We start from the raw sequence: 43,305 nt of genomic DNA on the forward strand, positions 1-43,305 counted from the left end.
TGGACGATCACGCGCTCGTCATCGCCGAGCTCGCGGTCGCGCAGGCTCGGAACGACCCGGCCGGCGGCGGCAACGAACGCGTGGCAGGCGGCGACCAGGTCCAGGAACTCCACCGTCCGGTCGAGGCCGCGGACCGCCGGCGCCAGCGGGCCGCTCTCCTCGAAGTGCGCGCGGGCCTGCCGGCCCCGCTCGACCTGGGCATGGTTGACCTGGTGGCGGGCGGTGTCGTCGGCCATCGCCCGCGGTCGGCGTGAGCCAGGACGGCCGGGAGCTCCTCGCCGGAGCAGTAGCCGGTGAACGCCGTGATGACGGTGCGCAGGGCGTACGGGTCCCGCTCGGTGTCCAGCCGGGGCCGGAGGAACTCGGCGGCCTCCCGGGTGAACGGCGGCTCGTCACCGTTGTTGGGATTGAGGCCGAAGCCGAGGAAGTTGATCACGTCGAGCGCGAAGCGCCTACGGTCGAGCAAGCCGGCCTCCCCCGCACCCTCGGCGACCTTGCGGGCCCAGTCGAACCTTTCCTGGCTCTCCGGCTCGGCGATCCGGGACAGCGACGCGAACCAGTCGTCGTGCTCGGGGTCGGCGTGGACCAGGGCACGGGCCATCAGTTCCTCCGGTGCACGATGGATGCCGAGCTTCGCCTCCATGCCGGTGATGATCGCCCGATGGGCCGGAAGTGGCACGGACCCGGCGCCGACACCGGCCTCCAGGGCCGCCCGCGCCGACCGCAGCGCCCGGCGGTGCGGGCTGTCGGCGCGCAGCGGGTCGCGATCGGGGGACAGCAACGCATTCAGGACCCAGTAGGCGCCGTTCTGGGCGGCCCAGGTGACCGGGTCGACGCCGCCGGCCCAGGGGCGAGCCGGGTCGACGCCCAGCCCTACCAGGCGGTCGACGACTTCGTGGCGCCCGGCGTACGCGGCCGCCGCCAACAGGGTGACACCGTCGTCCCCGATGAGCTCGTCGTACGCCACGTCGTCGAGGAAGACATCCTCCAGGAACTCGAACACCGTGGTGTCGTCGCCGCGCTCGGCCGCGGCCAGCAGGGAAGGCAGATCCACCGACCGATCATGCCCGCCGCCCGAACACCAGGTCGAACGCATTTCCGCCCCGCTCCCCAAACCGCCACACCCAGCGGCCCTTCCCCGGGTGGCACCACGTGCCCGGCGCAACCGCACAGGGAGAGCGGGCGTCATCCGCTATGGCATAGGCCAGCGATGGACGAGCCGGATGACGGCTCACGACGGGTCAAGGGGGAAGGCCGATGTTCGAGAAGGCGAAACAGCGCGCTGCTGAGAAGGCCGCCAAGGTCGACGCGCATGCCGCCCATGTGTACGTCTCCACGCTGCCGATCGGTCCCAGACCGTTCAAGCAGGTGGAGGTGCTCACAGGGGAGCGCGAAGGTGATCCGCGGAAGGCCTGGGCGAACCTGCGTCAGCTGGCGGCGGACCACCGCTGCGACGCGGTCCTCGGTGCGGCGCTGACCTCCTGGGACAGTGATGGTTTCCCGAGATTCGTCGCCTACGGGACCGGAGTGCGCTGGACCCCGGAAGACGAGCACTGATCCGTCGGACCGAGCCGGCATCCAGAATGCCGGCCACAGATTGGACGCCGCGCACCCGAGCTACCAGCGCCACGGACCGTTCCCCACACGGGCGGTGGAGATCCGCGGGCGCCCGGCCGAGGACGGCTCCGCACCGCCACACCCGCAGGAGGCCTTCACCACCGCCGAGGCCGAACTCCTCGCCGCCGCCCACGTGCTCATCGGCGACCCCGCCTCCGGCCTCTCCCGCGCCGCCGACCGCACACTCTGGCGACACATCTCCGCCCACGCCCGCCAGGACGAACCCGCACTGGCCCAGGCAGCTCGGTGATCCGGCCGACCACCCGGGCGTCGTGGGCGGCGAGCGCGCGCAGGACCCGCCAGCTGGCGCGCAAGGAGCTGGCCTCGATCTCGGCGTCGGCCTCGGCCTTCACGGCCTCGCCGGCGTCGTGGACCTCGGCCGGGTGCGCGGTGGCGGTGTCGTCGCCGACCGCCGACCCCACGGACCCCTTCCTCGCCCTGCCACCCCTCCCCCACCACGGACCGGGCCCCTACCGGGTGCGCGTCCACACCCGCGGACGCGACGACGGCAAAGACCTGGGACACAACTTCGGCGAACCCGTCGAACACCACCTCATCCAGGCCCGGCCCGCCCCATGACGGCCGAGACCCGCCACAAACTGAGCGACCGCCGCGGACACACCATCCGCACCCGCACCTGACCCGCCGTGGCGGGCCCGCCACTCGCAGCGGGCCCGCCACCGCTGTAGCCCGCCGCACAGCATCCGTCGCCTGCGCGGGCGCTGGATCCGGGAGGCCACCGCTACCTCCCTCGGGGAAGGGACTTGAGGTTCATCGTGGTCATGCGACCACCCTCGGCGGGGCACTTCGTGTGACACCACCGGTAAACTGACGCCTGATGCTGAAAACTCGCCAACCTTCATCGACACCCGCCGAGACAGACGATGAGACAGACGATGAGATCCTGCAGGGCGGTGCTTGGCTGCCGCACGGCTTTCAGCTCGATCCGCACAGCCACGTCCACGGTCAGCTGGTCTACGCCGCCGCCGGCACCTTGGTCACGGCGACGGAGCGCGGCACGTGGGTCGCCCCGGCGGACCGAATCACCTGGACGCCTCCGCGCTTCACGCACTCGCACCGCTTCTACGGGCAGACCGACGTACGGCTGGCGTCCGTCCCGCTCGACCTGTGCGCCGGGCTCATCGATCACCCCAGCGTCTTCGCGGTGAGCCCGCTGCTGCGCGAGGCCCTTCTGGCGCTCACCGACGAGCCGGAACGGCGCCCCGGCGCCCACCGGCGCCTGCTCGCCGTGATCGTGGACGAGTTGGCCGACGCCGCCGAGACCTCCCTGCACCTTCCCGAACCGAGCGACGACCGGCTGCGCGCCGCCACCGCCCTGCTGCGCGCGGACCCCGCCCGGCCTTCCACCCTGGCCGAGCTGGGCCGGGCGGTGGGGGCCAGCGAGCGCACGCTCAGCCGTCTGTTCCACGCCGAGCTGAGCATGAGCTTCCACCGCTGGCGGACCACCCTGCGCATCCACCACGCTCTGGCGCACCTGACCGACGGGATGACGGTGACGCAGACCGCAGTCGCGTGCGGCTGGTCCAATCCGTCCACCTTCATCGACGCCTTCACCGAGGTCGTCGGCCAGACCCCCGGCCGCTACCAGGCCGGCCTGCGCATCCACGCGCGCTAGCCTCCGCCCGGGCTGTTCGCCCTGTTGCCCTGGTCGTGCGCATGGTCATCGCACTTCCCGCCATCTTGGCGGCTTTCCGGCATCAAGCGTCCACTTACCAGTGGTCCGCGACCTGCCGGGCCTTCCACAGTGGGCAGTGAGCGCGTGTCAGCCGTGATGGCCGGCGCCGCGATGTACGCGTTCGGCGCGTACCGACCACCGTACGGATCATGAAGGGCCTGAACGCATGACTGAGACACTCGACGACACGGCCGTCGTCATCATCGGAGCCGGCGTCGCCGGTCTGACCCTCGGCAACCTCCTGCTGCGCAACGGCGTCGACTGCGTCGTGCTGGAGAAGCACCCCCGCGCCTACGTCGAGAAGCGCCAGCGCGCGGGAACGATCGACACCTTCGGGGTGCGCCTGTTCCGCGCATGGGGCCTGGAGGAAGTCCTGGCGGGCGACCCGATCCCGCACAGCGAGGGCGGCTTCTACATCGACGGCCACGCGATGCCCATCGACGTGGACGAGGACGACAACGAGAGCCTGTACTGCCCGCAGCAGGTCCTGGTGCGCAACCTCACCGACGTCTTTCTCCGCCAAGGCGGCGACCTGCGCTACGAGGCCGCGGACGTCGCTCCGGAAAACCTCGCCGAGGGCCGCCCGGTGGTGCGCTACCGAGACGCCAAGGGCGCGGCGCGGGCCATCGAGTGCGACTTCGTAGCCGGCTGCGATGGCTTCCACGGCGTCTCCCGCCGGTCCATCCCCGCCGCCGCGCTGACCGAGTACTCCCACGAGTACGGCTACTCCTGGCTCAGCGTCCTGGCCGCCACCGAAACCCGGCCCTCGGGCATGGCGATCCACGAACTGGGCCTGGCCGGGATGATCCCCCGCGGCCCCGAAGCCAGCCGCATCTACCTCCAGTGCGCGGTCGACGACACCCCCGAGCGGTGGCCGGACGAGCGCATCTGGAGCGAATTGGAGGCCCGCTTCGGCACGCCGCCCACGCGCGGGCAGATCCTGTCCAAGCAGATCGTGGCGCTGCGCAGCGTGGTGTTCGACCCGATGAGCTACGGCAGCCTGTACCTCCTGGGCGACGCCGCGCACATCGTGCCGCCGATGAGCGCCAAGGGCATCCACCTCGCTCTGCACGACACCGAGGTCTTCGCCCGTGCGGTGATCCGCCATGCCACCGAGGGCGACTCCAGCCTCCTCGACAGCTACTCGCAGACCTGCCTGCCGCACATCTGGAACTACCAGGCGTTCGCCACGTGGATCACCGACATCATGCACAACGCCGGATTCACCGGCCACGAGGGCGAGTTCAAGAAGCAGATCGCCCGCGCCGAACTCCAGCGCCAGTTCGCCTCGGAGTCGGCGAACAGGTTGTTCAGTGAACTCACAGCCGGAACCAACTAGGTCCCACCTCCTCCGGAATCATGCCGCGTCGTCGTCCTCGTCCAGCTCCGGCGCCTCCGGGTCGCGCAGCGAGCACAGGTCGCCCACCCCCGGGGTGGAGGCCGTGAAGCAGTAGCGGCCGAGCGGGTTCAGGTTGCGGTGCTTGAGCGGGGACAGTCGGGCGATGTCCTCGTCTCGGATCTCGTGGCCCCTCAACCCCACGCCTGGCCAGAAGTGTCAACCAGACTCGGCAGAACCCGAGTTCCACGCCGCGTACAACTGGCAACACAGCAGCTCACAGCGCTAGGCGATGTGCCGTGTATCGGCAGTGGTCGCAGGGGCGGGGGGTGATGTGGCGGGGACCGCCGGGCCGGCCCCGAGGCGGCGAACGGGGCCGGGGGCCTGGTGGGGTGCCAGCGGCGGCGGTGGCCGCAGGGCTGCCAGTGGGGGTTCAGTGGCGCGTCAGGGTAGTCAAGGGCGGGGCGGTCCTGTGTGCTCGGGGAACGGCGTGCCGCTCCAGCTCCGTCCGCCGGCGCTGTCCGGGCGGCGCCGAGCACCGGTCCCGGTACGCTCTCCAGTCGACCCCGGTGGCCGCATCGACGTCCAGGCGTGGCGGTTGGCCAGGTCCGTGGGCTCGTTCTCCAGCTCACAGACACGTCGACTGCACTCTTTGATGCCACTCGACAGCCGGTCCAGGCGCCCGCAGGAGCGCCGGCCGGGTCCCGTGGACCCGGCCGGCGCCCGTGGGCGGTCGGCTGCTCAGCTGGTGATCGTGGCGGTGACGCCCTGGGCGCTGCCGGCGCCGCCGGGGACCTCGGCCCAGTTGCTCCAAGTGCCGGCGTAGTAGTCGGCGTCCCGAGTGTAGACGTGGCCGTCGGCGGCGACCGCGAAGTAGTGGCTGGTGGTGCCGGTGGAGGCGCTGGTGATGGAGGTCAGGTTGGCGCTGTCCATCTTGGTCCAGGCCGTCCAGCTGCCGTTGCTGTAGTTGCCGTCGTTGTTGTACATCGCCCCGTCGGACCCGATGATCTCCAGGTGCACGGTGTTCCCGGTCGCGTTGGCGGTGACCGCCTTCGCACCGCCCGCCCCGCCCGGAACCTCGGACCAGGCGGTCCAGGTGCCCGCGCTGTAGTCCGCGTCGCGGGTGTAGACGCGGCCGTCGGCGGCGACCGCGAAGACGTGGTTGACGTTGCCGATGCCGACGGCGCTGACCGACTTCAGGTTGGAGTTGTCCATCTTGGTCCAGGTCGACCAGCTGCCGGCCGAGTAGTTGCCGTCGTTGTTGTACATCGCCCCGTCGGACCCGATGATCTCCAGGTGCACGGTGTTCCCGGTGGCGCTCGCGGTCACCGCCTTCGCACCGCCCGCCCCGCCCGGAACCTCGGACCAGGCGGTCCAGGTGCCCGCGCTGTAGTTGGCGTCCCGGGTGTAGACGCGGCCGTCGGCGGCGACCGCGAAGACGTGGCTGGTGTTGCCGATCGCCACGCTGGCCAGGGACTTCAGGTTGGAGCTGTCCATCTTGGCCCAGCTCGACCAGCTGCCCGTGGTGTAGTTGCCGTCGTTGTTGTACATCGCCCCGTCGGACCCGATGATCTCCAGGTGCACGGTGTTCTTGGGGGCGGGCGTGTTGTCCCGGCCGCCGATCGGCGAGACGTAGCCGCTGACGCGCTGGTTGTTGTAGTAGCCGCTCGCGGTGATCAGACCGCGGGTGACGTGCCCGCTCTGGTTGCCGCCGATCGTGCCGATCGTGCCGTCGGAGTTGATGCTGGCCACTAGGGCGACGTGCTCGGCCCAGTCGCTGCCGTTGTAGTTGAACACGACCGCGTCACCAACGTGCGGGGTGCCGGTCAGGCCGCCGTTGTACTGGGCGAAGCTGGCCGCACCGCTGGTGAGGCCGTTGACGTTGACGCCGTCCTGCGCCCAGACCCACTTGGCGAAGTCCGCGCACCAGCTCTCGCTGGCGCTGTTGTAGTACCCGTAGCCGCCCGCACTGTTCTGGCCCGACCCGGAGTTGCCGAGGTTCGCGGCGGCGATCCCGATGATGGTCGATCCGACCGAGGCGGAGGCGGTGCCGGTGGCACCGAGCAGGACGGTGGAGGTGAGGGCCGCGACGGCGAGGGCGGCGCTGACAGTACGACGGGTCTGGCGAGCGGGCATGGCGGTGTCTCCGAAGTCTGTGGAAGGAAGAGGAAGGCGGGTGCGGTCCCGCCCCGGTGCGGGGAAGGTGCGGGGAGGCCCGCACCGGCGGAGGGGTCCGGCAGGAGTGCTGCCTGGGTTGCGAGCTGACGCTGGGTCAGGCGATCGCGCCGCCGGGAACCTCGGACCAGTTGCTCCAGGAGCCGGTGCCGTAGTTCGCGTCGCGGGTGTAGACGTGGCCGTCGTTGGCGATGGCGAAGACGTGGTTGACGTTGCCGATCGCCACGCTGGCCAGGGACTTCAGGTTGGAGCTGTCCATCTTGGTCCAGCTCGACCAGCTGCCCGTGGTGTAGTTGCCGTCGTTGTTGTACATCGCCCCGTCGGACCCGATGATCTCCAGGTGCACGGTGCTGCCGGTGGCGCTCGCGGTCACCGCCTTGACCCCGCCCGCCCCGCCGGGGACGGCGCTCCAGTCGGTCCAGGTGCCGTTGTCGTAGTTCGCGTCGCGGGTGTAGACGGCGCCGTCGTTGGCGACGGCGAAGATGTGGCTGACGTTGCCGACGGTGGTGCTGGTGATGGACTTCAGGTTGGAGTTGTCCATCTTGGTCCAGGTCGACCAGCTGCCCGTGGTGTAGTTGCCGTCGTTGTTGTACATCGCCCCGTCGGACCCGATGATCTCCAGGTGCACGGTGTTCCCGGTGGCGCTCGCGGTCACCGCCTTCGCACCGCCCGCCCCGCCCGGAACCTCGACCCAGGCGGTCCAGGCACCCGTGCTGTAGTTGGCGTCCCGGGTGTAGACGCGGCCGTCCGTGGCGACCGCGAAGACGTGGCTGATGCTGCCGACGGACACCGAACTGATGGACTTCAGGCTGGAGTTGTCCATCTTGGTCCAGCTCGACCAGCTGCCCGTGGTGTAGTTGCCGTCGTTGTTGTACATCGCCCCGTCGGACCCGATGATCTCCAGGTGCACGGTGTTGTCGGTCGCCGAGGCCGCCATCCCGCCGCTGCCGGAGGTGGATCCCGCGGGCGTCGAGGGCGCCGACGGGTAGGGGTCGGCGTGGTCCGTGGCGAGGCCGGTGCCGGGTGCGCAGCTCCAGGCGCCGGCGCCCTGCGGGCCGTTCAGGACCTTCTCCGCGGTCAGGATCTGCTGCTGCTTGGTCGCCTGGTGCGGGTACGCGGCGTACTGGGTGCCGCCGTAGGCGCGCCAGGTGGCCAGGTCGAACTGCAGGCCGCCGTAGTGGCCGTTGCCGGTGTTGGTCGACCAGTTCCCGCCGCTCTCGCACTGGGCGACCTTGTCCCAGGTGGCGACCGAGGCGGCTGATGCCTGGCCGGCGAGCGTAAGCGGGGCGGCGAGGGCGAGCAGTGCAGTGGCGGCGAGGGCGAGGGCGGACTTCTTGCGGGTGACAGCGGTCATGGGTGGTTCCCCCCGGAACGGTGTGAGCTGATGAGGTACTGGCGTGTGAAGGTCGGCGAGGTACGGGCCGCCCCGGGGCAGCCCGGCCGGCGAGAGTCGGGCAGCCCCCTGGGGCAGGTGTCGCGGGCTACTGGGTGACGGCCGGCAGTTTCGTGAGAAGGAAGGCGGGTCCGGTGCGATCGGCCGCGCGATGCGGGCCGGAGGTTCGGGGGCACGCCCGGGACGGACGGCTGCCCTGCAGGAGCAGCGGTCGACGGCGGCGCGGGGGCCGTACGGCGTGGCAGTGCGAGGACGGAAGGATTCACCCGGCGGGTGCGGCCGGTGGACGGGTGCCGCGGTCAGCCAGTGGTGTGGTCCTTGGCCTGCGGGGGCAGGTAGCCGCGGTGGAGCGCCGGCGAGGAGCGGTGGCTGCGGGCGATCAGGCTGTACGCGCGGCGACCGGCGTCGGGCCGGTCGGACGGGTCGCGGCCGAGCAGGTAGAGCAGGAGGTCGATCCGGTCGTCGGCGGGCTCGGCGTAGGCGTGCTGGAGTCCGTCACCGGGCTCGGCGTGCGCCCACAGGGCGTCCACGACCTCGGCCGCCTCGTTCGCTCCCGCCGTCCCACCGGGCCGGCGTCGCAGGCTGGCATGGATGATTTCCACCGGGGATTCAGCCGCCCCAGCCGATGCTGTCGGTGGAGGCGGGCGTGGCCGTGGGGGTGCCGCCCCAGCCGATGCTGTCGGTGGACGTGGAGGTCGCGATGGCGGCGGGGGCGCCGCCCCAGCCGATGCTGTCGGTGGAGGCCGGCGTGGCCGTGGTCGTGGTGGCCGGGTCGGCGGCGGCGAAGGCGGCCGGGGCGGCCGGGAGGACGGTGAGCGAGAGCGCGGCGACCGCGGCGGCCTGGGCGATACGGGTGCGGATCATGACGGGGCCCTTCTGGGACGGACGGGAGGGGTGTGCCGATCCGGCCGGGGCGTCCCGCGGTTGACGCTGCGTCCGGTTGCCGCCCCGGGCCGTTTCTGTCGGGCCCGTCTGGCGGCGATCACTACTCTCGTCGCTGTGCGGTGCCGCCGGAAGGGCTTCCCGCTGGCGCCCAGTCGCCTGGCGAACTCCCGACATCATGACTAGTGCACGTCAAGTTTCTCGGCTTTGCGTGCGGCGTGCAGTCGCTCTGCGTCGGGCCTATTTCCTCCCAGACACCGCCATGTCTCGCCAAAAGCCCCGATTCGGATCTTGAACGGGCCGTCGCGCCTCTGTTTGAATACGCCCGGCCGCCCGACCGGGGCACGGCCGACGAGTGCCGGGGGGCGCGACATGCTGGAAGTACTGGGCCTGACCACCGGGGCCACCGCCGTGTACCACGTGATGCTCGACCACCCCGCCCACGGCGTGGACGAGATCGCCGCGCACTGCGCACTGACCGCCGTCCAGGTGCACGAGCACCTCGACGAGCTGAGCCGCCTCACCCTCGTACGGGCCTCCGCCGAGCGCCCCGGCGAACTGCGCGCGGTCAGCCCCGACATCGGCCTGGCCGACGTACTCGCCGCCCAGGAGGCCGAACTCGCCGCCCGGCAGGCACAGCTGGCCGCCTCACGGGCGGCCGTCACCCGCATGGTCGCCGACCGCGCCGAACACCGCGCGACCCACGGCGAGCGCCTGATGGGCATGGACGCCATCCACGCCCGGCTGGAGCGGATGGGCCACGGCGCCACCACCGAGGCCCTCGGAAGCCAGCCCGGCAACCAGCGGCCCGAGGACCTCGCCGCCAGCCGGCCCACCGACGCCGAGGCCCTCGCCCGCGGCATCGCCATCCGCACCCTCTACCAGGACTCCACCCGCAACCAGCCCCACGCCACCACCTACGCCCACTGGCTCCTCAGCCACGGCGGCGAGGTCCGCACCGCCGCCACCATCCCCCCGCGCATGGTCATCATCGACCGCCGGGAGGCCCTCGTCCCGATCGACCCCGCGGACAACCGCAAAGGCGCCCTCTACGTCACCGAACCCGGCATCCTGGCAGCACTCCTCGACCTGTTCGAACAGGCCTGGAACACCGCCGTCCCCCTCGGCGCCACCCACCCCGACGACCCCCGGACCGGACTCACCGCCACCGAACGCGAACTGCTGCGCCTGCTCGGCTCCGGACTCACCGACGACGCCGCCGGACAACGCCTCGGAATCTCCTCCCGCACCGTCAGCCGCCACATGTCCTCGATCATGGAACGCCTCGGCGCCAGCAGCCGCTTCGAAACCGGCATCAAAGCCGCCCAACGCGGATGGCTCTGACCCCCGAAACGTAACCGGCGACCGGAAAACCCCGACCCGGGGAGCCGATCACCGTCCCCACGGAACCGAACCACCTCCCGGCCCGTGGCCCAAGGAGGGGAAGACGGCAACGACCGGCCAGACGGGAACTTCCCACCGCGCCGCCGGCCATACGCTCCCCGTCACTCCCGCGACACACCCACTCCGCACCACGCGGCGCTGCTCACCCGGGGTGAGACCGTAGGCCGCCTTGACAGCACGTCCGAAGTCCGAGGCGCGCAGCAGACCACAGCGGGCGACGGCCCCGGACCGGCAGGGCACGCAACGCGGGGTCGGCGAGGCCGCGGTGGGCCCTGTGCAGGCACTGCCGGCGGATCGAGGCGACGAAGGCCCCGCCGCCGCCATGCCGGGCGAACAGGCTGTGCAGGTGGCCGACGGAGATGCGGTGGGCGGCGGCGACCGCGGCCGGAGTCAGACCGGGATCGTGGAAGTTGTACCGGATGAACCCGCGGACGTTCTCCATCAGGGCCCGCGACCGGACCTCCTGCGGCAGTGCGGGGACAGCGACGAGTTCCCGGGCGACCCAGGCGGCGAGTTCCTGGACGACCCAGGCAGCGACCAGGTCGACGACAACCGTCCAGACCCCGGAGGACTCCGCCGGCCAGCTCGCCCTCGGCGAGGGCGGTCAGGGCCTGGCCGATCACCCGGCAGCGCTCCTACGCCGTGACACGGCAGTGGTGGCCGAAGTCGGACAGCCGGGTCAACCGGGCGGGCCTGCCGGTGGAGACGGCGTTCCAGGGCGAGGCGCTCGACCGGTGGGTGCGAGCGCAGCGGGTCGGCTTCGCCGCACTCGACCAGGAACACCAGAACCTGCTGGCGGCGGCCGGCACCGAGGAGGACCAGGAGCTTGCCGCCGCACGGGCAGCGGCTGCGGCCTGGGCACGGTCGACCGCCGCGTCCGACTGCCCGTGTTCGCCGACGGCGGTGCCGGTCCCGGACCCCAGGCTCGCTGAACGACCCGGCCGAGCGCCACCGGCCCCACCACGAACGCCTCGTCACTGCGCTGGACCGCTCACCAGGGAATGTGGACACCCGCCAGACCGACGTGCAGCGCGCTCAGGAAGGTGTAGACGGCCAGGAACGGCACGGGGACGGCGGCTCCCAGGCCCGCCGAGAACCAGAGACGGTCGGTCCGCCGCGACGCCAGCCAGGACCAACCCGCCCCGGCGCCGGCCCCGACGGCCGTCACACCGACGAGGATCAGCGCCTCCCACCAGAACCCGGGCCGGTGCGAAGCGGAGTGGACATACGCCAGGTACCCGAGCATCGCCAGCAGCACGACGGGCACGAGCACGGCCAGGACCGCCGAACACCCACTCACCTGCCGGCGGTACGGATCGTCGTCGCTCATGTCTCCCCACGGATCGAGGCCGGGGCTCGAACTGCCGTCAGGGCCCCGACAATTGTGTCAGCTCATGGTCACCGGCCTCGACACCGCGATCACCGCCACCAACAGGCACCCGGGGAACCAGAGGTACCAGGGTGGTGGGAACGGCGCCGGGCGGGGACCGGCCAGGCGGAACGGGCGTCGCGCCGGCGGTCACGGGCGCTCGCCCTCCGTGCGTGCCGTGCCGGGCGCCTGGCAGCCGTCGTGGTGGCCCCGGCCGCCGGGCGGACCGGCGGCCGGGGCGGTGGCGGTTGGCCGAAGACGTGGTCCGCGACGTTGTGCCCAACGGCCAGTACGGCCCAGGTCGAGCCGAATGTCGCCAGCGTGGTCAGCTCTTCGATGCTCGTCACCGCGCACCCCCGACCGCCACAGGCGCGCATACGCTGTTGCGACGTGATGGAGATCTTCGAGCTGGAGGCGGTGTGTCCTTGACGTGGCTGGACACGGAGGGCGGCCCATTCGTCGTGGTTCCACGCGACGCTCTGTCGCAGTGGTCGGGGACGGAGGGCGACTACGACCGGGCCTGCGAGATGATGGACCTCGTCGGTGTTCTCGAACTGCCTGACGGAGCCGCAGCACTCGTCCTCGGGGACGAACCGCTCTCCACCGCCTACCTTCCCGAGCACCGGGTCCTCGCCCGCTGGTACTACGCGGAGACCGAGGAAGGCGTCGCCGACATCATCACAGCCGGGCTTCCCAGCGCTGAGTGGGACGAAGGACCCGTGCTGCCTACCCCTGGCGAGCTGGTCATGTTCGACGCCGCGTACCTCGGCACCGAGGTCGGAACACTCACGGACGGCACCGCCATCACTCTCGATGCCGGCCGCTACCGGGTGGACTCGGCGAGCATCGAGCCCGACCACTTCACGTCCTTTCGCGTGCACCGGTTCGTCGAGCTGACCTGAGCCGCGGCTGGTGCAGAGACGGCCAACGAGAACAACGCGATGCCGGGGCCTCCGTGGTCGGCGGCCTTGCCCGGGGCGCGGACCACGGTCGCGGCCTCCAGGTGGCCGCCCTTGACGTCGCAGGCGGGGTGTTCGTGGCGATCGAGAAGACCGGGCACTGAACGGGCGGCCCAGCCTCCGCGCCCGGGACCTCGAAGCGAATTCGTGCGCCGTCGAACTGGCCGGCGTCCGCCCATTGCACCGCCCCACAACGTGATGTGCCGGTAACCCGGGGGACGGACAGGACCATCCCCCGGGCGCGGGCTTCCCAGGGGTGGCACGGACAGTCAGCGGAACAGGCGGAAGAACCCGCGCACCTGCTCGACCAGTGACTCCGGCTGCTCCAGCGCGGCGAAATGGCCACCATGCGGTAGCTCCTCGAACCAGCGCAGGTCGGTAAATCGCAGCTCGGCCTCCCGCCTCGACGGGCGGGTTATGTCGCACGGGTAGACCGACAGCCCGGATGGCGCGGTCACCTTGTGCCGGAAGTCGGCGAAGCTCTCCCAGTACAGGCGCGCCGACGACGTGGCTGACGCGGTGAACCAATAGACCGAGATCTCGTCGAGGATCGTCTGCCGCGACAACGCGTCCTCGGGATGGCCGCCGTTGTCCGTCCACGCCCAGAACTTCTCGGCGATCCAGGCGGCCTGCCCCGCCGGGGAGTCGGTGAGGCCGTAGCCGAGCGTCTGCGGCCGGGTCGCCTGGATCGCCGAGTACCCCCGGCCGGTGCGCTGCATCTCCTTCTCGGCCTTGAGATTCGCCAGCTCCGCGGGCGTCGGGTCGTCGAACGTGCCCGCCGCCACGGATCCCAGGTTCAGGTGCACGCCGGCCACTCGCCCGGGCGCCACATCGCCCAGCACCGCGGACACCGCCGAACCCCAGTCACCGCCCTGCGCGCCGTACCGTTCGTAACCCAGCGAGACCATCAACGTGTCCCAGGCGCGCGCGGTGCGAGTGATGCCCCACCCGGTTGTCGACGGTTTGTCACTCCAGCCGTACCCGGGCAACGACGGCGCGACCACGTGGAACGCGTCCGCCGGGTCGCTGCCGTGCGCGCGCGGGTCGGTGAGCGGGCCGAGGACCTCCAGGAACTCGAGCACCGAACCCGGCCACCCGTGCGTGAGCACGAGCGGGAAAGCGTCCGGCTCCGGCGAGCGGACGTGCAGGAAGTGGATGCCCAGCCCGTCGATCGTGTCGCGGTACTGCGGGAACGCGTTCAGCCGCTCGGCGAACCCGAAGTCGTAGTCCTCGGCCCAGCTGCGGCAAAGCTCCTGCGTATACGCCAGCGGCAGACCCTGTGACCAGTCGTCCACCGGCTCGCGCTCGGGCCACCGTGTCCGTCGCAATCGTTCGCGCAGGTCCGCGATCTCGGCTTCGGCGACACTGACCTCGAACGGCTCGGCGGACATGGCAAGGCTCCTTACTGGTCAAGGCGCTATCGGATCAGATGCAGGTGGACCGTCATCGCGGGCTCCCACGCGCGGCGCCGGGTCGGGGCCGCGCTGTCGGCGGTAGGGCTCCCGGTCAGGCTGAGGAGGAGTCCGGTCAGGGGGAACGCCGCGAGCGTGGTGAGGGCCACCGGCAGCGGCACGATGCCGGACAGACCCGCGACCAGCGGCCGGACCGATCCCGCCACCCGGAACGTTCATGAAGTCGAGCAGGCCCTGTGCGGTGTCGCGATCCGGCAGCCGCCACGGCTGCTTGACCGTGATCGTGCGCCGTACCGCCCGCCCCATAAGGCCGCCTGCCAAACGTCATCACATCCACCTCGCAGCGGTCAACAACGGACGCTATCTGCCCGCCCCGCACCGGGACCAGAACCCATCTACCCATCGCCTGAACGAAGTTCAGTGGCTGCCTGTGAGTCCGACCTCGCGGGGATAGCTCCTCGGCCTCCACGCGGAGCAGCGCTTCCAGGGCGTCGGCCCTGCGGGGGGCCGATCACACTCGCCGTGGTCGGAGAGCGAGTACCGGTCGGCCCTGCGCCCGCTGGTCGCTGTGGACGAACGGTTGGAGCTGATCGTTGGCAATCCGGGCTGTCCCAGCTGTGCGTGTGCCCCGAGCACGCGCAGCTGTTCCTGACGAACGCCGGCATCCGATGGCCTCGGAGAGGCACGATGGGTGGTCCGTAGTCCCGACTCGAAGAGGACGCCATGGGCGGTGTTGTCCCGTTTGATCGCCAGGGCCGGTGGCCCGGCCGCCGTCGAGGAGCCGCGTCACCGACCGAGCAGAAGAGGCACCCGCAGTTCCCGCCGTCAGCCAAGGTCCTGACGGCGCTAGAGGAGGAACAGATGCACGACGACGGTCAGAATCCGGCGTCGGGAGGATCCGGCGGTATCGGGGGCCCGAAGGCGCCGCCGACCGGTCCGCACACCCCGCCCCCGCCGACCCCACCCCCGACCGAGTAGCACATACCGCATACCTGGCTGGCCATACGACGGATGAGACCCGGTGGGTATCGGCCCCGCACTCGCGGGATTGACTTCCCGCCCCGCCACTCGTCGAACCTCCCGCCCAGGTCGGCCCCGTAGCTGCCGACCATCTCACATGTGAAGGTCTCCTCCGCCAGGGTTCAGCGGACCGTCACGGTCAAGGCGGCGGCACGAGCCCGCGCTTCGGACGCTCCACCAGGTCGGGCCGCAAAGTGTCCACCAGCGGCGAGGACCGCAGGACGTGATGGTAGCCGGCTGCGCCGCCGCCACCCAGGGATTCCAGGTAGAAGACCCGAAGGATCACGGCGAGATCGCCCCCGGTGACGTCCACACTGTGACGGCTGGAGCCCTCGACCGGGCGGGCCCGCTCAAGAGCGGAGCGCTGCGGCAACTGCGGCGGGGACCTGTGCACTGCCTGCAGGTCCAATCATCTACAGCCGAGCGACGTGCACTTTGAGTTCAACGACGACAATATCTGCCCAGACTGCGGTCCAGAGCCCTGATCAAAAGCCACGGAACCGTCCAACCGAGGCCACAGCGGAACGGCAGCGGGCAGGACAGCCCCCACCACCGCCGGGCTCGACACCGACGGCGGCCCGCAGACGGCATCGAGGCCGGCGGCCAGCGGCGGCGGCCGCTCGGACGCCGACGCTGGCGGGCAGGACGGCGGCGGGGACGACGATCGCCAGGGCACCGCAGCGAGCAGACCAGCTGGACGTCGAGGCGAGGACGGCGGCGCACGGCGGGCCCACCGGCAGGGGCGGAAGCCCCGCGGCTGTCGCGGGTGCTGTCGCGTCCGGAGCACACACAGGGGAAATTGGGCATCCACCTACACCCCGGGAGCAGCCCTTCTGCACGCCCTCCAAGGCGGCCTGGCGGCCACCCAGCCACGGGCCCCGCCGGCAATGGCACATAAGCAATAATCGTCCATATGACGATAACGATGAAGGAGCTGCAGGCCGCCGTGCGCCACATGGCTGCCGGCCTCGACGGTGTGACGGCAAACGATCTGGTCGCGTTCGATCCCCAAGACGGCGCCCGCCCCTACCTCGGGGTCCAGGACGGGATCATCCACTGGGTCGTGGAGGAGCGCGGTCAGTTGCTCCACCACCAGAGCACCGACGACCTCGATGAGGCCCTGCACTGGGTCGCCCTCAAGGCCACCCGATCGATGGCCGCACGCTGGGAGCTTCGGCAGCGGGACCGCTTCCCCGCGGACCGGGACACCCGGATCGGCCGGCTCGCCAAACAAGTCGACCTGCTCCGGCGCCTCGACGCCCGATGGGCCGAGCAGTTCCGCACCGGCATCCCCACCCAATGCCCAGGAGTACGACTGGAGGACGTGGCCGCCCACCCCCTCACATGACCGTTCGGCCCAGCCACCGACGGCGGACCGGTCCGAGCCCACCGCAGGCCCGAACTGCGGACACAACCGGCCCCGCACAGCGGGAGCGGGGCAACCGCCCGCCGGCAGCAGCAGCCGGGCGAGCGTCGATCGGAAGCAGGGCTCGGACACGGCGGTCATAAAGAATTGTCCGATCGGCACGGTCTACGCTCGCTGACCACATGTCCGACGTGGCGGGAGGCTTCGGTATGAGCGTGAACAGCGGCAGCGGATCGCCGGGACGATTGCCCAGCCGCCTCTTTCGGCCGTATCGCGGCGACGAGGACCACCGCGGGATGGCCGCCGTGAGGCTGGGCTGTGCAGGGCGGGACGGGATCGACGCCCGCTCGGTCGTGGAGGGAGTTCCGACGGTGGCGGAGGTCGCCGAAGCCTCCGCCAGACTGGACGATCCGACCGAGAACCAGGTCTTGGTCGAGCACAACGGTGACACCGTCGGCTACGTCACGATCAGGTGGTGGCAGGAACGGGACGGGACCTGGCTGTACCTGCACCGCGGCTACCTCCTGCCCGAGCACCGCGGCGCGGGCATCGGCTCGGACATGCTCGACTGGGCCGAGACCCGCATCCGCCGGCTCGTGCAGCAACACGGAACCGCACGGACGGCCGTGTTCGGCGCGAATGCCATGGCCTCCGAGAAGGACTCGACGGAGCTGCTGGTCGCAACCGGGTACCGGCGTGTCTTCAGCCTGGTAGAGCTGGAACTGCCCGACCTCCGACGGCTGCCCGACCACAACGGTCCGTTGCCGGCCGGCATCAGAATCACTGCGATCGAGCCGACCAGCTACCGCGCGGCCTGGAAAACGGTCGTTGACTCGTATGCGGATGTCGCCTTCGCCGAGGAGTACACGTTCGAGAGCTTCCTCGCCACGGACCCAACCTGCTGGCGAGCGGCCTGGGATGAGGACCAGATGGCCGGCGTCGCCCTGTGCTCCATCCGCCGGCACGACCACACCATGGGCGAAGTCGACGAATTGAGCGTCCGGGCAGAGTCGAGGCGTCTGGGACTGGGGCGGGCCCTGCTGCTGGACGGATTGCGCTCTCTCCACGAACACGGTGCGGAGACTGCCCGGTTGTGCACCGGGACCGCGAATCCGCACCGCTCCTACGACCTCTACGAAAGCGTGGGGTTCCGGCGCCGGAACGAATACGTCCGCTACCGAAAGCCGATCGATGTCCGGTCCGGCGGGGCAGCTCCGGACCGCCTCGGTGGTCCGGAATCCCGAGGATCAAGCCCAGCTTGATCGCCCGGACCGTTCCCAGGCGACGGGCACGAAGTTCGCAGGCGCTCAGGTCGTCCGCATTCTCCAGGCCGCTGGTGTCATACCCCCATATTTTGAGCGCGTCGAAGACACGGTCGCGCTTGTGACAGTCCGTACTGGTGGCCAGCAGATTTCGGGCTCGGTCGGCCAACTCTCCTCGGTGCTGAGTGAGAGCCGGGTACTGCGCCAATGGGATAGCGACAACGATGGCTGCGGCACGCACCTCCGCGTCGTCGTGGGCCGAGGGAGCAGTGCTCAGGACTTGTGGATCAGCTCCCGGGGACGCGTGGAGGGCGTACCTTCCGGGTGATTGATCGAGAAGTCACCAAGTGGACCCGCGTCGCGGTGCGGGTCGGAAGGCACGCCCGTGCTGAGCGTGGGCACCGCCGAGGGTTCCACCGAGTGCGGCTCCCTGATTGACGAGATCGTGCGCGAAAGGCGCCCGCCGGACGCTTGCTGCCGCGCTGGAAGCGGAAGTCAACCAGCACGTAGCCGACTTGGCCGCTGAGACTGACGCTTCCGGTCCCGATCAAGCGCGCATAGACGTCGAGGTTGAGGCGATGACCCTGGCACCGGTCCCGACGCCGCGGGTCCTGCGGAGCAAGCCGCCCGTGCTCGCGATCGCCGCGCTTGCGGGGACGGCGCTCGGGCGCCTCGGCGAGCCGTTGACCGCGTCGCCGGCGGCATGGGCCGCGGCGGGTGCGGCCATCCGGAAGCTGCACGAGGCGCCGTTGCCGCCCTGGCCCGGTCGGCGCCGCCGGAGTCCCGACGAGTTGGCGGCGGAACTCGACGGCGAGTGCGAGTTGCTCGTGACGAACGGCGTCCTGCCCGCCGACCTGGTCACCCGAAACCGCCACGTCGCCGAGGCCGCTATCCGGCCGTGGACTCCGGCGTTCACGCACGGCGACCTGCAGATCGATCACGTCCTCGTCGACGGCGACGAGGTCACACGAGGAGGTCGGCGTCGGCGGTGATGTCGACGCCGGCGAACATCACACCGCCCTTGTAACGGGCGGGGACGGTGGCGACGAGCCCGCGGATGGCTGTATCGGTCGGATGCGAGAGCACATGTCACCGAGGGACAACATCACCTTGCGGCCCGGAGAAGCCGTATTGCCGGCCTTTGGCGGCGTGTCGGTTCTTGACGTCAGACGGGCCAGGTTCCGAGGGCGAGTGCAAGCTGTTCGGCCTGCTGCCAGGTGATGCCCTGGGCGAGCTGTATGCCGAAACGAGGGCTGTAGGGGCCGTCACACCGGAGGATGCCGCCGAAGGGCTGCTGCTCGCCACCGCCGAGCGGCGACTCCCCCCGGCCGTGACCAATGAGCGGCCTCCCACAGGGAGTTGTCCAGGAACAGCGCCGCCACACGCGGGGCCTCGTCGGCCGGAGCACCGACCTGCACCAGCGCCTCGGCGATCACACCCGCGGCCTCCGCCGGAGCGTCCCCGTCGCCGAGCGCCGGCAACAGAAGCAGCAGCCGGGCGTGGCGATCATGGACGCCCGGGGCCGTGCGGTCCGCCGTATCGGCGATGTGGATCAGTTCCTGCCAGGAGAGGCCGGGGCCTGCCTGGTGGCCGTCGACGGTGGCAAGGTAACCGTGCCGTCCGGGTCGCCAGTCAGGGTGGGTGACGAAGTACTCCGTCCCGCTGTCGTCCGGGAGGTTGCGGCTCATCACGACGGCGGTGTGTCCGCCGCCGAAGGGAATGCGGAACACGGGCCAGTTCCCGTCGGCCGTCAGTGCCTCGTAGGCGGCGTCGGCGTCAGCCTCGTCCGCTCCGAACCACTCGGCGCTCGGCTCGTCCTCCTCCGTCTCGCACATCCACATCAGGTAGGTGGCCCAGAACCCGGGGTGGGAGAGGAGTTCCTCACTGGCTACCAGCGGGTCATCGTCATATCCGTCGATCAGCACGGAGGCAAGCCTGCCACCATCCACCGACACCCCGAACTCAGGGCTGCGGTGCCCACACGGACTGCTGTTGTCTCCCGCCGACATTTCGCGAGCGGGAGACCAGTGGGTGGTCCCGAAACTCGGCGACAAGTGATGCCAGCCGTGACCTACGCAGCCAAGGTGACGACTACCACGGGCAAACGATGACAACCGTCGCGCTTCGACCTGCGGCTTCATCCTGATCGCGCAGGGCACCTGGTGACAGGTGTCGCGCGCCGGCACAAGTACGACCTCGTTCGGAAGGGGCCCGGTGCCGCGAGGCGGTCTCGCGGCACCGGGCCGGGCCGGACGGCTGGTCAGATCGGCTGGACGGGGTCGTCGAGCCAGGCCTGCCAGCCGTCCGGGGTGACGGTCAGTCCGAGACGTTCGACGCCGGGCCCGCCCGCTCCGTACCACCACGCGAGCGTCTGCTCGAAGTCGTCCCACAGGCGGCGGCCGCCGTACTGCCGGACCTGGTGCGCGTCCGCACCGTCGCGGAAGGTCGTGGCGGCCCAGGCCGGGATCGTGAGGGAGTAGAGCCACAGGGTGCGGGCGCCGTCCTGGTGCGGCTGGATCGCGTGGGCGACGTCGCCAAGGCGCAGGCCGGCGGCGAACGGGAACGGGTCGAATTTGCCGTGCGGCGGCAGGACGGCGGTGGTGGTGGACTCGGCGACGGTGCCTCCGTCCGGCGGGTTCTGTGGCCATGTGAGGCGCTGGGAGCGCATCTTCATGAACTCAACCAGCTGGAGGAACGGGCCGCTCGCGGTGCCGTCGCCGCTAACGGTGAGGCGGACCAGGGCGTCGGCGTTGGAGTAGTGGGTGCCGAACGGCGCCAGGATCAGCGCGCCGGGCCGGGTCTGCTCGATCCACGCCTGCGGGATCCGGCGCAGCCCGTAGGTGGCGGTGATCCGGTCGTACGGGGCGCCTGGCGGGTGGCCGAGCGCGCCGTCCCCGCACACCACCGTCGGGCGGTAGCCGGCGGCGTGCAGGACGCCACGGGCCCGGACGGACACGGTCGGGTCGACCTCGATGGTGGTCACGTTCGCGTCGCCGAGCCGGTGGCTCAGCAGAGCCGCGTTCCAGCCGGTGCCGGTGCCCTGCTCCAGCACCCGCATCCCCGGCTCCACCCGGAGGTCCTCCAGCATCGAGGCGACCAGGGACGGCATCGAGGCGGAGCTGGTCGGCACCGTGCCGGGCTCCACGCCCTGGTGCTCACCGTCGTCCCACTGCGTCACGACCGGGACGTCCGCGGCCGCTACCGCCAGCCATCCGGCCTCGTCCACGGTGCGGTCGACGGGCCGGCTCTTCCCGGTGGCCATGTCGTGCGCCCAGACCAGCTCCGGCAGGAACAGCGAGCGCGGGACCGCGTCGAAGGCCGGCGCCCACGCGGCGGCGACGGGGAAGGGCCACCCCGGCACGGGGCGGCCCTCCAGCTCAGGTGCGAGCGTCACCTCCGGTGTCCCCCGTCCCCGGGCGGAGTCGTGCCGTCCGGGGACGGCGGGTCGGACGGCGGCGTCCACGGGGTACCCGGGTGCCCGTCCCCCTCACCGCCGCCACCGCCACCCGATCCTCCGCCACCGTGCCCACCGTCGAAGTCCATGCCGACCTCCTCGTCGTCGTGATGGTGCCCTCCCGGAGCCCGGGAGAAGTAGAGGGACGCCCAGGCACACCGGGGCGTCGGGTCCATTTCCGGGGCGGGCGGGCGGATGCGCAGATCCGCGTGGACGGTCTTGCCGAACGGCTCCAACTCCGCCCCCCCAATGACCGCCGGTCAGGTCGTGGACCAGGGCCAGGCCGCGGCCCGACTCAGCCCCAGGGCCCGCCTCGATCAGGCAGGGCAGGACGCGGGAGCCGTCGCGGACGCTGATCCGAACGCACCGGCCTGTGATCCGCTCGACGGTGACCGTCATCCGCCGCCGGCACCCGGTCTTCACCGCGTTGCCCGCCGGCTCGCCGACAACCAGTCCACCGGCCTCGACCAGGCCGTCCAGCCCCCAGACGCGCACCGCGGCGCACACCAAGCGCCGCGCCTCGCCGACGGACTGCGGCTCGTACGGCAGCAGCGCCCTGACCGAGTCGGCGGCCGGGGACCGCTCCGGGACCTCGACCGTCGTGGTCACCGCGAACCTCGCGCCCGACGGCGCCGCCCGGGCGCGGGCGTAGCCGCGGCCGGTGGGCGGGGTATACGGTGCGCGGCCACGGCGGTACTCCGCTCTCTCGTCGGCGGTGACAGCTGCGCGGACCCGACGGGGGGCGGGCCCGCGCAGCGGCCCCAACTCGCCCCCCCCGGGGGCTCGGGTGTCCGAGCCGTCACAGTAGGCGACGGATCGACGGTAGGGAGCAGCTGGGCCGACCCTCAACTCGTTTGCACGGGTTTGCAGGAATTCAGCCCAGGGAGTCAGCGGCCCGGGCGATCAGGGTCCGCGCCTGCGCGCCGAAGACCGCGAAGTCCTTGAGCCGGTCGAACGCGCTCGCGTAGAGCGCGATCTCGCTGGGCGTGGTGACGGTCACCTGGGCGGACAGCAGTTCCACGCCTGCCTCGGTGTCGTCGAAGATGTTGAACGTCTCCACCGGCCACATGGTGCGCTGCGCGGTGAAGGGGATGACGCCGAGCGCGACGGCTGGCAACGCCATGGCAGTGAGCAGGTGCTCCAGTTGCTCGGCCATCGTCTCGACGGTGCCGAGGCGGTAGTAGAGGACGGACTCCTCCACCAGGATCGCGAAGCGGTGGTGGCCGGTGCGTACGACGCGGGAGCGGGCCAGCCGGGCTTTGACGGCGTCGGCGACGTCGTTGGGGGTTCGGCGGAAGTCGGCGACCGTGGCCAGCAGGGCGGTGGCGTACGCCTCGGTCTGGAGGACGCCCGGCACGACGCGGGAGGAGTAGGAGCGGAAGTGCCGGGTGCGTTCATACAGGGGTGCGGCGGATTCCTGGAGGCGGCGCAGGCCGGTGCGGGTGAGGCGGCGCCACTCGACGTACATGGAGTCCACGGCGCGGTTGGCGGCGATCAGGTCCTCGGCCTGGTCGTCGGCGTCGCAGGCCCGGCACCAGGTGCGGATGTCGGTGTCCGACGGCGCGGTGCGGGCGTTGATGATGCGGGAGGTCTTGGCGCCGTTCCAGCCGCACCGGGCGGCCAGCTCCTGTCCCGTCAGGTCGGCGTCCTGCATGATCTCGCGCAGCCGTGCGGCGACGGCCAGGCGGGCTTCCTGGGCGCTGGAGGACGGGGACGCGGGCATGGAGCTGGCCGTTCGGTCAGACGGTGTACTGCTCGTGCGGGACGGCGCGTTCCCAGACCGCCTCGAAGGCATCCGCGCACAGCTTCGCCACGGCCGGGTCCTCGCACATCTCCGGCCCGGCCGAGGCCCCGTCGCCGGTGAAGTGGTTGAACCGGACGATCGCTCCGTCGAACAGCCAGAAGTCGTTCCCGGGCAGCGCCAGGCCGGAGGCCCGGCGGCGCGCCAGCCACCGGACCTGCTCACCGGCCGCGAGGTTGACCACGGTCCCGGCGTGCTCGTAGCGGATGTACGCGGTGACCGGCTCCGAGACGATCCGGGCCCGGCGCACCACGACACCGCGGGCGACGGCCGCCCGGATCATCGACACCCAGCCGGACCAGCCCTCGCCCTCGGGATCGAGGTCCGGGTGCACGCCGGTCCGCTGGAACTCCTCGAACTCCGCGGCCTCGCCGGCGATGCCGTAGGAGTCGCGCATCTCCAGGTGCACCGCGGAGTGCCGGGCGCCGGCCAGCAACTCAGAGAAGGCCGTCACGTTCGGCATCGTCCAGCGCCTTCCTGATGATCTGCGCCATGCGCAGCGGGATCCGGGTCACGTTCTCGTGGTCGGGAGTGCCGACCGCGTGGCCGGGCACCCACTCGGTCGTGCCGATCTCCGCCAGGAGCTCGTCGCCGGGCTTGAGGCCCTGGACGACGAGCTCGCGCTTGGCGTCGTCCACCCACACCATCGGGCTCTCGTCCTTGCCGGTGTCGGGGTCCACCCCGGCGAACCGTAGCGTCATGATGCCCTCCCGTACCAAGTCGGTTGCGCAGTTTTGCACGACGCTCCACCCACAGGTGACGACACGTCAAGGGGCGCGCGGACGCAGCCACGCGGCACGCACCGTACGACTGGGCCCGAGGCGGAAGCGTCCGGCCTCGGGCCTGCGGCGGGCTCAGGCAGTACGGATCTTGCCGTCAGCGATCAGGCGGCCGACGTAGCCGGGTCAGTCCCGCTCCAGGGTCTGTTGAATGAACGCGCGGGCTTTCTCCCGGATCTCGGGGGTGACCTGCTCGACCGTGCCGTCGCCGAAGTAGATCTTCGTCCCCTGGCGACTGGAGTCGGCCAGGATCGCGTGGTGGTGCTGACTGAGGGTCAGGAAGAGCGCGGGGGAGGGGGCGTCCTCCAACTGGCGCAGGCCGCCCTCCCAGTCGGTGCCGCGCCGGCCCCAGTCGCTGCCGTGACCGTCCAGCCACAGCGTCAGGTCACTGAAAAAGACCAGGCGCCGGGCGGGGTGTGCCTTCTGGTAGGCGTCGGCGACGGCCAGGATGTCCGCGACGTCCCGGGACACCATCTGCCTCGGGATAATCAACGGCGCGAGCGCCTACGGGCCGTCACCCCGCGGCCATTCCAGGGCACGAGCGAGCCAGTAGCGGGGCTGGAGCAGTGCAGTGGACACAATAATCCCCCTTCGCCGCGAGCATGGTCCAGGCACTGCCGCCCGGCCCCGGTCACCGTAGCGAGAACGCCACCGAACGTGTCCGTGAACGAAAAGGGGTCATGCCGCTCATGATGCCGAGGCCGACAGCGGTAGAGCACACGTCGCGGGTGAATCCCGGGGCCAAGCGCTGCCCGAGGCGGGTCAGAATTTCTTACCCCGCCCCCGAATGTCCAGTGCCACAGCTACTGAGCGGGAATGGCCACGACCTGCTCCAGGGCCTTCTGCGCGAGCTGGACGTACGGGATGAACTCCCCGTTCGGCAGGAGGTTCGGAAAGACCCGTCCCAGATGCCACGCGACGTTGAGTCCGGGGTCGCTCTCGTACAGCTCCTTGAACGCCCGACCCAGGCCGCGGTCGAGACAGTCCGAGTAGATGCCGGCCAGGAAGCGGGCCGGCTGCCGGGACTCCTCTTCGGCTTCGATTGCGACGCGGAAGAACGTGGCCAGCCTGTCGGCCGGAAGGACCTCGGCCAGCAGGTTGGCCACCCCCGTCGCTTCCTAATGTCGTTGTCAAGCGGTCTCGGTCACTGGGGGCGTGCCGCGGTAGCACCGTCGGTCACGGATCAGGGCCCAGAGGACGTTGACGCGGCGGCGGGCCAGGGCCATGACGGCCTGGACGTGTCGCTTGCCCTCCGCGCGCTTGCGGTCGTAGATCGCCCGCGAGTTCGGATCGCAGCGGATGCTCACCAGCGCCGAGGTGTAGAAGACGCGTTGGAGTCTTCGGTGGTAGACGGTCGGGCGACGCAGGTTGCCGCTGACCTTGCCCGAGTCGCGGGGGGCCGGGGCGACGCCGGCGAAGGCCGCCAGGGCGTCCGGGGAGGCGAAGCCGTCCAGGCTGCCGCCCACGCCGGCCAGGAACTCGGCGCCGAGCACGGCGCCGATACCCGGGACGCTCTGGACTGTGTCGGCGAGTTCGTGCTCGCGAAACCGGCCCTCGATGAGCTTGTCCATCTGCACGACGTCCCCGCACCGGCCGCCCTGAACGCCCTGCTCGAAGGCCTCCTCAAGCGACTCCGCCACGCCCGGGACACGGCCGCGGCCGGGATGTGAGCCCGGTCGGCGAAGCACTCCAGGGCACTGGCGGGTCGGCTACGGCGCCAGTGGCATCCCTCACCGGCCGCGCTGCCAGTCACCCACCACGGTTGCGCATCCCGGTCCGCGCCCTCGTTCACACGTGCACGCCGGGCGGGAACGAGGTCTGGCTCACGAAAGCGCCGTTCTCTCGGTGACGTTCAGTCAGGATGGTTTGTTGGGGGGTGTCGGCGTGCTGGCAGGAACGCCCGTCGAAGTGCTGGTGAACGAGCCCGGTAGGGGGCTGGGTGAGGAGCAAGGTTCCGTTCGTGCGACCCTCCTCGTATGGGCACTGGTGAGGACAGTCGCAGGCGGCGTTGGCTGATTCAGTTGCTGACTGTGCTGGCCGCTGATGCTGCAGATCAGCTGGCCTGGGGAGCCGAGCACGAGGTGATGACGGATGCGATCGTCCTCGACTTCGATCTTGTGCTCCGTCTGGCCGAGAGCCTGGATCCGGAGGTCGCTCCTGGTCTTCGGGCTATCGATCTGGTCTTCGACGAGATGAATGTCCGGGATCACGCCGGCCGGTGGGTCGACACGCTGGCTGCTGATTCTCGCTGGGACGCGGTCCGAACTACGTCCCGCCGGACCCTCGTCCGGATGCTCGGCGAGTGGCATCAACCGCTGCCAACACGCGTGCTGCGGTAACGGTCACCCGCCCAGGGCCTGCCAGCCGATGGTGCCGTTCTGGACGGAGTGGGCCTCGTCCGCGCGGACGGCCTGGCCGGCCGGCTTGCTCGCCGCGATGTGCTCCAGGATGGAGACCAGGTCGTCGTCGGCGAAGCGCCCGGCCGTTGCCGCCTGCCCCAGGGCCTGGTCGACCCGGGTGCTGCCCAGCACGGTGGCGAGCATCGACGGCGCGGGCCATCTTGGCGCGGATCCGGGAGGCGCCGGCGGGTCCGTCCTCCTTGAGCCAGCGCCCGGCTCCGGGGCCGATGCCCGCGAACGCGATCTCCGCCTCCGAGTGCGGTTGCAGCCTGGGCTGGTGGACGGACCGGCCGTCGGGGTGGTCGGGGTAGTGCGCGTCGATAGATCTGCGGGGCCCCGGGGGTGGACGGCTGGTGGCGCCAGATCTCGGACAGGTCACCGGAGCGCCAACGATGCGACTGCCAAGGGCACATGTATCGCGCCGAGAGTGGAGGAACAGGAACGATCGCGACACTGGCCCCTGGAGGAAATCATGACCATCGTCCGTCGGCTCCATGAAGCCGGAATCACCAGCGAACACGCGTACGCGGCGGCGTTCGGGTCCATCGGCCTGTCCCTGCTGAGCTGGATCGCGTCGATGAAGGCCGAACAGGCCGGCGTAGAGCGGGCCGACCGGTGGGGCATCTTCGTCGGCGAGTGGGCGCCCACCTTCTTCGCGCTCGGGCTGGCCCTCGCCGGCTACGAACGGGAGGCACCGTCCGCCGCCAAGGGGTCGCGCAGCGCCTGGCTCGACCGCCCTGGCGACAAGGCCGGATGAGAGGCAGATCCGGCCTCGTGGGCTCCGCAGGTTACTGCGGGGCCCACGCTCCCGATGCCGCGGTTGCCCTCTCATCAGCCCGCAGACCAGGGCGGGACGCCATGTCCGTCGGGCTCTACCGGGACGCGTACCGTCCGGTACTTCACCCCTCGACGAGCAGCGCCGCGGCCAGTGCCGCGAGCAGCGCCGTCCGGCCCCTCCGGCGCCGTCCCGGGCGCGGCCGCTCTCCGGGGCGGGGCGCCCGTGGCGCGGTGGCCTCGTTCCCGGCCGGACGGGAGCTCTGGTTGTTCGTCAACTCCACCCCCTTCCGAGGGGCAGCTGTCCGGCCGGATCGGGACGCCCCGCGAAGCGGGCGGGACGCTGCGGCGCCCGCGTACCGCGCGCCGCGTCCGACGGAGGCTGGTTGGTGACGCTGTGTGATGATCGACCCCTGTCCGATCATCCCGCACACGAACCAATCCTGCCGCCGGAGACCGCCGTGGCGGTAAGGGGGGATCCCGGAGGACCGGTCCCCCGGTCGGCGGTCGGCGCGGGTCAGCGCCCGGGCGGGTCAGTCGCCCGGGCGGATCCACCTGCGGGCGAGTTCCGCGACCCACGTGGCGGCCTCGTCGGGAGCCGCCGGGGGCGCGGCGACGACGACGAGTTCGGTGACGCCCGCCGCGGCGAGCTCGGGCAGGCGCTCCGGGGCGGGGTCGCTCGGTGCGACCGCGACCGCGAGGTCCCCGAGGGCGCGGCCGTGGCGGGCGCACTCCTCGGCCAGGACGCCAACGCGTGCCGCGATGTCGGCCACCGGCACGTTGAAGCCGTACCAGCCGTCGGCGAGGGCTGCCGCACGGCGCAGCGCGGCGTCGCCGTTCCCCCCGACCAGGACCGGCAGCCGCGCGCCGCGCAGTGGCTTGGGGTTGACCCGGATCGCGTCGAAGCGGGTGAACTCCCCCGCGAAGGAGGCCGGGTCGTCGGCCCACAGGGTGCGGATCGCGGCGAGGTACTCGTCGGTGCGGCGTCCGCGTCCGGCGAACGGGACGCCGAGCGCGGCGAACTCCTCGGCCGACCAACCGACGCCGATGCCGAGGCTGAACCGGCCGGCCGACAGGACGTCGAGGGTGGCGGCCTGTTTGGCGACCACGACCGGGTTGTGCTCGGGCAGCAGGAGCACGCCGGTGGCGAGCTCGATCCGGCTGGTGACGGCCGCGGCGAAGCTCAGGGCGAGCAGCGGGTCCAGCCAGTCCGCGTCCGCGGGGACGGCGATCCGGCCGTTCGCCGAGTAGGGGTACCGGGAGTCGGGCTCGTCGACGAGGACCACGTGTTCACCGCACCACAGCCGCGCGAAGCCGTGCGCCTCGGCCGCCACCGCCACCGCCCGGATCACCTCCGGACGGGCGCCGTCACCGATCCCGAGCGCGTGCAGACTCACCCGCATGCTCCACCTCCTGGCGTCGACCCTAGGCGGCAGGGCCCGGACACGGCTGACGCGGCACGCCCGTGGCCACGGCCTCGCCCCATGGCCTGGCCACGGGCCCCGGCACCGGGCACGCCCGGGACGGCGCCCAGCCGCTCATCGGCGGCCCCGTCCGCGGCCGCTCGGTCAAGGCCTGCCGCGTCCTCGTCCGCCGGGCGTCTCCCCTGTGCTCGCGGGAGCGCGGTGGGGATCCTCAACTCGCTGTGGCGGGGTGGTGCCGGCGGGCGGTGCGCCAGGCCTCGGTGACAGCGCGGTGGGCGCGCTCGGTCGCCGTCGGGATGCCGCCGTCCAGGTGGAGCGGGGCACCGAGGTGGACGTGCAGGGCGGGGCGGCGCAGTGGTGCGGTGGCGAGGCCGGCGAGTTGTTTGGCGGCGCTGCCCGAGCTGAGGCGGCGGGCGCCGTACTGGCCGAGGGGGACGACGGGGGCGCCGGTGGCGGCGGCCAGCCGGGCCAGGCCGGTGCGGAAGGGGCGGGGTTCGCCGTCGTGGGGGTCGCGGCGCCGGGGTAGGCCGCCTTCGCCGTAGATGAGGACGACGCGGCCGTCGGCGAGTGCGGTGGCGGCCGCGTCGAGGGCGGTCGCGGCGTGGGCGGTCCCGCGGTGGACAGGGACGTGTCCGCCGGAGGACAGGACGGTGCCGAGCAGGGGGATGCGCCACAGGCCGGCGGTGGCCAGCACCACGGGCCGGGTGCCCAGGCGGTGCAGGGCGGCGAGGACGACGGCGGGGTCGGCGAGCGAGGTGTGGTTGGCGGCGACGATGCTGCCGGGGGCGACGGGGCCGGGTGTTTCGGAGGTGACGGTCAGGCGGCCCAGGAGGGGGACCAGCGCGTGGGCGGTGGAGCTGAGCATGGTGTTCCTCAGTACCTGGAGCGGGTGGTGGCGCCATCTTCGGGGACGGGCGGGGGCGGGCGCCTGAGTAGGGGTACTCAGGTCGGCCCGGGGCGCCGCTCCCCCGGCGGCACGGTCCGCCCGTACTCCGTGAAGCCGGCGTCGGGGCGGCTTCCGGGTGGCCGGGAGGGTGGTGGCCGACCGGCCACCCGCGTAGTCCCTTTTCCGGCCACGCGCTCCCGAGGAGCGGTCCGGCGCGTTCGGCGGGTCCCGCGATCTCCCCGTGTCAGAACGGCCGTCAGGCGGCCTTCGGCCGATCTGGTCGCACCTCGACGGCCGGGACAGCGTCGACTGCTACGCGAATGCCGGGTCGATCGGCTTCGGCGGGTGGTGGATCGACCGGATCTCCACGGGAAACAACGACCTGGTCTACTCCGACGACAACGGCGACTCGGTGAGGGTCAGCCGCTGGACCGACATCTCGTACCCGAACCGACCGCCGAAGGTCAACTCCAACCGGATCCTCTGAAGAAACGCGGAGCGGGCCCCGCACAGAATTCTCCCCGGTACATCGCCACGAGTCCCATCGCTTGGGTCGCCGTCGAACGGAGTTCCACGACCGGCTGCGTGGCCGGGTCCGCGAGGCGGCCGGCAGGGATTCGGAACCGACCACTGGGATCATCGACGCGCAGTCGGTGAAGGGGGCCGCGTCGGTGCCGGAGGCCAGCCGGGGCTTTGACGGTGCCAAGAAGGTGAACGGCCGCAAGAGGCACATCGTCGTGGACACCCTCGGGCTGCTGCTGATCGTGATGGTCACCGCGGCGTCCGTCACCGACCGCGAGGCCGGCCGCCACCTGCTGGCCCGCTTGTGTGAGCGGTACTGGCGCATCACTCCGGTGTGGGCCGACGGCGGCTACACCGGACGGCTGGTCGACATCGCCCGCGACGTGCTGCGGATCGCCCTGACCGTGGTCAAACTGAGCGACGACACCGCAGGCTTCACAGTGCTGCCCAAGACGTGGCTGGTGGAGCGGACGTTCGCGTGGCTGAAGCGCTCACGCCGCCTGACCCGCGACTACGAGACCCGCGCCGACACCTCGGAATCGGTGATCCGGTGGTCGATGAGCATGGTCATGAGCCGCCGGCTCGCCCAGCGGACACGCTGAACATCCCCGGGCGCTCCTCGGCGAGCCAGCCCCGCGCGGCCAGTCGCTTCACCTTCGACCGCACCCCCTCGACCTTCGCCGCGACCACCTCCAGCCCCAAGGCCGCCGCGAGCCGCCGACAGTCCATCTCCTCTCCGGCATCGGCCAGGACGACCAGGAGCCGCCGGTAGTGCGGCGCCAGCGCATCGAGACCGAGCCCTTCCCTCCACACCGGCACCACCGATCCCGGCACCGCCCCGGCGCCCCGCGCCGGCTGTTCACCGGACACCACGACCGGTGGCGTCTCCTCGCCTCCGTGGGGTCCCGCCAGGACTTCGGCCACCGTCTCCCGGGCGATCACGAACCGCTCCAACGCGGCCTCCGCCTCCCGCAGCTCGGCCTGAAGCGCCTCCACCCGCTGCCGAGCGGCACGCTCGCACTCCTCCAACAACCCCATCACCGACGGCATCCGGCACCTCCACCGAAGAGACGACACGACACCTCGTCTCTCCCGCCGAGGCGCCGACCCTATGCCTGACCAGCCGATATACACCCGTCACTCTCGGAAAGACAACGGCTTCCAAGGTCAGGCGGCAGTCGGCGGAAGGCCCGTACAGCCGCCCCGGGCCTCTGACGGCCCGACGGCAGGCCCGCACACCGGACGGCACGGGGCCCTACCGTACGGTCACCGGTCACCGGTCACCGGTCACCGCCGCAAGCAGCAACGGCCCGCCGATCGCGGCGCTGTCGGGCCGGACGGCCTGGTCGAGGATGCCCGGTGCGGTGAGAGCCGCACGCTGGGTGCCGCGAGCGGCCTGGGGAAACGGGTCGGCGGCAACGCCGACACCGCGCCCCAGGCCGACTCAACACCAGTACCGAGGCCGTGGAGCCCCGGCCTTCGGTGGCGTCCGACATCCGATGCCACGTCAAGGCCGGTGCTGCGCCCGACTCGGGAGGGTCCCACAAGGGTGACCCCACTGTGGATGATCGGCGACTATCCGCGCCCATGGCGGCCCTGAAACGATCATGTCACGCCGTTGGGCAGCCCGGGGCTATCCGGGGTTCACGCGGGCTGCCCGGCGGGCCCAAATCCTTCTGAGGAGAACCGATGCAGACCGTTGCCCGACGCCCCGTCCAAACCGCCGCCGCAGTGCTCGCCGCTGGCGCCCTCACCCTCACCGCCGCGCCCCTCGCCACCGCCGCCCCCACCACGAACAGCACAGCGACTGGCGCCGCCGCTGTGGCGGCGGCGGTAAACGAGGCCACCGGGACCGGCGACATCGTCTCGGGCACCCGCCAAGCCGACGGTACGGTCCGGGCCGAAACCTCAGCCGAGGGCGGCAACACCACCGTGACCGTCCCGGCGAACGCCGCCGGGGCCATCCGCACCGCCACCGGTCTGGAAAGCATCACGGTCGGGCTCCCGGGCTCCGGGCGGGCCAAGGGCGTCCAGACCGCTACCGGGACCGTCGTCTACCCGAACGCGGTCCCGCACGCCGATCTCGCGGCCCAGGTCACGAACACGGGGTTCCGGGCCACCGTCACCCTCCAGGACGCGAAGGCTCCGCGCGAGTACCGGTTCCCGCTGCACCTGCCGCAAGGCACCCGTCCCGTCCTGCAGAACGATGGCAGCGTCAGCTTCATCAACGAGAACGGAGAGACCCAGGGCGGGATCAAGGCACCCTGGGCGAAGGACGCCAACGGGGCCGGTGTGGCCACGAAGTTCCGCCTGGACGGGAGCACTCTGGTTCAGTCCATAGACGTGAACCTGAACACGGCCTTCCCCGTGGTGGCCGATCCGAGCGGCTGGTGGGGCTGGTTGAAATGCTCCGGCGCCATCGGACTGTTCATCACCAGTAACATGTTCGTCGCCAGCAAGGTGGCCAAGGCCGGCGGTGTCGCCAAGGTCATCGTCCGTCTCAAGGCGGCGGAGAACGCTGCGGACCGCTACAAGGCACTGATGTGGTTCTTCGGAGATGTCACCGGTGCCGGCACAGTCATCAGCTCGTGCCAATAGACGGGAGACGCGATGAACACCGCCTACAAGGTGCTGGTGATTGCCGCGTTCCCGGGCCTGGTCGCTGCGGTGATCCTTCAGTTCCTGGCCTGGCGCGACGCACGAGCAGGGCGTTCGGCCTGGCCCGACCTCGCGGCAGCACAAGCCCTGAAGGGGGCCATCCTCTTCGGGGCACCCGCGACAGTGCTGCTGCTCGCCCGAGGTCGGACGGACAATCTGGGATCCCTCATCCCGGTAGCGGGAATCTTCGCCTGCTTCGTGGCCGTCATGGCGCACCCCAGGATCCTGGCGGCGGGCAGTACGGCTTCGAGGGAGGCGCGTCGTCTCGCTACCCTCTGCCTTCCCCTCGCGGCGGGGATCCTCGGAGGGGCAAGCACCCTGTAACGAGTCGATTGCCCGCTCGTCCCAACCCTCGCAGGCGTGGAATCGGTCAATGGCGCCCTGGCCGCACTCGGAAACGGGGGGACCGCCCTGTTCGGCATCTCTTCTATAAAGAGAGCCTGCTTCGACGGATTGAAGTAATAGCTCCAAAACCCGACGGAGATCTTCCATGAGCACTCGACCTGAAATTACGCCTGGCAAGTCGGGTGAACCCTCGCATGATCCCATTGTGGCGGCCGCTATCTACGAATTGTGCTACGCTTCTCTAGCCTTTCTCCTCGACCGGCCATTCAGCACCGACTGGACTATTATCCCGTTTTGGGGTGTCGCAGGTATCGTATTCCTCGCTAACGCCAATGGCATGGGCGAACGAAAGTGGTTCACCCATGCCAAGATGATTTCCATCATCGCGCTTGCGAGTGTGGCCGTGGCTATGTCGTAGCCAGCCTAATGGCAGTCGTCGGTCTCGCTCCAAAGCTTGTACAGAAGGCCGAGTACGGGTGGGTCGATCCGTGTTGGCCTGCTGGTGAGTACGCTCCGGGCAAGGTCGTACATGTGGGCGATGGCCTGCACCACATAGTGCAGGCCATTTCGTCTACTCCTCGATGTGATCGGGCGCAGCACACCCTGAGGGCGGTCCCGCGTCGTTCACCGCCTGTCCGCGGGATGGGACGACCCGGAGGAAGGGCCAGGCACGCGATCACCAATGGGTGCTGGCACGCGGGATAGCCGGGCGAACTGGCCAGCCCCACCGGCCTGGCCGTGTACAACAGCACCGCCCAGGCAGCACGCACCTGCCCGGGCTGAGCGGGCGTCGATGTGCGGGCAGACCTGAAACTCGGGGACCAGCCGATCCGCAACGTCCGGCTGCTCTACGGCGGTGTCGCCGAGAACTGGCCGATGGAACGCGAGCACGTGCCAGGCCGGGGTGCGTTCATCGAGGTACCTGCCGTCCTCGAGGTCCTGGACCGGTCTCTGGCTGGCGAGTTGGACACCGCCGGTGCGCGCAGGCTCCTCGGTGAACTCGGCGAGCAGGTCGTGCGCCGCACCGACCCGCACGGCTGCGGCATCAAGGGGTGCGTCGACAGCCACCGTTGCTGGGGCGAGCTCGCGGAGTCCCAGCTCCAGGAGCTGCTGCGCCGTGAGCGGGCCGATGCGGCTCTGGCCGGATCGGGCGGTGTTGCCGAGCCCGCTGTTCATCCGTGCAGGCCGTGCACCGAATGCTCCAACTGCTCCTGCTACGACGGGACACCCGGCCTGTGCCAGACCTGTCGGTGGACCCGTGGGGCCCGTTTGCGCGCCCGGCAAGACGTGGAGCGCTGGAACGGGGCGCTGGCCTCAGAAGCCGTCGCTGTACCGATCACGGGGCTTGTTGATCGGACGGGTGAGCCGGGACACGCGCTGGTTGGAACCGGGCAGTAGCCGGTGGCCAACCGCCCCGAACCGTCGGGAATCTCGGTGGCGACGGACCGTCTGCGCTGCCAGAGTGCCCTGGTGCGGAATGAATCGGATGTACTCGAAGTGTTGGACCTGCTCAAGGGCGCAGGGGCTGCAGCCTGGGTGGACGGCGGCTGGGGTGTGGATGCCCTTCTCGGGGAGACGACCCGAATCCATTCGGATCTCGACCTGGTTGTTCTGTTTCACCAGCTCGACGTAGTGCGGGACGCGCTGGTCGAGGCTGGGTTCACGAAGGTCCTGCGGGACTGGCTTCCCAGTGCGCTGGCTGTCGCGGACAGTGCAGGCCGGGAGATCGACCTGCACCCCATCGTCGGCTCCTCCCGTGAGGGCGGGCAGCAGTTTCTTCCAGGCGGTGAACGGTTCCGCTACCCAGCGCCGGTAACCGGGACCATCGGCGGGCGCCAGGTCCTGTGTGTCGACGCGGCAACGCAGGTGCGGTGCCACCTCGGCTACGAAGCCACGGACAAGGACCGACAGGACATGGCCCGGCTACACGCCGGCACGGGAGTTGAGCTTCCCCTGGATTATGCCTACGCCTTGAAAGCCGCTGTTCCGATCTTGAGGGCTGTCGGTCGAACGGGAGTCTCGATCGGGTGACTGCGGCGGCTGCCGTGCATGAGAACAGGGCCTCTTGGTAGCTCAAAAGGGTGTCTACGCCAACAAGCTGTCCGGGAAGCCTTGTTGACGCAGTTCTACGGCATGGCGGAGGTGGAGTCCACCTCGGTCACTCCCGCGTGTGACTGCCTGGCCCACCAACTCGGGAACGCCGGTGACCACGGGGTGCGCAAGCCCCGCTATCCGACGGACGTGTCGGACGCCGAGTGGGTGGCGGTGAGGCCGCTGCTGCCGGTGCCGGGATGGCTGCAAGGGCGGGCAGCCGGAGGCGTACTGCCACCGCGATGCTGGACGCAATCCACTACCTGGTCGACAACGGCACGAAGTGGCGCGCGATGCCGGCCGACGTCCCTCCGTGGGACCGGGTCTACGCATTCTTCCGCTGTTGGCGCGGCCTGGGTCTGGTCCGGGAGTTCCATGACCGGCTGCGCGGCAAGGTCCGCGAGAACGCCGGGCGGGATCCGGAGCCGAGCGCGGGCGTGATCGACCCCCCCAGTCGGTCAAGGCAGACGCCGTCGTCGGATCCGACAGCCGCGGCTTCGACGGCGGCAAGCTGATCAATGGCCGCAAGCGCCACGTCGTGGTCGACACCCTCGGCCTGCTACTGGCGGTGGTGGTCACCGCCGCGGATGTCGGCGACCGCACCGCCGCCCAGGTCCTCCTGGCCCAGGTCGCCGACGCGCACCACCTGCTGGCCCTGATCTGGGCCGACGGCGGCTACACCGGAAGCCTCGTCGAGCACTGCCTCACCGCCCTCGCTCTCGTCCTCGCCATCGTCACGCAGCGACGACATGCGCGGCTTCGTCGTACTGCCCAAGCGGTGGATCGTCGAGCGGTTCCTCGCCCACCTGATGCGAAGTCGCCGCCTGGTCCGCGACTTCGAGCGATCCACCAGCAGCGCCGAGGCGTGATCTACTGGTCCATAACCCTGTTCATGACCCGCCGCCTTGCCCGGCCACGCCCTTCGTAAGCGTGAACCGACCCGGTGCAGATTCGGCCAGCCAGCCTCGGGCAACCAGCCGCCTCGCATTCGACGGCAGCGCCTCCACCTTCCCCGGCACCGGGTTCAAGCCGAAGGCTACGGCCATCTCCTGGCACGTCAGCGGAACTTGACCGAGCCGGTTCCGGTCCGCGAGAGCCTGCAGGATGCGCTGGTAGTCAACCGACCAGGCCAGCCCCGCGCGCCACATCGGCACCACCGATTTCGGCTTCACCGCCTCCTGGAGCTCGTGCCGCACCGGCTGTTCACCGACATCCCGCAGACCCTGGGAGACCTCGGGTCCGACGGCATCGCTGTCCTCCGGCGCCAGCACCTCCCCGACGCGCGAGCGGGCGATGACCCACTCGTTCCACTCCCGCTCGGCCACGGCCAGCTCGGCCTGGATACGGTCGGCCTCCTCCCGCAACTCGTCCACACGACGGCGAGCAGCGAGCGCGCTGTTCCAGAAGCCCCACGACCGACGGCATCCCCGACCTCCACCAGAGCGACGACGACTCGACACGTCACCGCTCCCCGAGACCGCCGACCCTATGCCTGAACAGCGGAAGCACAGCCCTCACGCCCGGAAAGACAACAGCGTCTTATTGTCGTTCGTTCGGGTGCTTTCATCGAGGAGCCGTCGACCGTGTCGGTGTGTCGGAGCCCGACGACATAATTCGAAGCGTGGACCTGAGAGCCGAACTGACGCCCCCGTCCGTGAGCCAGCAGCGGCTGGACACGCTCTGTTGTGAGATCGAGCGGATCGCTGACCTGGTGACGTCCCGGTCGGCGAGCGCGGACGAGGCGATCAGGGCCTTCAACGCAAGGATGGGCCACGACTATGTGGCTCTCGACTTCGCCGAGTATGACGCCAGCCGGAGCCTTGTCGAGTTTGCGACGGAGGCCGCCCGGCCGGCTCGTCCCCGGGTTGCGGAGATCACCCGGAACGAGCTCGTTGAGATGGTCCACAGGATCCGGACCGGCTGCCCGGAGACCGACTACTACCTGCGACTTCTCGAAGCCAACGCGCCGCATCCCCGGGTCAGCGATCTGATCTTCCATCCCCGGGCCGAACTCCGGGACGCCACCGCAGAGCAGATCGTCGATGAGCTGCTGGCATACCGGCCGATCGCCCTCTGATCAATGGGATGGGTCAGCCGGCCATCGGGTTCTGTTCAGCGCCTGCACGCGCCCGTCTCAGCGCCCTCCGCGTGTGACCGTGGCGGGTTGATCGATACGGTGTCGCCATGAGTGAGGGCATAGTGCGAGCGGAGGATGGCTGGCGAGTGCCTGCGTTCCGCGGGCTGGGCGTGGGAGAACTCGTCATCGACAACCGGCTGCGGCTCCGCATGGGGTCCAACGAGATCATGCTGTGCGCGTGGGCGGAGCTCGTGGCGGACGAGCGGGCATACGGGCTCTCGGCGTGGCCCCAGACGAACCTCGGCAAGGCGACTGAGCTGTTGCGTCAGGCCGTTGCCGAGGTCAGCGTCTCCGATCAGGGGGTTCTTCGGGTCCTGTTCGCGGGCGGCTGGCGTTTGATGGTGCCGGCCAGTGACGAGCGGTCAGCATGGACGGTGGCGGTCCGAGGTAGTGGATTTCTCGCCGCCAAGCCCGGGGGCGGGGTTGCTGTGAGCGCTACCAGCTCCGAGGTCAGGTCGTAGTTCGATCTCCTTCGATGATCTGGGCTTCGAGGTCGGCGACGCGCCGATCCTGGAAGCCCAGGTTGGAGCTCAGGCAGGCTGATCCGCGCTACGCGGGGCGAAGAACGGGGTCGATATCGGCCAGGATGTCGTGTAGCTGACGGGCCCCCAGGGCAACGCGGTCGTCAGTGTCCCGCAATATCTCCTCGCACAGCTGCATCGCGTTGTCCCGGTCCTCGGCGAAGATGCCGAACACGTCGACGATTGCAGTGTGGATCCAGTCGCCGTGATTCGGGTTGGCAACTGCCAAGGCGGAGGCGACGATCGTCAGCCCGACCCTGTCCTTTCGCCGAAGCACGGCTTCCGCGGTCACCCGGGTGACGAAGGTGTCACCCGGGTCGAGCACGAGCTCCAGCAGCGGCCCATGGGCCTCCTGCATGTCGGCGAAACCCGCCAGGCCGTGACCGGCAGCCGCCCGGTCACGGTAGTCCTGGCTTCGCCCCAACTCGCGGAGCGCCACGCAAGCAGCATGTCGGCGGTCACTGTCCCCCTTCAGCAGAACGCGCAGTCGCCGCACCTCAGCGATCAGACGGGGCATGTCCTGTCGCGCGGAAGCGATGAAATCGAGATCGGCATCCAGTTGCAGGTCCGGACTGACCTGGACCTGCTCTCCGTTGATGAACCGGCTGAGATGGATCTCATCGTCCTCCACGGCAGTGGCTGGGGCGATCTGGATGCAGCTCGCCCCGCCGGTCGCACCGCGAGTCTCCAGCGCGGGAACCCACGGACCCGTGGATGCGGCCGCGATGCGCACCTCCATGGAATCGAGCTCTTCTTCAGTCGGCATGACCGGATCATCCACCCCGACCGGGCAGACCGTCCACGGGATACCGAGCAAGCCAGCCGGTCGCCAATGTCCGCGTACTGATCTGGGTGCTCCAGCGCGTACGGAGTTGTGTGCACCACCGACCCGTCTCAGCGAAGTCGCTCTCATGGACCGCTCCGGTCACCGTAGTCTCGTGCCGTGGTTGACGAACGTGGTGCACCCGACGCCCTCAAGAACCGATGCACGAATGCGGCGCGGACGTTGGAGTCCTGCATCAGCTACTTCATCGAGCGCATCACGTTGGACGAGTCCAACGAGGACCGCAAGGACCACACCCTGGACGTGTGGCTGCGCGATGGGCCGCAGAAGCCCGATGTGGTGGTCTCGCTGTCAAACCTCCACTCGGTTCGCCCGTGGGAGCCAGGACCGGGCGTCTCCTTCATCGATGGGATCTCCCTCGTCCACCTTCCGAAGCTGCCGTTGCCCTGGCCTGCCGAGGCGGTCGGCCGACTCGACCGCTCCGATGACCTGCCCGAACTGGTCTGGCTGAGGATCACCGGGCCGCTCGAAGTCGACGCTGTTGCCTCGATCGTGACCGTCTACCAGGCCCAGAGCGACGATGCGGCCTCCGTGCTCAGTGACAGCCTGGAGCCGTTCGACGGCTGAGGCAGCGGCCGAACTTCTGTGAGACGGGTCCTAGCGTCAGCGAAGTGAAGGACTCGGGTCAAGCGCCGATGCAGGGAGGCCGCGGCGGGCGGTGGGTGGGGACTTGATGCCCCCTTCGACGATCATGCGTTCCACGGCATCCTCCAGCGACCGCCCCAGCGCGACCGAGCCGTGGACGTTGCCGCGGTCGGCTCCGTAACGCCCGAAGTTCTTCCAGCCGTCGGTCGACAATTCAGGCGCTCCTGGTGCGGGTGCGGGGCAGGGTGTACCGGTTCTTGAGTTTCAGCTGCGTCGTCATTCGACCCTCCTCGAAAGGCCCGCCGTTGGCCTTTCTCCATTCGCCGTCGGTGACATGCAATTCGTCGGTTCCCTGTAGAGCGACAATCGCTATGACGGACGACCAGGCCGCCGCCGTCGCCGCCGCGGTGAGGACGTCGTTCTGCGGCTGACCCCGGACGGCATGACGCCCCGTTCGGCCATGTGGCGGCTTCTACCGATCCCGCAACGCCCTGGAGTTCAGGGAGTTGTGGGGATCGTGGATTTCGAGGTGCTGAAGGCGAGGTTCTTCGAGGCGCTTTCGCCGGGTCATGTGATCGCCACCGCGTGACCACCGCCGCGTGACCACCGCCCCGCGGACGGCCACCGTCAGGTGATCACTTCGGCCCGTGGTCGCCGAGGACGTGTTCCGCCGCCTCCCGGATGGCGTCGGCCAGCATGACGGGAGCCGCGAGGTGGGCGACGTGCCCCTGGCCGGCGAACGTGACGGTCCGCGCGTCCGGCAGGGTCTCCGCCAGGTCGTGCAGGCGCTCGCGCAGGTGGGCGGGGCTGAGCTCGCCCTCGACCAGGGTCGTGGGGACTGCGAGGTCCGCGAAGCGGTCGATGCCGGTGCCGAGCAGGTCGATCGCCTCGTCGTCCGCGATCTGCGCCGTCGCGTGCGCGACCAGGGCCGTTCGCAGGCTCTGGTCGGCGAGCAGAGCGTCGACGGTGCCCACGGGCATCCGGACGATGTCGCGCAGGTGGATCCGCAGCGCCTCGACCCGGTCGCCCCCGAGCAGCGCGGCACGGGCCCGTGCGGCCGCCTCCCCGGCGATCAACTCCCGGGTGGGCATGGGCGGTTCGTAGAGGAAGAGCCCGGCGAAGGCCGACGGGTCGAGCAGCGCCGCCTCCAGCGCGGCAACGGCGCCCGAGGAGTGCCCCACCAGGAGCACAGGCGGGTCGAGGAGCCGGGCGACGCGGAGGATGTCGGCCGCCTCGACGGCCATCGAGTGGGGCAGGGCGATCTCCGCGTCGGGAGTGTAGATCCGCCGGTTGATCCTGACGACGCGGAAGTCGTCGGTCAGGTGGCGGATGACGCCGTCCCAGGCCGTGGCGTCCCCGCCACCGGGGTGGACCACCAGCAGGCTGGGGCCGGATCCGTCGTCCAGGGCCGTGAGGGGAGGGGTGTCGTCGGATGCTGCGAGAAGTTCGGTCATGCGCACCATCGTGCGCCGGGCGACCGGCAACCCACCGGCAGAACGCTGACAGGCTGCCGAAATGGAGCCGTCAAGTCGCTTGCGGCGCAACGGTGTTCAGCGCCACCTGAAGCGACACGCACCGGTGCCGCGCCCGCACGGACGCGGCGGCTCAGCGGTGACGGTGCCCGGACCGGCTGGACGTCGCGGGACATCCAGCCGGGACCCGGGTCAGGGCAGGAGGGTGCGCTCGGTACGGCTGGCGGCGATCCGCTCGCGCGCCAGCGTGCGGGCGCGTCCGGTGTCGCCGAGGATCCGGGCGAGGATGGTCGCGAGGGGCCTGATCTGCCCCCAACCGCCCCAGTGGCCCTCGGGAATGTCCGTGGGGAAGACCCAGACGCGGCCGGGGTCACGTGGCCAGGCGCCGTTCTCGGCGTCCAGGATCGCCTCGGCGACCTCGGCGATGACGCCCGCGCGCTTCCGCCCGTCGAGCTGCCCCTCGGGCACGGAGGGCACGACCTTGTAGCGGGGCGCGTCCGCGGACTCGCCACCGACGTACACGGCGGCCGGCCGGTGCAGGAACAGCCAGGAGACGGACCGGACCGCCGGGTCGGCGGGGTCGAACCCCTCGTTGCTGATCAGGATCTCGGTGATCCGGTTCATCAGCGCCGCCTCGGCCTCGGGCTGGAGGGCGCCGTCGGGGATGTACACGTCGAGCATGGGCACGGCCGTACTCCTTTTGAGTTTAGTTTTTAAACTTAGACCGGAGGCTAGCGCAGCTGAGTGCAGTTCGTAAACCCAGATCGGTATGCTGGTGCCATGGAGACGCGGCGGATCGATCCGGTGAACTGCTCGGTGGCACGTGCCCTCTCGGTGGTGGGAGAGCGCTGGTCACTGCTGATCGTCCGGGAGGCACTGGACGGGGCCAGCCGGTTCGGGGAGTTCCACTCCCGCCTCGGGATCGCCAAGAACCTCCTGGCGAGCCGGCTCGACACCCTGGTGACGGCCGGGGTGCTGCGCCGCGTGCCCTACCAGGAGCCCGGAGACCGGCAGCGCTTCGCCTACCAGCTCACCGAGCAGGGCCACGCGCTGCGGCCGACGCTCCTCGCGCTGCTGGAGTGGGGGGACAGGTACCTCGCCGACCCCCAGGGGCCGTCGGTCATCGTCCGGCACCGGCCCGACGACGGCGCGAGCACGTGCGACGCGCCGGTCAGGGTCGTCCTGGAGTGCGCCGCGGGACACGACCATCTCGCCCCGGAGGACGTCCACCGCACCCCCGGGCCGGGCGCACGCTTCGTGGACACACCGTCATCCTGACCCGGAGCCTTGGAGTTCGGGTTCGAGTGGGCCCGGCCCGCTGCCCGCGCGCGATTGGGACGCGGTGCTGCTCCGGGCCTTCGCGGACCACCGGCACGGCGAGGTGCCGAGGACGGCCCCGGATGGGACTGGTGGATCCGGCTGGGCGACCGGGAGATCTGGATCCACGACGCCCCCTCTTACCACGGCGGCCCGGGCTGCAGCGGCCACTCCTGGCTGCCGGGCGGCGGCACCGAACTCACCATGCAGTACTACGGGGACCCCGCCCAGAGCACCGAGGGCCTGTACAACCTCGTCTACCGCGGCCCCGGACCGGTCGCCCGGATGACCAAGGAATCCGGCCCGTCCGGCCAGGACGTCGAGAAGATCCTCCACACCAGCGCACCGGCCCTGTTCGACTTCGAGGCGGCGCACGACTGCCGTGGCGTGGTTGACTGTCGACCGGGGCCCAGGGCCGTCCGGGCCGTGGCCGCCGCCGAGGAGGCGAGACCCTGATGGGTGATCAGCTGAATCTGCCACCGGTACGGGTGCCGGTCAACCACGTCGAGGCGGTGCCCCGACGGGTCCGCGCGGTCCTGGGCGGCGAGACGGTCCTCGACACGGTGCAGGCACGGTACGTCTGGGAGAAGCCGTTCTACCCGCAGTTCTACGTCCCGTTGGACGACGTCCGGGCGGAGCTGCTGGTACCGGACGAGGAGGCCGGCCCGGAGGAGACCAGCCGCGGCACGGTGCGGTGGTTCGGGCTCCGGGCGGGCGGGGCGGTACGGCCCAAGGCGGCCCGGGTACTGGCCGAGTCGCCGGTCCCGGGCCTGACCGACACCGTCCGGTTCGACTGGGCCGCACTGGATTCCTGGTACGAGGAGGACGAGCAGGTCTTCGTGCACCCGCGCAACCCGTACGTCCGGGTGGACGCACTTCGCTCCACCCGCACCGTGCGGGTGGAACGCGACGGCGTGGTACTGGCCGAGTCCGCCTCCCCCGTGCTGCTCTTCGAGACCGGGCTACCGACCCGCTACTACCTCAACCCCACCGACTGCGACCTGTCGAAGCTGGAGCCCAGCGACACCGTCACCTCCTGCCCCTACAAGGGCACCACCAGCGGCTACTGGTCGGCCAGGATCGGCCGGCGGCTGCACCCCGACCTCGCCTGGTACTACGACTTCCCCACCCGTGAGGTCCAGCCGATCGCCGGCCTGGTCGCCTTCTACAACGAGCGGGTCGACCTGTTCGTGGAGGGGAAGGCCATCGAGCGGCCGAAGCGGCCGGCCTGAGGAAGTGTCGGGCACTTGACCGACTGCGTGGTGTGAGGCCGGGTGGGTGGTGGGGGGGGGGGGGGGGGGGCCCCCCCCCCCCCCCCCACATGTGGTTGGGAGGAAACAAACGAAAACACACCCACAGGATATAAAAACAACCAAGGGGTGTGATAGAGGGCGACCCGCGCCGG

General features: G+C 70.6%; 53 protein-coding genes and 4 pseudogenes (1 of these 57 only partly in view). 28 read left to right on the forward strand and 29 right to left on the reverse strand.

The genetic code is table 11. The features are described from left to right. Together ACIP4P_RS23165 and ACIP4P_RS23170 are read right to left on the reverse strand one after the other, a co-directional pair. Positions 1 to 239 (reverse strand): annotated as a pseudogene (locus ACIP4P_RS23165) (DUF6192 family protein) (its annotated part extends 109 nt beyond the left edge of the window); the annotation flags it as partial. Positions 240 to 769: 530 nt separating this feature from the next. Then, a pseudogene (locus ACIP4P_RS23170) lies at positions 770 to 1,189 on the reverse strand (ankyrin repeat domain-containing protein); the annotation flags it as partial. Between the two features lie 68 nt (positions 1,190 to 1,257). Here ACIP4P_RS23170 and ACIP4P_RS23175 point away from each other — a divergent pair. The 5 genes from ACIP4P_RS23175 to ACIP4P_RS23195 all read left to right on the forward strand — a co-directional run bounded on the left by ACIP4P_RS23175 (position 1,258) and on the right by ACIP4P_RS23195 (position 4,652). Then, positions 1,258 to 1,557, forward strand: a complete 300-nt coding sequence (locus ACIP4P_RS23175) for a hypothetical protein (RefSeq protein WP_400921205.1) — start codon at positions 1,258 to 1,260, stop codon at positions 1,555 to 1,557. A 40-nt stretch (positions 1,558 to 1,597) separates the two neighbouring features. Further along, positions 1,598 to 1,867, forward strand: a complete 270-nt coding sequence (locus ACIP4P_RS23180; RefSeq protein ID WP_400921207.1) for a hypothetical protein — start codon at positions 1,598 to 1,600, stop codon at positions 1,865 to 1,867. Then, positions 1,864 to 2,196 (forward strand): hypothetical protein, encoded by a 333-nt coding sequence (locus ACIP4P_RS23185; protein WP_400921209.1) that lies wholly within the window; start codon positions 1,864 to 1,866, stop codon positions 2,194 to 2,196. The genes ACIP4P_RS23180 and ACIP4P_RS23185 overlap by 4 nt, the downstream gene beginning before the upstream one ends. A 259-nt stretch (positions 2,197 to 2,455) precedes the next feature. Next, a complete protein-coding gene (locus tag ACIP4P_RS23190) occupies positions 2,456 to 3,253 on the forward strand; it encodes a helix-turn-helix domain-containing protein (protein ID WP_400921212.1) in 798 nt (265 codons plus the stop codon). 226 nt (positions 3,254 to 3,479) lie between these two features. Then, positions 3,480 to 4,652 (forward strand): 4-hydroxybenzoate 3-monooxygenase, encoded by a 1,173-nt coding sequence (locus tag ACIP4P_RS23195; RefSeq protein ID WP_400921214.1) that lies wholly within the window; start codon positions 3,480 to 3,482, stop codon positions 4,650 to 4,652. A gap of 18 nt (positions 4,653 to 4,670) precedes the next feature. On the opposite strand, the gene ACIP4P_RS23200 is transcribed toward ACIP4P_RS23195, so the two are convergent. The 5 genes from ACIP4P_RS23200 to ACIP4P_RS23220 all read right to left on the reverse strand — a co-directional run bounded on the left by ACIP4P_RS23200 (position 4,671) and on the right by ACIP4P_RS23220 (position 9,081). Beyond that, on the reverse strand, positions 4,671 to 4,853 hold the full coding sequence (locus tag ACIP4P_RS23200) for a hypothetical protein (protein ID WP_400921563.1): 183 nt from the start codon (positions 4,851 to 4,853) through the stop codon (positions 4,671 to 4,673). Positions 4,854 to 5,390: 537 nt separating this feature from the next. After that, positions 5,391 to 6,785 carry a CHAP domain-containing protein gene (locus tag ACIP4P_RS23205; RefSeq protein WP_400921216.1) on the reverse strand — a complete coding sequence of 465 codons (1,395 nt, stop codon included), beginning with the start codon at positions 6,783 to 6,785 and terminating at the stop codon, positions 5,391 to 5,393. 136 nt (positions 6,786 to 6,921) lie between these two features. After that, positions 6,922 to 8,178, reverse strand: coding sequence for a transglycosylase family protein (locus tag ACIP4P_RS23210; protein WP_400921217.1), 1,257 nt, complete (start codon positions 8,176 to 8,178; stop codon positions 6,922 to 6,924). 338 nt (positions 8,179 to 8,516) lie between these two features. Continuing rightward, positions 8,517 to 8,819, reverse strand: coding sequence for a hypothetical protein (locus ACIP4P_RS23215; RefSeq protein WP_400921219.1), 303 nt, complete (start codon positions 8,817 to 8,819; stop codon positions 8,517 to 8,519). Between the two features lie 7 nt (positions 8,820 to 8,826). Further along, entirely contained in the window at positions 8,827 to 9,081 is a 255-nt protein-coding gene (locus tag ACIP4P_RS23220; RefSeq protein WP_400921221.1) for a hypothetical protein, read from the reverse strand. A gap of 390 nt (positions 9,082 to 9,471) precedes the next feature. On the opposite strand from ACIP4P_RS23220, the gene ACIP4P_RS23225 reads away from it, so the two are divergent. After that, the gene (locus ACIP4P_RS23225) at positions 9,472 to 10,443 is read left to right on the forward strand and encodes a LuxR C-terminal-related transcriptional regulator (RefSeq protein ID WP_400921223.1); all 972 of its coding nucleotides are present in this window, start codon (positions 9,472 to 9,474) and stop codon (positions 10,441 to 10,443) included. A gap of 1,051 nt (positions 10,444 to 11,494) precedes the next feature. Here the strand turns inward: ACIP4P_RS23225 and ACIP4P_RS23230 are convergent. Continuing rightward, a complete protein-coding gene (locus ACIP4P_RS23230) occupies positions 11,495 to 11,833 on the reverse strand; it encodes a hypothetical protein (RefSeq protein WP_400921225.1) in 339 nt (112 codons plus the stop codon). Between the two features lie 464 nt (positions 11,834 to 12,297). Here ACIP4P_RS23230 and ACIP4P_RS23235 point away from each other — a divergent pair, with 464 nt between their 5' ends. Next, the gene (locus ACIP4P_RS23235; protein ID WP_400921226.1) at positions 12,298 to 12,774 is read left to right on the forward strand and encodes an Imm21 family immunity protein; all 477 of its coding nucleotides are present in this window, start codon (positions 12,298 to 12,300) and stop codon (positions 12,772 to 12,774) included. A 326-nt stretch (positions 12,775 to 13,100) separates the two neighbouring features. Here the strand turns inward: ACIP4P_RS23235 and ACIP4P_RS23240 are convergent, their stop codons facing one another. The 3 genes from ACIP4P_RS23240 to ACIP4P_RS23250 form a co-directional block, all read right to left on the reverse strand. After that, positions 13,101 to 14,222, reverse strand: a complete 1,122-nt coding sequence (locus ACIP4P_RS23240) for an epoxide hydrolase family protein (protein WP_400921228.1) — start codon at positions 14,220 to 14,222, stop codon at positions 13,101 to 13,103. Between the two features lie 26 nt (positions 14,223 to 14,248). Further along, on the reverse strand, positions 14,249 to 14,449 hold the full coding sequence (locus ACIP4P_RS23245) for a hypothetical protein (RefSeq protein WP_400921230.1): 201 nt from the start codon (positions 14,447 to 14,449) through the stop codon (positions 14,249 to 14,251). Positions 14,450 to 15,402: 953 nt separating this feature from the next. Beyond that, positions 15,403 to 15,576: a hypothetical protein gene (locus tag ACIP4P_RS23250; RefSeq protein ID WP_400921232.1), complete on the reverse strand. Its 174-nt coding sequence runs from the start codon at positions 15,574 to 15,576 to the stop codon at positions 15,403 to 15,405. A 612-nt stretch (positions 15,577 to 16,188) separates the two neighbouring features. Here ACIP4P_RS23250 and ACIP4P_RS23255 point away from each other — a divergent pair. The 3 genes and pseudogenes from ACIP4P_RS23255 to ACIP4P_RS23265 form a co-directional block, all read left to right on the forward strand. Then, on the forward strand, positions 16,189 to 16,611 hold the full coding sequence (locus tag ACIP4P_RS23255; RefSeq protein WP_400921233.1) for an Imm63 family immunity protein: 423 nt from the start codon (positions 16,189 to 16,191) through the stop codon (positions 16,609 to 16,611). A 227-nt stretch (positions 16,612 to 16,838) separates the two neighbouring features. Continuing rightward, positions 16,839 to 17,891 carry a GNAT family N-acetyltransferase gene (locus ACIP4P_RS23260; RefSeq protein WP_400921550.1) on the forward strand — a complete coding sequence of 351 codons (1,053 nt, stop codon included), beginning with the start codon at positions 16,839 to 16,841 and terminating at the stop codon, positions 17,889 to 17,891. Between the two features lie 545 nt (positions 17,892 to 18,436). Next, positions 18,437 to 18,859 (forward strand): annotated as a pseudogene (locus tag ACIP4P_RS23265) (phosphotransferase); the annotation flags it as partial. Between the two features lie 297 nt (positions 18,860 to 19,156). Here the strand turns inward: ACIP4P_RS23265 and ACIP4P_RS23270 are convergent. Both ACIP4P_RS23270 and ACIP4P_RS23275 read right to left on the reverse strand, forming a co-directional pair. After that, positions 19,157 to 19,816: a hypothetical protein gene (locus ACIP4P_RS23270; RefSeq protein WP_400921235.1), complete on the reverse strand. Its 660-nt coding sequence runs from the start codon at positions 19,814 to 19,816 to the stop codon at positions 19,157 to 19,159. 335 nt (positions 19,817 to 20,151) lie between these two features. Then, positions 20,152 to 21,285 (reverse strand): methyltransferase domain-containing protein, encoded by a 1,134-nt coding sequence (locus ACIP4P_RS23275; protein ID WP_400921238.1) that lies wholly within the window; start codon positions 21,283 to 21,285, stop codon positions 20,152 to 20,154. 448 nt (positions 21,286 to 21,733) lie between these two features. Between ACIP4P_RS23275 and ACIP4P_RS23280 the strand changes: the two genes are divergently transcribed. Then, positions 21,734 to 21,997, forward strand: a complete 264-nt coding sequence (locus tag ACIP4P_RS23280; protein ID WP_400921240.1) for a hypothetical protein — start codon at positions 21,734 to 21,736, stop codon at positions 21,995 to 21,997. Between the two features lie 222 nt (positions 21,998 to 22,219). On the opposite strand, the gene ACIP4P_RS23285 is transcribed toward ACIP4P_RS23280, so the two are convergent. From ACIP4P_RS23285 to ACIP4P_RS23310, 6 genes and pseudogenes are all read right to left on the reverse strand, one after another. Further along, a complete protein-coding gene (locus ACIP4P_RS23285; RefSeq protein WP_400921242.1) occupies positions 22,220 to 23,068 on the reverse strand; it encodes a helix-turn-helix domain-containing protein in 849 nt (282 codons plus the stop codon). 16 nt (positions 23,069 to 23,084) lie between these two features. Further along, entirely contained in the window at positions 23,085 to 23,609 is a 525-nt protein-coding gene (locus ACIP4P_RS23290; protein ID WP_400921244.1) for a DUF6879 family protein, read from the reverse strand. Next, the gene (locus ACIP4P_RS23295; protein ID WP_400921246.1) at positions 23,584 to 23,847 is read right to left on the reverse strand and encodes a hypothetical protein; all 264 of its coding nucleotides are present in this window, start codon (positions 23,845 to 23,847) and stop codon (positions 23,584 to 23,586) included. Before ACIP4P_RS23295 ends, ACIP4P_RS23290 begins: the two co-directional genes overlap by 26 nt. Before the next feature lie 204 nt (positions 23,848 to 24,051). Beyond that, positions 24,052 to 24,399: a hypothetical protein gene (locus tag ACIP4P_RS23300; protein WP_400921248.1), complete on the reverse strand. Its 348-nt coding sequence runs from the start codon at positions 24,397 to 24,399 to the stop codon at positions 24,052 to 24,054. A 329-nt stretch (positions 24,400 to 24,728) separates the two neighbouring features. Then, on the reverse strand, positions 24,729 to 25,031 hold the full coding sequence (locus ACIP4P_RS23305; protein WP_400921249.1) for a hypothetical protein: 303 nt from the start codon (positions 25,029 to 25,031) through the stop codon (positions 24,729 to 24,731). A 24-nt stretch (positions 25,032 to 25,055) separates the two neighbouring features. Then, positions 25,056 to 25,508: pseudogene (locus tag ACIP4P_RS23310) on the reverse strand (transposase); the annotation flags it as partial. A 393-nt stretch (positions 25,509 to 25,901) separates the two neighbouring features. On the opposite strand from ACIP4P_RS23310, the gene ACIP4P_RS23315 reads away from it, so the two are divergent. Further along, a complete protein-coding gene (locus ACIP4P_RS23315; protein ID WP_400921251.1) occupies positions 25,902 to 26,264 on the forward strand; it encodes a hypothetical protein in 363 nt (120 codons plus the stop codon). Positions 26,265 to 26,267: 3 nt separating this feature from the next. Here the strand turns inward: ACIP4P_RS23315 and ACIP4P_RS23320 are convergent, their stop codons facing one another. Next, entirely contained in the window at positions 26,268 to 26,468 is a 201-nt protein-coding gene (locus ACIP4P_RS23320; RefSeq protein WP_400921253.1) for a hypothetical protein, read from the reverse strand. Between the two features lie 328 nt (positions 26,469 to 26,796). Here ACIP4P_RS23320 and ACIP4P_RS23325 point away from each other — a divergent pair, with 328 nt between their 5' ends. Next, positions 26,797 to 27,081 carry a hypothetical protein gene (locus tag ACIP4P_RS23325; protein ID WP_400921255.1) on the forward strand — a complete coding sequence of 95 codons (285 nt, stop codon included), beginning with the start codon at positions 26,797 to 26,799 and terminating at the stop codon, positions 27,079 to 27,081. 142 nt (positions 27,082 to 27,223) lie between these two features. On the opposite strand, the gene ACIP4P_RS23330 is transcribed toward ACIP4P_RS23325, so the two are convergent. The 3 genes from ACIP4P_RS23330 to ACIP4P_RS23340 form a co-directional block, all read right to left on the reverse strand. Next, complete coding sequence (locus ACIP4P_RS23330) at positions 27,224 to 27,376, reverse strand: hypothetical protein (protein WP_400921257.1); 153 nt, start codon at positions 27,374 to 27,376, stop codon at positions 27,224 to 27,226. A gap of 255 nt (positions 27,377 to 27,631) precedes the next feature. Then, positions 27,632 to 28,501, reverse strand: a complete 870-nt coding sequence (locus tag ACIP4P_RS23335) for an LLM class F420-dependent oxidoreductase (protein ID WP_400921259.1) — start codon at positions 28,499 to 28,501, stop codon at positions 27,632 to 27,634. Positions 28,502 to 28,733: 232 nt separating this feature from the next. Then, entirely contained in the window at positions 28,734 to 29,387 is a 654-nt protein-coding gene (locus ACIP4P_RS23340; protein ID WP_400921261.1) for a lysophospholipid acyltransferase family protein, read from the reverse strand. A 262-nt stretch (positions 29,388 to 29,649) separates the two neighbouring features. Here ACIP4P_RS23340 and ACIP4P_RS23345 point away from each other — a divergent pair, with 262 nt between their 5' ends. Continuing rightward, positions 29,650 to 29,895, forward strand: coding sequence for a beta/gamma crystallin domain-containing protein (locus ACIP4P_RS23345; protein ID WP_400921262.1), 246 nt, complete (start codon positions 29,650 to 29,652; stop codon positions 29,893 to 29,895). Between the two features lie 61 nt (positions 29,896 to 29,956). Further along, on the forward strand, positions 29,957 to 30,532 hold the full coding sequence (locus ACIP4P_RS23350) for a transposase (protein ID WP_400921264.1): 576 nt from the start codon (positions 29,957 to 29,959) through the stop codon (positions 30,530 to 30,532). Here the strand turns inward: ACIP4P_RS23350 and ACIP4P_RS23355 are convergent. Next, positions 30,498 to 30,980, reverse strand: a complete 483-nt coding sequence (locus ACIP4P_RS23355) for a hypothetical protein (RefSeq protein WP_400921266.1) — start codon at positions 30,978 to 30,980, stop codon at positions 30,498 to 30,500. The genes ACIP4P_RS23350 and ACIP4P_RS23355 overlap by 35 nt on opposite strands. A gap of 639 nt (positions 30,981 to 31,619) precedes the next feature. Between ACIP4P_RS23355 and ACIP4P_RS23360 the strand changes: the two genes are divergently transcribed. The 7 genes from ACIP4P_RS23360 (at position 31,620) to ACIP4P_RS23390 (ending at position 35,952) form a co-directional block, all read left to right on the forward strand. Next, positions 31,620 to 32,528, forward strand: a complete 909-nt coding sequence (locus tag ACIP4P_RS23360; protein WP_400921268.1) for a hypothetical protein — start codon at positions 31,620 to 31,622, stop codon at positions 32,526 to 32,528. 12 nt (positions 32,529 to 32,540) lie between these two features. Then, positions 32,541 to 32,912 carry a hypothetical protein gene (locus ACIP4P_RS23365; protein WP_400921270.1) on the forward strand — a complete coding sequence of 124 codons (372 nt, stop codon included), beginning with the start codon at positions 32,541 to 32,543 and terminating at the stop codon, positions 32,910 to 32,912. A gap of 166 nt (positions 32,913 to 33,078) precedes the next feature. Continuing rightward, entirely contained in the window at positions 33,079 to 33,351 is a 273-nt protein-coding gene (locus ACIP4P_RS23370; protein WP_400921272.1) for a hypothetical protein, read from the forward strand. Positions 33,352 to 33,728: 377 nt separating this feature from the next. Next, complete coding sequence (locus ACIP4P_RS23375) at positions 33,729 to 34,331, forward strand: hypothetical protein (RefSeq protein WP_400921275.1); 603 nt, start codon at positions 33,729 to 33,731, stop codon at positions 34,329 to 34,331. Positions 34,332 to 34,430: 99 nt separating this feature from the next. Continuing rightward, on the forward strand, positions 34,431 to 34,964 hold the full coding sequence (locus tag ACIP4P_RS23380; protein ID WP_400921552.1) for a nucleotidyltransferase domain-containing protein: 534 nt from the start codon (positions 34,431 to 34,433) through the stop codon (positions 34,962 to 34,964). A gap of 302 nt (positions 34,965 to 35,266) precedes the next feature. After that, the gene (locus ACIP4P_RS23385) at positions 35,267 to 35,539 is read left to right on the forward strand and encodes a transposase (protein WP_400921277.1); all 273 of its coding nucleotides are present in this window, start codon (positions 35,267 to 35,269) and stop codon (positions 35,537 to 35,539) included. A 23-nt stretch (positions 35,540 to 35,562) separates the two neighbouring features. Next, positions 35,563 to 35,952 (forward strand): transposase, encoded by a 390-nt coding sequence (locus ACIP4P_RS23390; RefSeq protein WP_400921279.1) that lies wholly within the window; start codon positions 35,563 to 35,565, stop codon positions 35,950 to 35,952. Here the strand turns inward: ACIP4P_RS23390 and ACIP4P_RS23395 are convergent. Then, complete coding sequence (locus tag ACIP4P_RS23395; protein WP_400921280.1) at positions 35,915 to 36,397, reverse strand: hypothetical protein; 483 nt, start codon at positions 36,395 to 36,397, stop codon at positions 35,915 to 35,917. The two genes, ACIP4P_RS23390 and ACIP4P_RS23395, sit on opposite strands and share 38 nt — an antisense overlap. A 248-nt stretch (positions 36,398 to 36,645) precedes the next feature. Between ACIP4P_RS23395 and ACIP4P_RS23400 the strand changes: the two genes are divergently transcribed. Both ACIP4P_RS23400 and ACIP4P_RS23405 read left to right on the forward strand, forming a co-directional pair. Beyond that, entirely contained in the window at positions 36,646 to 37,101 is a 456-nt protein-coding gene (locus tag ACIP4P_RS23400) for a hypothetical protein (RefSeq protein WP_400921282.1), read from the forward strand. 107 nt (positions 37,102 to 37,208) lie between these two features. Beyond that, complete coding sequence (locus ACIP4P_RS23405; protein ID WP_400921284.1) at positions 37,209 to 37,622, forward strand: DUF6188 family protein; 414 nt, start codon at positions 37,209 to 37,211, stop codon at positions 37,620 to 37,622. A gap of 88 nt (positions 37,623 to 37,710) precedes the next feature. Here the strand turns inward: ACIP4P_RS23405 and ACIP4P_RS23410 are convergent, their stop codons facing one another. Continuing rightward, positions 37,711 to 38,448 (reverse strand): hypothetical protein, encoded by a 738-nt coding sequence (locus ACIP4P_RS23410; RefSeq protein ID WP_400921286.1) that lies wholly within the window; start codon positions 38,446 to 38,448, stop codon positions 37,711 to 37,713. Positions 38,449 to 38,625: 177 nt separating this feature from the next. Between ACIP4P_RS23410 and ACIP4P_RS23415 the strand changes: the two genes are divergently transcribed. After that, entirely contained in the window at positions 38,626 to 39,093 is a 468-nt protein-coding gene (locus tag ACIP4P_RS23415; protein WP_400921288.1) for a hypothetical protein, read from the forward strand. A gap of 36 nt (positions 39,094 to 39,129) precedes the next feature. Here the strand turns inward: ACIP4P_RS23415 and ACIP4P_RS23420 are convergent, their stop codons facing one another. The 3 genes from ACIP4P_RS23420 to ACIP4P_RS23430 form a co-directional block, all read right to left on the reverse strand. Then, positions 39,130 to 39,324, reverse strand: a complete 195-nt coding sequence (locus ACIP4P_RS23420) for a hypothetical protein (protein ID WP_400921290.1) — start codon at positions 39,322 to 39,324, stop codon at positions 39,130 to 39,132. Positions 39,325 to 39,746: 422 nt separating this feature from the next. Continuing rightward, positions 39,747 to 40,565: an alpha/beta fold hydrolase gene (locus ACIP4P_RS23425; RefSeq protein ID WP_400921292.1), complete on the reverse strand. Its 819-nt coding sequence runs from the start codon at positions 40,563 to 40,565 to the stop codon at positions 39,747 to 39,749. A 210-nt stretch (positions 40,566 to 40,775) separates the two neighbouring features. After that, positions 40,776 to 41,270: a hypothetical protein gene (locus ACIP4P_RS23430; protein WP_400921294.1), complete on the reverse strand. Its 495-nt coding sequence runs from the start codon at positions 41,268 to 41,270 to the stop codon at positions 40,776 to 40,778. A gap of 93 nt (positions 41,271 to 41,363) precedes the next feature. On the opposite strand from ACIP4P_RS23430, the gene ACIP4P_RS23435 reads away from it, so the two are divergent. The 3 genes from ACIP4P_RS23435 to ACIP4P_RS23445 all read left to right on the forward strand — a co-directional run bounded on the left by ACIP4P_RS23435 (position 41,364) and on the right by ACIP4P_RS23445 (position 43,132). Next, a complete protein-coding gene (locus ACIP4P_RS23435; protein ID WP_400921296.1) occupies positions 41,364 to 41,861 on the forward strand; it encodes a winged helix-turn-helix transcriptional regulator in 498 nt (165 codons plus the stop codon). A 243-nt stretch (positions 41,862 to 42,104) separates the two neighbouring features. Next, positions 42,105 to 42,356 (forward strand): hypothetical protein, encoded by a 252-nt coding sequence (locus ACIP4P_RS23440; protein WP_400921298.1) that lies wholly within the window; start codon positions 42,105 to 42,107, stop codon positions 42,354 to 42,356. Next, positions 42,356 to 43,132, forward strand: coding sequence for a DUF427 domain-containing protein (locus ACIP4P_RS23445; protein WP_400921300.1), 777 nt, complete (start codon positions 42,356 to 42,358; stop codon positions 43,130 to 43,132). The genes ACIP4P_RS23440 and ACIP4P_RS23445 overlap by 1 nt, the downstream gene beginning before the upstream one ends. The last annotated feature ends 173 nt before the right edge of the window (positions 43,133 to 43,305 follow it).

It is taken from the genome of Kitasatospora sp. NPDC089509 (genome assembly GCF_044749365.1).
Lineage (GTDB): Bacteria > Actinomycetota > Actinomycetes > Streptomycetales > Streptomycetaceae > Kitasatospora.

What these genes read in the sequence shown, in the direction of transcription:
- ACIP4P_RS23175 (WP_400921205.1), top strand. Translation starts at nt 1,258, where the DNA reads ATGTTCGAGAAGGCGAAACAGCGCGCTGCTGAGAAGGCCGCCAAGGTC.
- ACIP4P_RS23190 (WP_400921212.1), top strand. Translation starts at nt 2,456, where the DNA reads ATGCTGAAAACTCGCCAACCTTCATCGACACCCGCCGAGACAGACGAT.
- ACIP4P_RS23195 (WP_400921214.1), top strand. Translation starts at nt 3,480, where the DNA reads ATGACTGAGACACTCGACGACACGGCCGTCGTCATCATCGGAGCCGGC.
- ACIP4P_RS23205 (WP_400921216.1), bottom strand. Translation starts at nt 6,785, where the DNA reads ATGCCCGCTCGCCAGACCCGTCGTACTGTCAGCGCCGCCCTCGCCGTC.
- ACIP4P_RS23210 (WP_400921217.1), bottom strand. Translation starts at nt 8,178, where the DNA reads ATGACCGCTGTCACCCGCAAGAAGTCCGCCCTCGCCCTCGCCGCCACT.
- ACIP4P_RS23220 (WP_400921221.1), bottom strand. Translation starts at nt 9,081, where the DNA reads ATGATCCGCACCCGTATCGCCCAGGCCGCCGCGGTCGCCGCGCTCTCG.
- ACIP4P_RS23225 (WP_400921223.1), top strand. Translation starts at nt 9,472, where the DNA reads ATGCTGGAAGTACTGGGCCTGACCACCGGGGCCACCGCCGTGTACCAC.
- ACIP4P_RS23230 (WP_400921225.1), bottom strand. Translation starts at nt 11,833, where the DNA reads ATGAGCGACGACGATCCGTACCGCCGGCAGGTGAGTGGGTGTTCGGCG.
- ACIP4P_RS23240 (WP_400921228.1), bottom strand. Translation starts at nt 14,222, where the DNA reads ATGTCCGCCGAGCCGTTCGAGGTCAGTGTCGCCGAAGCCGAGATCGCG.
- ACIP4P_RS23255 (WP_400921233.1), top strand. Translation starts at nt 16,189, where the DNA reads ATGAAGGAGCTGCAGGCCGCCGTGCGCCACATGGCTGCCGGCCTCGAC.
- ACIP4P_RS23260 (WP_400921550.1), top strand. Translation starts at nt 16,839, where the DNA reads ATGAGCGTGAACAGCGGCAGCGGATCGCCGGGACGATTGCCCAGCCGC.
- ACIP4P_RS23285 (WP_400921242.1), bottom strand. Translation starts at nt 23,068, where the DNA reads ATGCCCGCGTCCCCGTCCTCCAGCGCCCAGGAAGCCCGCCTGGCCGTC.
- ACIP4P_RS23290 (WP_400921244.1), bottom strand. Translation starts at nt 23,609, where the DNA reads ATGCCGAACGTGACGGCCTTCTCTGAGTTGCTGGCCGGCGCCCGGCAC.
- ACIP4P_RS23295 (WP_400921246.1), bottom strand. Translation starts at nt 23,847, where the DNA reads ATGACGCTACGGTTCGCCGGGGTGGACCCCGACACCGGCAAGGACGAG.
- ACIP4P_RS23300 (WP_400921248.1), bottom strand. Translation starts at nt 24,399, where the DNA reads ATGGTGTCCCGGGACGTCGCGGACATCCTGGCCGTCGCCGACGCCTAC.
- ACIP4P_RS23315 (WP_400921251.1), top strand. Translation starts at nt 25,902, where the DNA reads ATGGGCACTGGTGAGGACAGTCGCAGGCGGCGTTGGCTGATTCAGTTG.
- ACIP4P_RS23320 (WP_400921253.1), bottom strand. Translation starts at nt 26,468, where the DNA reads ATGCTCGCCACCGTGCTGGGCAGCACCCGGGTCGACCAGGCCCTGGGG.
- ACIP4P_RS23325 (WP_400921255.1), top strand. Translation starts at nt 26,797, where the DNA reads ATGACCATCGTCCGTCGGCTCCATGAAGCCGGAATCACCAGCGAACAC.
- ACIP4P_RS23335 (WP_400921259.1), bottom strand. Translation starts at nt 28,501, where the DNA reads ATGCGGGTGAGTCTGCACGCGCTCGGGATCGGTGACGGCGCCCGTCCG.
- ACIP4P_RS23340 (WP_400921261.1), bottom strand. Translation starts at nt 29,387, where the DNA reads ATGCTCAGCTCCACCGCCCACGCGCTGGTCCCCCTCCTGGGCCGCCTG.
- ACIP4P_RS23355 (WP_400921266.1), bottom strand. Translation starts at nt 30,980, where the DNA reads ATGCCGTCGGTGATGGGGTTGTTGGAGGAGTGCGAGCGTGCCGCTCGG.
- ACIP4P_RS23360 (WP_400921268.1), top strand. Translation starts at nt 31,620, where the DNA reads ATGCAGACCGTTGCCCGACGCCCCGTCCAAACCGCCGCCGCAGTGCTC.
- ACIP4P_RS23365 (WP_400921270.1), top strand. Translation starts at nt 32,541, where the DNA reads ATGAACACCGCCTACAAGGTGCTGGTGATTGCCGCGTTCCCGGGCCTG.
- ACIP4P_RS23370 (WP_400921272.1), top strand. Translation starts at nt 33,079, where the DNA reads ATGAGCACTCGACCTGAAATTACGCCTGGCAAGTCGGGTGAACCCTCG.
- ACIP4P_RS23385 (WP_400921277.1), top strand. Translation starts at nt 35,267, where the DNA reads ATGCTGGACGCAATCCACTACCTGGTCGACAACGGCACGAAGTGGCGC.
- ACIP4P_RS23405 (WP_400921284.1), top strand. Translation starts at nt 37,209, where the DNA reads ATGAGTGAGGGCATAGTGCGAGCGGAGGATGGCTGGCGAGTGCCTGCG.
- ACIP4P_RS23410 (WP_400921286.1), bottom strand. Translation starts at nt 38,448, where the DNA reads ATGCCGACTGAAGAAGAGCTCGATTCCATGGAGGTGCGCATCGCGGCC.
- ACIP4P_RS23425 (WP_400921292.1), bottom strand. Translation starts at nt 40,565, where the DNA reads ATGACCGAACTTCTCGCAGCATCCGACGACACCCCTCCCCTCACGGCC.
- ACIP4P_RS23435 (WP_400921296.1), top strand. Translation starts at nt 41,364, where the DNA reads ATGGAGACGCGGCGGATCGATCCGGTGAACTGCTCGGTGGCACGTGCC.
- ACIP4P_RS23440 (WP_400921298.1), top strand. Translation starts at nt 42,105, where the DNA reads ATGCAGTACTACGGGGACCCCGCCCAGAGCACCGAGGGCCTGTACAAC.
- ACIP4P_RS23445 (WP_400921300.1), top strand. Translation starts at nt 42,356, where the DNA reads ATGGGTGATCAGCTGAATCTGCCACCGGTACGGGTGCCGGTCAACCAC.